59 protein-coding genes and 1 pseudogene are annotated in these 56,709 nt (G+C 60.4%); 39 read left to right on the forward strand and 21 right to left on the reverse strand.

The features are described 5' to 3' along the window. From PL597_RS22525 to PL597_RS22580, 12 genes and pseudogenes are all read left to right on the forward strand, one after another. A pseudogene (locus PL597_RS22525) lies at window positions 1–265 on the forward strand (hypothetical protein); the annotation flags it as partial. A 98-nt stretch (window positions 266–363) separates the two neighbouring features. Continuing rightward, window positions 364–1,371 (forward strand): class 1 fructose-bisphosphatase, encoded by a 1,008-nt coding sequence (locus PL597_RS22530; protein ID WP_012475967.1) that lies wholly within the window; start codon window positions 364–366, stop codon window positions 1,369–1,371. After that, on the forward strand, window positions 1,372–2,412 hold the full coding sequence (fba, locus tag PL597_RS22535; protein WP_012475968.1) for a class II fructose-bisphosphate aldolase: 1,041 nt from the start codon (window positions 1,372–1,374) through the stop codon (window positions 2,410–2,412). It begins immediately after the preceding gene. 14 nt (window positions 2,413–2,426) lie between these two features. Beyond that, window positions 2,427–3,179, forward strand: a complete 753-nt coding sequence (gene tpiA, locus PL597_RS22540; RefSeq protein ID WP_077768138.1) for a triose-phosphate isomerase — start codon at window positions 2,427–2,429, stop codon at window positions 3,177–3,179. A gap of 104 nt (window positions 3,180–3,283) precedes the next feature. Next, window positions 3,284–3,484 carry a helix-turn-helix transcriptional regulator gene (locus PL597_RS22545; RefSeq protein WP_077768137.1) on the forward strand — a complete coding sequence of 67 codons (201 nt, stop codon included), beginning with the start codon at window positions 3,284–3,286 and terminating at the stop codon, window positions 3,482–3,484. A gap of 62 nt (window positions 3,485–3,546) precedes the next feature. Continuing rightward, window positions 3,547–3,975 (forward strand): helix-turn-helix domain-containing protein, encoded by a 429-nt coding sequence (locus tag PL597_RS22550; RefSeq protein ID WP_077768182.1) that lies wholly within the window; start codon window positions 3,547–3,549, stop codon window positions 3,973–3,975. 50 nt (window positions 3,976–4,025) lie between these two features. Then, window positions 4,026–4,952, forward strand: coding sequence for a helix-turn-helix transcriptional regulator (locus tag PL597_RS22555; protein ID WP_077768136.1), 927 nt, complete (start codon window positions 4,026–4,028; stop codon window positions 4,950–4,952). A gap of 298 nt (window positions 4,953–5,250) precedes the next feature. Continuing rightward, complete coding sequence (locus tag PL597_RS22560) at window positions 5,251–5,427, forward strand: hypothetical protein (protein WP_162854299.1); 177 nt, start codon at window positions 5,251–5,253, stop codon at window positions 5,425–5,427. A 178-nt stretch (window positions 5,428–5,605) separates the two neighbouring features. After that, the gene (locus tag PL597_RS22565; protein WP_077768135.1) at window positions 5,606–6,634 is read left to right on the forward strand and encodes a DUF3991 and toprim domain-containing protein; all 1,029 of its coding nucleotides are present in this window, start codon (window positions 5,606–5,608) and stop codon (window positions 6,632–6,634) included. Between the two features lie 66 nt (window positions 6,635–6,700). Next, complete coding sequence (locus tag PL597_RS22570) at window positions 6,701–7,306, forward strand: DUF1419 domain-containing protein (RefSeq protein WP_012475973.1); 606 nt, start codon at window positions 6,701–6,703, stop codon at window positions 7,304–7,306. A gap of 12 nt (window positions 7,307–7,318) precedes the next feature. Beyond that, window positions 7,319–7,720 (forward strand): DUF3085 domain-containing protein, encoded by a 402-nt coding sequence (locus tag PL597_RS22575; protein ID WP_012475974.1) that lies wholly within the window; start codon window positions 7,319–7,321, stop codon window positions 7,718–7,720. Window positions 7,721–7,838: 118 nt separating this feature from the next. Next, window positions 7,839–12,947, forward strand: coding sequence for a DEAD/DEAH box helicase family protein (locus PL597_RS22580; RefSeq protein ID WP_012475975.1), 5,109 nt, complete (start codon window positions 7,839–7,841; stop codon window positions 12,945–12,947). Between the two features lie 375 nt (window positions 12,948–13,322). Here PL597_RS22580 and PL597_RS22585 read toward each other — a convergent pair whose 3' ends face one another. Then, window positions 13,323–13,496, reverse strand: coding sequence for a hypothetical protein (locus PL597_RS22585; protein WP_236771566.1), 174 nt, complete (start codon window positions 13,494–13,496; stop codon window positions 13,323–13,325). A gap of 351 nt (window positions 13,497–13,847) precedes the next feature. Here PL597_RS22585 and PL597_RS22590 point away from each other — a divergent pair, with 351 nt between their 5' ends. From PL597_RS22590 to PL597_RS22630, 9 genes are all read left to right on the forward strand, one after another. Then, window positions 13,848–15,599, forward strand: a complete 1,752-nt coding sequence (locus PL597_RS22590) for a ParB/RepB/Spo0J family partition protein (RefSeq protein WP_012475976.1) — start codon at window positions 13,848–13,850, stop codon at window positions 15,597–15,599. A gap of 95 nt (window positions 15,600–15,694) precedes the next feature. Next, entirely contained in the window at window positions 15,695–16,171 is a 477-nt protein-coding gene (locus PL597_RS22595; protein WP_077768134.1) for a Nif11-like leader peptide family natural product precursor, read from the forward strand. Beyond that, window positions 16,168–17,055 carry a DUF7007 domain-containing protein gene (locus PL597_RS22600; protein ID WP_012475978.1) on the forward strand — a complete coding sequence of 296 codons (888 nt, stop codon included), beginning with the start codon at window positions 16,168–16,170 and terminating at the stop codon, window positions 17,053–17,055. The genes PL597_RS22595 and PL597_RS22600 overlap by 4 nt, the downstream gene beginning before the upstream one ends. Continuing rightward, entirely contained in the window at window positions 17,055–17,399 is a 345-nt protein-coding gene (locus PL597_RS22605) for a hypothetical protein (protein ID WP_012475979.1), read from the forward strand. Before PL597_RS22600 ends, PL597_RS22605 begins: the two co-directional genes overlap by 1 nt. Window positions 17,400–17,403: 4 nt before the next feature. Next, entirely contained in the window at window positions 17,404–17,868 is a 465-nt protein-coding gene (locus PL597_RS22610; RefSeq protein ID WP_012475980.1) for a hypothetical protein, read from the forward strand. Window positions 17,869–18,191: 323 nt separating this feature from the next. Continuing rightward, a complete protein-coding gene (locus tag PL597_RS22615; protein WP_012475981.1) occupies window positions 18,192–18,779 on the forward strand; it encodes a hypothetical protein in 588 nt (195 codons plus the stop codon). A 125-nt stretch (window positions 18,780–18,904) separates the two neighbouring features. Then, window positions 18,905–19,150: a type II toxin-antitoxin system VapB family antitoxin gene (locus tag PL597_RS22620; RefSeq protein WP_077768133.1), complete on the forward strand. Its 246-nt coding sequence runs from the start codon at window positions 18,905–18,907 to the stop codon at window positions 19,148–19,150. After that, window positions 19,150–19,554 (forward strand): type II toxin-antitoxin system VapC family toxin, encoded by a 405-nt coding sequence (locus PL597_RS22625; protein WP_077768132.1) that lies wholly within the window; start codon window positions 19,150–19,152, stop codon window positions 19,552–19,554. Before PL597_RS22620 ends, PL597_RS22625 begins: the two co-directional genes overlap by 1 nt. Window positions 19,555–19,759: 205 nt before the next feature. Beyond that, window positions 19,760–20,689, forward strand: coding sequence for an ArdC family protein (locus PL597_RS22630; protein WP_077768131.1), 930 nt, complete (start codon window positions 19,760–19,762; stop codon window positions 20,687–20,689). A gap of 12 nt (window positions 20,690–20,701) precedes the next feature. On the opposite strand, the gene PL597_RS22635 is transcribed toward PL597_RS22630, so the two are convergent. Continuing rightward, window positions 20,702–20,875, reverse strand: a complete 174-nt coding sequence (locus PL597_RS22635; protein WP_162854300.1) for a hypothetical protein — start codon at window positions 20,873–20,875, stop codon at window positions 20,702–20,704. Window positions 20,876–21,123: 248 nt separating this feature from the next. Here PL597_RS22635 and panD point away from each other — a divergent pair, with 248 nt between their 5' ends. From panD to PL597_RS22655, 4 genes are all read left to right on the forward strand, one after another. Continuing rightward, on the forward strand, window positions 21,124–21,576 hold the full coding sequence (gene panD / locus PL597_RS22640; RefSeq protein WP_077768181.1) for an aspartate 1-decarboxylase: 453 nt from the start codon (window positions 21,124–21,126) through the stop codon (window positions 21,574–21,576). Window positions 21,577–21,952: 376 nt separating this feature from the next. Next, a complete protein-coding gene (locus tag PL597_RS22645; protein ID WP_015084482.1) occupies window positions 21,953–22,261 on the forward strand; it encodes a DUF736 domain-containing protein in 309 nt (102 codons plus the stop codon). A 319-nt stretch (window positions 22,262–22,580) separates the two neighbouring features. Beyond that, window positions 22,581–22,745, forward strand: coding sequence for a hypothetical protein (locus PL597_RS22650; RefSeq protein WP_162854301.1), 165 nt, complete (start codon window positions 22,581–22,583; stop codon window positions 22,743–22,745). Window positions 22,746–23,068: 323 nt separating this feature from the next. Further along, window positions 23,069–23,242 (forward strand): hypothetical protein, encoded by a 174-nt coding sequence (locus tag PL597_RS22655; protein ID WP_162854302.1) that lies wholly within the window; start codon window positions 23,069–23,071, stop codon window positions 23,240–23,242. Between the two features lie 60 nt (window positions 23,243–23,302). Here PL597_RS22655 and PL597_RS22660 read toward each other — a convergent pair whose 3' ends face one another. Further along, complete coding sequence (locus PL597_RS22660) at window positions 23,303–23,569, reverse strand: WGR domain-containing protein (protein WP_306801661.1); 267 nt, start codon at window positions 23,567–23,569, stop codon at window positions 23,303–23,305. Between the two features lie 407 nt (window positions 23,570–23,976). On the opposite strand from PL597_RS22660, the gene PL597_RS22665 reads away from it, so the two are divergent. From PL597_RS22665 to PL597_RS22680, 4 genes are all read left to right on the forward strand, one after another. Continuing rightward, on the forward strand, window positions 23,977–24,261 hold the full coding sequence (locus tag PL597_RS22665; protein ID WP_077768129.1) for a hypothetical protein: 285 nt from the start codon (window positions 23,977–23,979) through the stop codon (window positions 24,259–24,261). Between the two features lie 234 nt (window positions 24,262–24,495). After that, on the forward strand, window positions 24,496–25,395 hold the full coding sequence (locus tag PL597_RS22670; RefSeq protein ID WP_235675766.1) for a substrate-binding domain-containing protein: 900 nt from the start codon (window positions 24,496–24,498) through the stop codon (window positions 25,393–25,395). A gap of 138 nt (window positions 25,396–25,533) precedes the next feature. After that, complete coding sequence (locus PL597_RS22675) at window positions 25,534–27,843, forward strand: methyl-accepting chemotaxis protein (RefSeq protein ID WP_012475985.1); 2,310 nt, start codon at window positions 25,534–25,536, stop codon at window positions 27,841–27,843. Between the two features lie 282 nt (window positions 27,844–28,125). Further along, window positions 28,126–28,440 (forward strand): hypothetical protein, encoded by a 315-nt coding sequence (locus PL597_RS22680; protein ID WP_077768127.1) that lies wholly within the window; start codon window positions 28,126–28,128, stop codon window positions 28,438–28,440. Window positions 28,441–28,576: 136 nt separating this feature from the next. Here the strand turns inward: PL597_RS22680 and PL597_RS22685 are convergent, their stop codons facing one another. The 4 genes from PL597_RS22685 to traC form a co-directional block, all read right to left on the reverse strand. Beyond that, entirely contained in the window at window positions 28,577–28,972 is a 396-nt protein-coding gene (locus tag PL597_RS22685; protein ID WP_234888144.1) for a thermonuclease family protein, read from the reverse strand. Between the two features lie 200 nt (window positions 28,973–29,172). After that, the gene (traG, locus tag PL597_RS22690) at window positions 29,173–31,176 is read right to left on the reverse strand and encodes a Ti-type conjugative transfer system protein TraG (RefSeq protein WP_012475987.1); all 2,004 of its coding nucleotides are present in this window, start codon (window positions 31,174–31,176) and stop codon (window positions 29,173–29,175) included. Further along, on the reverse strand, window positions 31,163–31,378 hold the full coding sequence (gene traD, locus PL597_RS22695; RefSeq protein ID WP_012475988.1) for a type IV conjugative transfer system coupling protein TraD: 216 nt from the start codon (window positions 31,376–31,378) through the stop codon (window positions 31,163–31,165). Before traD ends, traG begins: the two co-directional genes overlap by 14 nt. A gap of 4 nt (window positions 31,379–31,382) precedes the next feature. Further along, on the reverse strand, window positions 31,383–31,691 hold the full coding sequence (gene traC, locus PL597_RS22700) for a conjugal transfer protein TraC (protein ID WP_012475989.1): 309 nt from the start codon (window positions 31,689–31,691) through the stop codon (window positions 31,383–31,385). A 248-nt stretch (window positions 31,692–31,939) separates the two neighbouring features. Between traC and traA the strand changes: the two genes are divergently transcribed. The 4 genes from traA to PL597_RS22720 are packed head-to-tail and all read left to right on the forward strand — an operon-like array spanning window position 31,940 to window position 37,608. Then, window positions 31,940–35,266 carry a Ti-type conjugative transfer relaxase TraA gene (traA, locus tag PL597_RS22705; protein ID WP_012475990.1) on the forward strand — a complete coding sequence of 1,109 codons (3,327 nt, stop codon included), beginning with the start codon at window positions 31,940–31,942 and terminating at the stop codon, window positions 35,264–35,266. Then, entirely contained in the window at window positions 35,263–35,829 is a 567-nt protein-coding gene (traF, locus tag PL597_RS22710) for a conjugative transfer signal peptidase TraF (protein ID WP_012475991.1), read from the forward strand. The genes traA and traF overlap by 4 nt, the downstream gene beginning before the upstream one ends. Beyond that, on the forward strand, window positions 35,819–36,982 hold the full coding sequence (locus tag PL597_RS22715) for a conjugal transfer protein TraB (RefSeq protein ID WP_012475992.1): 1,164 nt from the start codon (window positions 35,819–35,821) through the stop codon (window positions 36,980–36,982). The genes traF and PL597_RS22715 overlap by 11 nt, the downstream gene beginning before the upstream one ends. An 11-nt stretch (window positions 36,983–36,993) precedes the next feature. After that, window positions 36,994–37,608 (forward strand): TraH family protein, encoded by a 615-nt coding sequence (locus PL597_RS22720; RefSeq protein WP_012475993.1) that lies wholly within the window; start codon window positions 36,994–36,996, stop codon window positions 37,606–37,608. A gap of 255 nt (window positions 37,609–37,863) precedes the next feature. Here the strand turns inward: PL597_RS22720 and PL597_RS22725 are convergent, their stop codons facing one another. Next, entirely contained in the window at window positions 37,864–38,070 is a 207-nt protein-coding gene (locus tag PL597_RS22725; RefSeq protein ID WP_077768126.1) for a helix-turn-helix domain-containing protein, read from the reverse strand. 217 nt (window positions 38,071–38,287) lie between these two features. Between PL597_RS22725 and PL597_RS22730 the strand changes: the two genes are divergently transcribed. Then, window positions 38,288–38,611 carry a transcriptional repressor TraM gene (locus tag PL597_RS22730; protein ID WP_012475995.1) on the forward strand — a complete coding sequence of 108 codons (324 nt, stop codon included), beginning with the start codon at window positions 38,288–38,290 and terminating at the stop codon, window positions 38,609–38,611. Between the two features lie 4 nt (window positions 38,612–38,615). On the opposite strand, the gene PL597_RS22735 is transcribed toward PL597_RS22730, so the two are convergent. The 13 genes from PL597_RS22735 to PL597_RS22795 all read right to left on the reverse strand — a co-directional run bounded on the left by PL597_RS22735 (window position 38,616) and on the right by PL597_RS22795 (window position 49,815). Next, window positions 38,616–39,320, reverse strand: a complete 705-nt coding sequence (locus PL597_RS22735; RefSeq protein WP_077768125.1) for an autoinducer binding domain-containing protein — start codon at window positions 39,318–39,320, stop codon at window positions 38,616–38,618. A gap of 345 nt (window positions 39,321–39,665) precedes the next feature. Continuing rightward, window positions 39,666–40,958, reverse strand: coding sequence for an IncP-type conjugal transfer protein TrbI (gene trbI / locus PL597_RS22740; RefSeq protein WP_012475997.1), 1,293 nt, complete (start codon window positions 40,956–40,958; stop codon window positions 39,666–39,668). Between the two features lie 11 nt (window positions 40,959–40,969). Beyond that, the gene (gene trbH / locus PL597_RS22745; protein ID WP_012475998.1) at window positions 40,970–41,410 is read right to left on the reverse strand and encodes a conjugal transfer protein TrbH; all 441 of its coding nucleotides are present in this window, start codon (window positions 41,408–41,410) and stop codon (window positions 40,970–40,972) included. Window positions 41,411–41,413: 3 nt separating this feature from the next. After that, window positions 41,414–42,226: a P-type conjugative transfer protein TrbG gene (gene trbG, locus PL597_RS22750; RefSeq protein ID WP_012475999.1), complete on the reverse strand. Its 813-nt coding sequence runs from the start codon at window positions 42,224–42,226 to the stop codon at window positions 41,414–41,416. A gap of 16 nt (window positions 42,227–42,242) precedes the next feature. Then, window positions 42,243–42,905, reverse strand: a complete 663-nt coding sequence (locus PL597_RS22755; protein WP_012476000.1) for a conjugal transfer protein TrbF — start codon at window positions 42,903–42,905, stop codon at window positions 42,243–42,245. 20 nt (window positions 42,906–42,925) lie between these two features. Beyond that, on the reverse strand, window positions 42,926–44,107 hold the full coding sequence (trbL, locus tag PL597_RS22760) for a P-type conjugative transfer protein TrbL (RefSeq protein WP_012476001.1): 1,182 nt from the start codon (window positions 44,105–44,107) through the stop codon (window positions 42,926–42,928). Beyond that, window positions 44,101–44,301 (reverse strand): entry exclusion protein TrbK, encoded by a 201-nt coding sequence (trbK, locus tag PL597_RS22765; protein WP_012476002.1) that lies wholly within the window; start codon window positions 44,299–44,301, stop codon window positions 44,101–44,103. Before trbK ends, trbL begins: the two co-directional genes overlap by 7 nt. Beyond that, on the reverse strand, window positions 44,298–45,101 hold the full coding sequence (trbJ, locus tag PL597_RS22770) for a P-type conjugative transfer protein TrbJ (protein ID WP_077768124.1): 804 nt from the start codon (window positions 45,099–45,101) through the stop codon (window positions 44,298–44,300). The genes trbK and trbJ overlap by 4 nt, the downstream gene beginning before the upstream one ends. Next, window positions 45,073–47,529, reverse strand: a complete 2,457-nt coding sequence (locus PL597_RS22775) for a conjugal transfer protein TrbE (RefSeq protein ID WP_012476004.1) — start codon at window positions 47,527–47,529, stop codon at window positions 45,073–45,075. The genes trbJ and PL597_RS22775 overlap by 29 nt, the downstream gene beginning before the upstream one ends. A 10-nt stretch (window positions 47,530–47,539) precedes the next feature. After that, window positions 47,540–47,839 (reverse strand): conjugal transfer protein TrbD, encoded by a 300-nt coding sequence (locus PL597_RS22780; protein WP_012476005.1) that lies wholly within the window; start codon window positions 47,837–47,839, stop codon window positions 47,540–47,542. After that, the gene (locus tag PL597_RS22785; RefSeq protein ID WP_012476006.1) at window positions 47,832–48,215 is read right to left on the reverse strand and encodes a TrbC/VirB2 family protein; all 384 of its coding nucleotides are present in this window, start codon (window positions 48,213–48,215) and stop codon (window positions 47,832–47,834) included. Before PL597_RS22785 ends, PL597_RS22780 begins: the two co-directional genes overlap by 8 nt. Further along, a complete protein-coding gene (trbB, locus tag PL597_RS22790; RefSeq protein WP_077768123.1) occupies window positions 48,205–49,182 on the reverse strand; it encodes a P-type conjugative transfer ATPase TrbB in 978 nt (325 codons plus the stop codon). Before trbB ends, PL597_RS22785 begins: the two co-directional genes overlap by 11 nt. 9 nt (window positions 49,183–49,191) lie before the next feature. Then, a complete protein-coding gene (locus tag PL597_RS22795) occupies window positions 49,192–49,815 on the reverse strand; it encodes an acyl-homoserine-lactone synthase (protein WP_012476008.1) in 624 nt (207 codons plus the stop codon). A 382-nt stretch (window positions 49,816–50,197) separates the two neighbouring features. Between PL597_RS22795 and repA the strand changes: the two genes are divergently transcribed. From repA to PL597_RS22820, 5 genes are all read left to right on the forward strand, one after another. After that, window positions 50,198–51,406: a plasmid partitioning protein RepA gene (repA, locus tag PL597_RS22800; protein ID WP_234888145.1), complete on the forward strand. Its 1,209-nt coding sequence runs from the start codon at window positions 50,198–50,200 to the stop codon at window positions 51,404–51,406. 93 nt (window positions 51,407–51,499) lie between these two features. After that, window positions 51,500–52,507 (forward strand): plasmid partitioning protein RepB, encoded by a 1,008-nt coding sequence (gene repB, locus PL597_RS22805; protein WP_012476010.1) that lies wholly within the window; start codon window positions 51,500–51,502, stop codon window positions 52,505–52,507. Window positions 52,508–52,673: 166 nt separating this feature from the next. Further along, entirely contained in the window at window positions 52,674–53,885 is a 1,212-nt protein-coding gene (gene repC, locus PL597_RS22810; RefSeq protein WP_012476011.1) for a plasmid replication protein RepC, read from the forward strand. 1,066 nt (window positions 53,886–54,951) lie between these two features. Next, window positions 54,952–55,167 (forward strand): hypothetical protein, encoded by a 216-nt coding sequence (locus tag PL597_RS22815; protein WP_116979320.1) that lies wholly within the window; start codon window positions 54,952–54,954, stop codon window positions 55,165–55,167. Between the two features lie 120 nt (window positions 55,168–55,287). Further along, on the forward strand, window positions 55,288–55,878 hold the full coding sequence (locus PL597_RS22820) for a hypothetical protein (RefSeq protein WP_012476012.1): 591 nt from the start codon (window positions 55,288–55,290) through the stop codon (window positions 55,876–55,878). Window positions 55,879–56,709: the final 831 nt, after the last annotated feature.

Raw genomic sequence — 56,709 nt, forward strand, 5'->3', positions numbered from 1 at the left:
CGAGACGATCGCCCGCGGCAGCCACGATCAGTCGAGTGCGCTGCAGGGGGTCAACTCGACCGTCAATCAGATGGACCAGATGACACAGCACAATGCGGCTATGGTCGAGGAAACGACGGCCGCGAGCCGCGAACTCGCCTCTCAGGCCGACAGCCTGCTGGCCCTGGTTCAGCAATTCAGGATCGAAGGAAATGCACGAGAATTTGGGTTCTCAAACGCCGAGGAGTTGTCGCACCAAAGACCGGCCAGCCAGAGCGCGGCGTGAGGTCGCCACCGAATTACATTGGCCGGACAGAACTGCGTCTGAAGCGGAGTAACGAAATCGGATCTCACTGGATTTACGAGACAGGTTGAAACATCGACATGACAATCACACCGGACATAGAACTTGGCGCTTATCTCCACGAGACGAAAGTCGATCCTGCCCTGGCAAGCTTGGTTGAAAGCATAGCAGCCTCAGCGATCGTTGTTGCCGATCACCTGAAGGAAGCAGCCTTTCAGAACCATATAGGCAGCTCCGGCACGACGAATGTCCAGGGTGAAGATCAGAAGCTCCTCGATGTCCTGGCCGATCGTGTGTTTCGCGAAACATGCGGCGAGGCGGTCTCGCTTGCTGCCTATGTTTCCGAGGAGGCGGAGGAGGTCACGTGGTTGAAACCTCCAGCCGCTGGCGACCTCATCCTTTACGTCGATCCGCTGGACGGCTCATCGAACCTTGAAGTCAACCTTTCCGTCGGTTCGATCTTTGCGGTGAGTCAGGTCCAGGCGGACGGCGACACCAATGTTCTACGCAAGGGGCGAGAGTATCTCTGCGCCGGCTATGCCATCTATGGCCCCTCGACGCTCTTCGTTATCACATTCGGCCTCGGCGTGGTCGGCTTCACGCTGGATCCGTCTGACGGGCAATTCAAACTGACCAACGCGCGCATGCGCGTGCCGACGGAAACGACCGAGTTTGCCGTGAATTCGTCGCGCCAGCGTTTCTGGGATGAGCCGATCCGACGCTATGTCGACGAATGCCTTGCGGGATCGGCAGGGCCGCGCGGACAGGACTTCAACATGCGCTGGACCGCCTCGATGGTGGCCGACGTCCATCGCATTCTGACCCGCGGAGGGGTGTTTCTCTATCCGGCGGACGAGTCCAATCGCCGCGCCGGCGGCAAGCTGCGCCTGATGTATGAAGCCAATCCCATGGCGTTCCTCGTCGAGGCGGCCGGCGGTGCAGCATCCACCGGAACCGAAGACATCCTTCGCATCCAACCACAGGCTCATCATCAGCGCGTGTCGGTGTTGCTCGGCTCGAGCAACGAAATCCAACGCCTGGTGCAATTTCACCAAATCCATCACTCGCAAGAGGAGATCGGCTCTTAAATGGCTCTCGTCACCCTTCGTCAATTGCTCGACCACGCCGCCGAGAACGGCTACGCCATCCCGGCTTTCAACGTGAACAACATGGAGCAGATGCTCGCCATCATGAAGGCTGCTGATCGTACCGACAGCCCGGTCATCATGCAGGCAAGCCGCGGCGCCCGAGCTTTTGCAGGCGACGCGACGCTGTCGCATCTGATCCGTGCGGCGATCGAGATGTATCCGCATATCCCGGTGTGCATGCATCAGGACCACGGCAATTCGGCGTCGACCTGCATGTCGGCAATTCTTGCCGGCTTCTCCTCGGTGATGATGGACGGTTCCCTCTCTGAAGATGGGCGCACGCCTCTCAGCTTCGAAAATAATGTCGCCGTCACGGCCAAGGTTTCGGAGATGGCGCATCTGGTCGGCGTCTCCGTCGAAGGAGAAATCGGCCATCTCGGCTCGTTGGAAAGCGGCCGCGGCGAAGCAGAAGATGGGCACGGCTTTGACGGCGAGCTCAGCCGCGACATGCTTTTGACCGATCCGGAAGAGGCTGCCGAGTTCGTGCGCTTGACGAAGGTGGATGCGCTCGCCATCGCCATCGGCACGTCTCATGGCGCTTACAAATTCTCCCGGAAGCCGGACGGCGACATCCTTTCCATCAAGCGCCTGAAGGAGATCCACGCCCGCCTGCCCGATACCCATCTCGTCATGCATGGGTCGTCGTCCGTGCCCCAGGAATTGCAGGAACTGATCAACGCGCATGGCGGCGAGGTCAAACCGACCTATGGTGTTCCGGTCGAGGAAATCCAGGAAGGCATCCGCCACGGCGTTCGCAAGGTGAATGTCGACACCGACCTTCGATTGGCGTTCACGGGGGCGATCCGCCGCGTCTTTGCCCTTCATCCCGGGGAGTTCGATCCACGCAAATACCTCGCCCCGGGCATCGAGGCGATGGCAGCGGTCTGCGGCGACCGATACGAGCAGTTCGGCGCCGCCGGACATGCCTCCGCCATCAAGCCCTTGCCGCTTGCCGAGATGGCGAAGCGATATAGCCACTAACCGGGGGCAAGAACTTGAGTAACACTCCCCGCCGGCTCATCGTCGGCAACTGGAAAATGAACGGGCTTACGGCCGATCTCGCCGAGATCGAAAAGGTCGCCTGGAACATCGGCGAGCTGAATGCGGATGTGGCTATATGTCCTCCGGCAACGCTCCTGCAATCCGCCGTGAGGATAATCGCCGGAAGCCGGCTTCTTCTCGGTGCCCAGGATTGCAGCGCTCAGGAAGCTGGCGCCCATACCGGCGACATATCCGCCAGGATGATCGCCGATTCCCGCGCCCGCGTCGTCATACTCGGTCATTCCGAGAGGCGGCAATATCAGGGCGAGACGGACGCGATGGTCAGGCGCAAGGCCGAGATTGCGGTGAGCGCCGGCTTGATGCCAGTAATTTGCGTCGGTGAGACAGAAGCGGAGCATCTCCGCCAGGAGACGCTTACTGTCCTCAAAAACCAGCTGCAGGGTTGCCTGCCCGCCGAAATGAACGAGCTCGCCTTGGTCATAGCTTATGAGCCGGTCTGGTCGATTGGGACCGGTCGGCTGCCCGAACAAAGCGAAATTCTCGCCGCCCATGCCTGCATCCGATCCAGTCTGATCGATGCCTATGGATCGATCGGTGCACAGCTCAGGATCCTCTATGGTGGATCCGTCAAACCTGAGAATTCGGCCGAGATTCTTGCTCTTGAAAATGTCGACGGTGTTCTGGTCGGCGGCGCCAGTCTGCGCGCGGAAAGCTTTCTTCGGATCTGCGAGGCAACCGGGAGGTAGGTCACCAGTCGTTCCGCTGCGGAAGTCAGGGGCAAACCCATCGGGCGGATCGTTCGCCCTGTTGCTCGAGGATGAAAATAAACACCAACGAAAGCAGGTTGGTCATGGAACATTGGATGCTTTCGCCCATCGAAAAGACCTGCCTTCGATGGGTGTCGATGGGAAAGACTGTTGATGAAATCGCCCTGCTCCAAGGCAGAAGCGTCATTGAAATCGAAAGCTATCTCGAGCAAGCGCTTGCTGCACTCGAGGCGAGTTCGATGCAGGAGGCTCTCGAGAAGGCAAGCCTTTCGGAGCCCGACTGATGTTGGCCGCAGGGCGGCGAGCAGCAAACCCACGACCTTTCAACGACAGGGATGGCGATGAAATGACCAATCATGTGAACAATCAGAGCAAGGCCAAAGCGCCGAGCCCGATCGATGTCGAGGTGGGAGCAAGCGTGCGCGGAATGAGCCAAAGCACACTCGCCGAGGCTTTGGGCGTGACGTTCCAGCAAGTCCAGAAATACGAGAAGGGCACGAACCGCGTCGGCGCGAGCCGTTTGCTCAATGTCGCCACTCTGCTCGGTGTGCCGGTGTCGTATTTCTTCGACAGCCAGAGCCGTGATGGAAAACCCGATGGGCTGACAGGCACCGGCGCCGAGATGGAGCTCAGCGCCTTCCTCGATACCGACGAGGGGCGAGACCTCAACGTCGCCTTCGCCAGGATAGCAAGGCCGGCACTGCGCCGTCAGGTCCTATCCCTCGTCAAGGCCATGGCCGCGACGGATGTAAAGGGTTCCCGCGGGAACGCCTAGTTTGGTGCCGCTCCGGTTATGCGGCGAAACTCAACTCCTGGAGATGCCCATTGCAGCATGCTGCACTCCGACATGGCAACATCGCGCAGGCCGGCCCGGTTGGTCAGCTGGATCGCGATCACGTGTCTTGCGTCGGGGACAGCCATTACATCGTCGGCCGGTTCCACGCCTGGAAAGGAAAGTGCCATTCAGCCCTGAAGCTGGCGTTCGATGGCGCGCCAGACGCTTATTTGCTTTACCTGCCCCTATCCACCACGCCTGGGACACGTTCGGGGGCACTGCGCCTTTCGACGGCACAGGCAGTTGGTTTTCTGGAGGATCTCGCTCAGTTCGATGAGCTGACCCCTCATGAACATTCCAGCTATATCGGCCTCTCCTTCGCAAAGTCGGCGATGGTGCAACAGGTCAGTGAACTCTTGGATGGGCCTGTCACGGCAGACCTTCATTTCGACCGCATCGTCGATCTGACCACCGAGAAGGGTCTGCGGCTGGCCGCACTCGGCCATCTCGTATGGAGCTGTCTTAATCTTTCCGACGCGGATCGATTGGCGCCGGCTGCCATCGAGCGGCTGTTTGAGTCGACGATGATCGCACTTCTGGAGGTTGTTCCCAATAGCTACATGCCGCGGCTCGAGCGGCCGGTCTCGCCGGCGGTGCCCCGGCAGGTGAAACGGGCGATCGAGTATATGCATGCCAACCTGTCGCAACCTCTCACTGTTGCGTCGATAGCCAGCGAGACCGGTACGAGCGTCAGAGCATTGCAGGTCGCCTTCCAGCGGTTCAAGGGCACAACGCCTTTGGGCTATCTCAAAACGATCCGCCTCGAAGCAGCGCGCCGAGCGCTGGTCGACGATACCGGCTCGCGGTCGATCGCCGACGCGGCACGCAGTGCAGGGTTCACCCATATGGGGCGGTTTGCGGCCGTCTACTATCAGGCTTTTGGCGAAACGCCGTCGGAAACGATCCGGACGAGATAGATTGCCAGTCAACGGCAATGTCGAAAGCGGAAACCATCTTCGTGTTGCGGAAGTCAGCCGCGAAACTGGCATGGTATGAAATGCGTGCGCGAACCGTTCATCTCCCCCGGAAGCAGCCCAATCCCGCTCTTTTGTGATGGCGTCCTGGCCCGGCGCCGGATCTTCCACGATCAACCCGTTAAGGGTCCGCTAGCAAGCTGCGGCCGCTTCGGCTTCGCCTCGCGGTGATCGCGCCCGTCGCCGGGCCTTTTGAGGAGCCATCGAGCGGGATTGGCCCGCTCCCGCAGGAGCCTCTTATATGTCGCACGATCTTTCCCTCGCTCAGTCCCACGCCTTCCAGCTTTCCCGCGACCTGATGGTCCCGGTCACCGTCTTCGAAGTCGACGGCGAATATGGCGTCCTCCCTTCTGACGAGATCGACGCCGGTGACGCCCTTGAGATCGTCAATGAGTTCTTCCCCTGGCCGGCTCATTGAGCCGGCCGCCAGTGCCTTCGGCGTGCCGCTTGCGCGCGGCAGGCCGCAAGGGAGGCTGCGCCGCGGCCGGGTATTGCATGATCCGACAATTGTCAGCCGCGCCCTTGCGGCCTTTGCTCTTCGCGGCGGGTGGAGCGCGCCTGCGAAGCGACGGGCAAGAAAGGCAATGAGGAAAAGCATGGACAGAAAGGAAATAGAGGCGCTGCGCGACCAGGTGAGCTGCGCGGCTGTTCTTGAGCAGGCGGGCTTCGCCATCGATCTAAAGGAGAGTACCCGGCGGGCGGTGAAGTTCCGCCGGTCGGGCGAAATTATCATCGTCACCCATGACGGTCGCGGATGGTTCGATCCGCTCGGCGATGCGAAAGGCGATGTGTTCGGACTTGTCGAACATCTCGATCATGTTGGCTTTCTCGAAGGCGCCGGAAGGGTCGCCGGCCTTGTTGGTTTTGCGATCACGGAGCCGGAATGGCAGGCGCCGAGGCCTGACCGAGACCTCGATCTTTCTTTACCCGAGCGTTGGCAGGCACGCCGCCGGCCGTGGCCCAGCTCGTCGACATGGGCTTATCTGAACGGTGAGCGCTTCCTTCCTGCCACTCTGCTCCGAGCCACGATCGGGCAAGACCGTCTGCGGGAAGGCCCGCAAGGCAGCATGTGGGCAGCGCACACCGACAATGCCGGAGTTGTGACCGGCTGGGAGGCGCGCGGTCCTGAATATCGGGGATTTGCCTCCGGTGGAACGAAGGTCCTCTTCCGTCTGGGACCGGACCCAGCGTTGCGCCTGGCCGTGACGGAAGCTGCGATCGACGCCATGAGCCTTGCCGCCATCGAGGGGCTGCGCGATGGAACCGTGTATCTCAGTACCGGGGGCGGATGGTCGCCGTCGACGGAGGCGGCGCTTCGGCAGATGGCCTCGCGAGCAGATAGTCTCCTCGTCGCCGCGACAGACGGCAATCCGCAAGGAGAGATGTTTGCCGAGCGCTTGCGGGCGCTCGCGGATACCGTCGGCTGCGACTGGTCGCGGCTCCGCCCGCCCGAGGAGGATTGGAACGAAACCCTGAAAATCAGGGAGAAAGAAAAGAGGGAAAGGAAGGAAGGCGGCGTGCCGCATTCGCGCCGCCCGCGTCAAGGGAAGCTTCGCCCGGGCGAGCCGGCCCTTGACCCGGCCGGTCGCGATGCCGGCGGCCCGGGAGGTGTCATGAAGGACTGAAGAGGATGGCAAGGTCGGAAGGACAGTGCCGCACTTCGGTCCGGAACCATCTCCAAGGAGCCGCAGATGTATCCCTCTCCCGCAATCCGCAAGGTCTTCCACGGCGTTGCCTCACGCCAGCAAATGTTCCGGATGTTCGATCGGCACGCTCAACGTCCGAACCGTTGGGACGGTGACGCCTCGCTCCTCTATTCCGGCGAATGGTTCGAGATCGCCGAGACCGAGCACGACTATATGTTCGAGATCCTGCCACCGCTCTGGATCCGCGGGTCGATGTTCGCCATGCGCGAGTATCTGACGGGTTCGGTGACATCAGTGTTCTTCGCATTGCGCATCGATGGTGTCATCCGACATTTCCACGGCTATTGCGATCTATCGGACAAAGGCGCCGTCGAGCGCATGCGCGTGGCAATCATCGAGCGTGAGAGCCGGCCGGTGCGCGCCATGACGCGCGAGGAACGCCTGGAGCATATCTGGAGCATCACGGCGGACGACTATCGTGGCTATGCCGGCGATCGCTGGGACGAAGCTGCGCGCGGCAAGCGCACGATCATGCTCTACGGCGGCGCAGTGGGCAGCACTCTGAAACTGCTCGACGAGCTGACCGACGACGAGATCGCGGCGAAGCTGCCGGTGCAGCTGCGCCACCTCCCCTCGCCGATTGCCGCATGAGGGAGGCACACTATGCTTTCCTTCCCGCTTACATCCGTCCGCGAGGTCGTCGCCCGCAGTCGTGCCGACGCCGAAGCCAATGGCGGCTTTCGTAACCCCTACTACGGCCTGCGCCCTGGCAAGGACGAGAAGCCCGGCCTCTGGCTCGTCGGCGACCAAGGAGTCTACCTCCTGTCGAACGGCAAGCTGCCCGATGGCGCCAAGCCTTTGGTCGTTTATGCCGAGGAATGCGATCCCCGCACCAATGACGACTGGTTCGCAGTCAAACGCCGGACATTCGGCGGCGATGACGGAGTCGATTTCGTCGATGCGGAACAGCTCGAAGCGATGATGGCGGCCGCGCCGGAGGCGACGCACCTGCGTATCGCATTCCTTCAGGACTCGATGCAGCTCTTCCTGGTCGCGAAGCCCTAGGCAATTCGCGACCAGTCCGGCCCGTTTGGCCACCTATCCCAAACCCTTGAGCTCCCTTTAATCCCCGCAAGTGCTTCCCGCGGGGTGATGACGCTCGCCATTTTCCGAGGAAACCTCCATGAGCAACGATCCCTTCACTCTCGACATGTTCGGCAGCAGCGCGCTGTCATCAGGCCTCGGCCTGGGCGTCACACCGTTCGGCGGCTTCGATACGGTCGCGGCCAACGACGATGACCCGGAACCGACGCCGCCCTCTCCCTCCCCGGCCTTGCCGGCCGCGGCGATAGAACGTCCGGCGCCCCGGCGCCAGGGCAACCGGTGCAACTTCTACCTCGACGATGCGGATCGGGGCTTGGCCGGATCCTGGAAGGATCGCGCTCGCGCCAATGTTGCGGCGATCCTGATCGCGAACAACATCGAGAAGCAGGATCGGCCAGCCAACGCGAAGGAGCAGGCGCAACTCATCCGCTTCACCGGCTTCGGCGCCAGCGAACTGGCGAACGGTATGTTCCGCCGCCCCGGCGAAGTCGATTTCCGGGCCGGGTGGGGCGAGCTCGGTGGCTCGCTCGAAAGTGCCGTTTCAGATGCCGACTACGCGTCGCTCGCCCGCTGCACGCAATATGCCCATTTCACGCCGGAGTTCATCATCCGGGCAATCTGGTCGGGCTTGCAGCGCCTGGGCTGGTGTGGCGGCCGCATGCTCGAGCCGGGTATCGGTACGGGCCTGTTTCCGGCTCTGATGCCGGCGGCCTTTCGCGACAGGACCTTCGTCACCGGCGTCGAACTCGATCCCGTCACGGCCCGGATCGTCAAGCTGCTGCAGCCTAAGGCCCGCATCATCAATGGCGATTTTGCGCGCGCCGATCTGGCGCCGATCTACGATCTCGCCATTGGCAATCCACCCTTCTCCGATCGCACCGTCCGGTCTGACCGGACCTATCGCTCACTCGGTCTCAGGCTGCACGACTACTTCATCACCCGTTCGATCGACCTGCTGAAGCCCGGCGCGCTCGCCGCGTTCGTCACCAGTTCCGGCACGATGGACAAGGCCGACGCGACCGCGCGTGAGTACATCGCCAAAACCGCCGACCTGATTGCCGCGATCCGATTGCCGGAGGGGAGTTTCCGCCGCGATGCTGGCACGGATGTCGTGGTCGACCTTCTGTTCTTCCGCAAGCGCAAGGTCGGCGAACCGACAAGCGATCTGTCATGGCTCGATCTCGAGGAGGTGCGGCCCGAAAGCCAAGACGAGGGCGCAGTTCGCGTGAACCGCTGGTTTGCAGAGCATCCTAATTTCGTCCTCGGCGATCATGCCCTGACCTCCGGACCGTTCGGCGAGACCTATACATGCCAGCCACGCGCTGGCGAGGACCTGCAGGCGGCTCTAAAGAACGTCGTTCGCCTGCTGCCTGAAGGCCGCTATGACGGTGAGCCGACCGCAATCGACGTCGACCTCGAGGACGAGCTCGGCGAGATCATCGATCTTCGCCCCGGTGACGCCAAGGTCCGTGAGGGTAGCTTCTTCATCGATAACAGGCACGGCCTGATGCAGATGGTGGACGGCGCACCCGTGGAGGTCAAAGTCCGCAAGGGGCGCACCGGGGACGGCATCCCGGAAAAGCACGTCGGGATCATCAAGAAGCTGATCCCAATCCGCGACGCGGTGCGTGAGGTGCTGAGGGCCCAGGAGCAGGATCGGCCGTGGCGTGATCTGCAGGTTCGCTTGCGCATCGCCTGGTCGAGCTTCGTGCGTGATTTCGGTCCGATCAACCACACCACCGTCTCGATCAGCGAGGACGAGGAATCCGGCGAGGTGCGCGAAACGCACCGCCGTCCAAACCTGCAGCCTTTCCTCGACGATCCCGATTGCTGGCTGGTCGCCTCGATCGAGGACTACGACCTCGACACCGATACCGCAAAACCGCGCCCGATCTTTTCCGAACGGGTCATCGCGCCGCCTGCGCCGCCCGAAATCACCAGTGCGGCGGATGCGTTGGCCGTGGTGCTCAACGAACGTGGCCGCGTCGATGTCGAGCATATCGCCGAACTGCTGCACAGACATGCCGATGCCGTCGTCGACGAGCTCGGCGATGCGATTTTCCAGGATCCCGCCGATGGCTCCTGGCAGACGTCGGATGCCTACCTCTCCGGTGCGGTCCGCACCAAGCTTGGTGTCGCCGAAGCTGCCGCGGCACTCGATCCAGCCTACGAGCGTAACGTCCGCGCGCTTCAGGCAGTCCAACCCGCCGATCTTCGCCCGTCCGACATCACCGCACGTCTCGGTGCGCCCTGGATTCCGGCCAGCGACGTCGTCGCCTTCGTGAAGGAGATGATGGGTGCCGAGATCAGGATCCACCATATGCCGGAATTGGGCAGCTGGACGGTGGAAGCACGGCAGCTTGGCTACTGCGCCGCCGGCACATCGGAGTGGGGCACCAGCCGCCGTGATGCCGGCGAGTTGCTCGGCGACGCGCTGAACAGCCGTGTTCCCCAGATTTTCGATATCTACAAGGATGCCGGTGGCGAGCGGAGGGTCCTGAACGTCGTCGATACCGAGGCGGCGCGCGACAAGCTGCAGAAAATCAAGGAAGCCTTCCAAAACTGGGTTTGGACCGATCCGGATCGCACCGACCGGCTGGCGCGGGTCTATAACGACCGGTTCAACAACATCGCGCCTCGAAAATTCGACGGATCGCATCTGAAACTTCCCGGCGCCTCTGGCGCCTTTGTTCTTTATGGGCACCAGAAACGCGGCATCTGGCGGATCATCTCCTCCGGATCGACCTATCTCGCCCACGCCGTCGGCGCGGGCAAGACGATGACGATGGCGGCCGCGATCATGGAACAACGACGTCTCGGCCTGATCGCCAAGGCGATGCTGGTCGTCCCTGGTCATTGCCTGGCGCAGGCGGCGCGGGAATTTCTGGCACTCTATCCCAATGCCCGGATCCTCGTCGCCGACGAGACCAACTTCACCAAGGACAAACGGCTTCGCTTTTTGAGCCGGGCAGCGACCGCGACCTGGGATGCGATCATTATCACGCACTCGGCCTTCAGGTTCATCGCCGTGCCGTCCGCCTTCGAACAACAGATGATCCACGATGAGTTGGAGCTCTACGAGGATCTGCTGACCAAGGTGGACAGCGAGGACCGCGTGTCGCGCAAGCGCCTCGAGCGACTGAAGGAAAGCTTGCAGGAACGGCTGGAAGGGCTCGCGACCCGCAAGGACGATCTGCTCACAATCTCCGAGATCGGTGTCGACCAGATCATCGTCGACGAGGCGCAAGAGTTCCGCAAGCTTTCCTTCGCGACCAACATGTCGACGCTGAAGGGTATCGACCCGAACGGCTCGCAGCGCGCCTGGGACCTCTATGTGAAGTCCCGGTTCCTCGAAACGAAGAACCCGGGCCGCGCGCTGGTGCTCGCCTCCGGCACGCCGATCACCAACACACTCGGTGAGATGTTCTCGATCCAGCGCCTGCTCGGCCACGAGGCTCTCGCCGAGCGCGGCTTACACGAATTCGATGCCTGGGCGTCCTGCTTCGGCGATACGACGACCGAGCTGGAGATCCAGCCGTCCGGCAAATACAAGCCGGTCAGCCGCTTCGCGAGCTTCGTCAATGTGCCCGAACTGATCGCCATGTTCCGGGCTTTCGCCGACGTCGTCATGCCGGCGGATCTCCGCGAATACGTCAAGGTGCCTGATATCTCCACCGGCCGACGGCAGATCCTGACCGTCAAGCCGACGCCGGCGTTCAAGGCCTATCAGCAGATCCTCGATGCCCGCATCAAGGCGATCGAGATGCGCGAGGGACCGGCTGAGCCCGGCGACGATATCCTGCTCTCGGTCATTACCGACGGTCGCCATGCGGCGATCGATCTCCGCCTCGTGATACCGGCCAACGACAATGAGGAGGACAACAAGCTCAACCTCCTCGTCCGCAATGCCTTCCGCATCTGGCAAGAGACGAGCGACGATACCTACGTCCGGCCGGACGGCAAACCCTTTGACCTGCCCGGCGCCGCGCAGATGATCTTCAGCGATCTCGGCACGATCAACGTCGAGAAGACCCGCGGCTTTTCCGCCTACCGCTGGATTCGCGACGAGTTTGTGCGGCTGGGCGTTCCCCCGTCCGAAATCGCCTTCATGCAGGACTACAAGAAGACCGAGGCCAAGCAACGGCTCTTCGCCGACGTGCGCGCCGGCCGAATTCGGTTCCTGATCGGATCGTCGGAGACGATGGGAACGGGCGTGAACGCTCAAGCGCGGCTGAAAGCGCTGCATCACCTCGATGTGCCGTGGCTGCCGTCGCACATCGAGCAGCGCGAAGGCCGCATCGTCCGGCAGGGTAATCAGCACGATGTCGTCGACATTTTCGCCTATGCGACCGAGGGCAGCCTCGACGCTTCCATGTGGCAGAACAACGAGCGCAAGGCCCGCTTCATCGCCGCCGCGCTCAGCGGAGATACTTCGATCCGCCGGCTCGAAGACTTCGGTGAAGGGCAGGCGAACCAGTTCGCCATGGCCAAGGCAATCGCCTCCGGCGACGAGCGGCTGATGCAGAAAGCGGGTCTCGAAGCCGATATCGCGCGACTGGAACGGTTGCGCGCCGCCCATGACGATGACCAGTATGCGGTGCGCCGGCAGATGCGCGATGCCGAGCGTGACATCGAGACGTCGACCCGCCGCATCGGCGAGATCGGCCAGGATATCGGTCGGCTCGTTCCGACCGCCGGCGATGCCTTCGCGATGACCGTGCTGGGCAAGCTTCACCATGAGCGCAAGGAAGCCGGTCGCGCGCTGATGAAGGAGGTTCTCACGCTCCTCCAGCTCCAACAGGAGGGCGAGGTTCACCTCGCATCTATCGGCGGTTTCGATCTTGTCTATGAGGGAGAGCGCTTCGGAAAGGGCGACGGCTATCGCTACGCCACCACGCTCCAGCGCACAGGCGCCGCCTACGAGATTGACCTTGCGGTCACAGTGACACCGCTCGGCGCCATCTCCCGCCTCGAGCATGCGCTCGACGGGTTCGAGGAGGAACGCGAGCGTTATCGCCATCGCCTCGATGATGCGCACCGGCGGCTCGTCTCCTATCGCTCGCGCGAAGGCGGCACTTTCGCCTTCGCCGACGAACTTGCCGAAAAGCGCCGACAGCTTCGTGACGTCGAGGACGCTCTTGCCGCCGCGTCAGTTCAGAACGACGCCGCCTCGGCGGAGTCTGCTTGAATGGAATCGCGGTTTTGATGCGACGCAGCATTTGCATAGCTGCATTGCACAATATTTGCTTTCCTTCCGACCGAAATTTGAGCATAGTGCTCACAGCTGATGCACATGGCGGTTTTCCTCCCAGTGCCGCCGCAGCAGCTGTTCCCCTCTGGAGGTTTAAATTACCTTCATACCTATAGGGCCCGAGTTTTCTCGTGGCCCTCTTTTTTTGTCCTGATTTCCGTTCATCGAAGCGACCCCTACGACGGTCATCCTCGTCGCGGTTTTCCCCCGCTCAGGTAATCACCTCGACGCGCTCCATCTTTTCGATCAGCCGCCCGCTCATATCCTCCGGGTCGTTCAGGACGGTCACGAAGTCGGAGAGGCTCGGATTCTTCAAACCGACTTTGTAGATCGCAACCCCGCTTCGACATTCTCGTCCATGGCCTTCAGCCCCTCGAAATGTCGGGAGGCCTCCTGCCAGGCGAGCCCCAAAGTCTCGGTGAACGCAAGGATCTCGTCTGTTCCCGGAACGACCTGATAGGCAAATATCTCTTTTGTATCGTGCATCGAAACCTCCTTGAGCTGCGACAGCCTAAGGCGCGTTTCCGGTTGCTGTGAACTATCAAAAGTGTGAGCGGCAGTTTCCGGAAGGAGGGAGGACAAAAAGAAGGAAGAGGGAAAAGAAACCGGTCGCAGATCGGTCTTCCAGTCGCCGCTTGCGCTCAACCGCCGCCTGCGCATCCCGGCCACTCGTCCCGCGCAGGGCTGTTAGCCCCGCTCGGACATCGCAGCAGGGACGCTCGGCCGCAGTTGCGCCGGGCCGCCCGCCCCGCGGTCCGGGAGGTGTCTTCGAAAGAAACGAAGACAGGAAGGACCGGCAAGCGAGCCGTGTCCCGCATCTCGGAAGAGGAAAATCCCATGCACATCATGAAGGTCGATCCGCGCTCGTTGAAGGACAACCCGGACAATACTCGTCAGTCGAAATCCACCCCGCAGGCTGATGCGCTGCTGCTCGCGACCATCAAAGCCGTCGGCATCATCCAGCCGCCCGTCATCTTTCCGCAAAGCGATGGCGGAAACGGCTACGTCATCGAAGCCGGCCATCGGCGGACCCGCATGGCGATCGCCGCGGGCCTTGAGGAAATCGAGGTTCTCGTGGTCGAAGCCGCTAACGATAATGGCGCCATGCGGTCCATGGTCGAGAACATCGCCAGGGAGCCGCTCAACCCCGTCGACCAGTGGCGCGGCATCGAACGCCTGATCGCACTCGACTGGACCGAGGAAGCGATTGCGGTCGCACTTGCCCTCCCCGTCCGGCAGATTCGCAAGTTGCGGCTGCTCGCCAATGTCTTTCCGGCGATGCTCGACCAAATGGCGCTCGGCGACATGCCGAACGAGCAGCAGCTTCGAACGATCGCGGCGGCACACCTCGATGAGCAGAAGGAAGTCTGGAAGGCGCAGAAGCCGAAGAAGGGCCAGCCTGCCACGTGGTTCCAGATCGCCAACGCGCTGAGCAAGACCCGCATGTACGCAAAGGATGCGAGCTTCGGCGACGATCTCAGGGAAGCCTATGGCATCGAATGGATCGAGGATCTGTTTGCCCCTGCCGATGAGGACAGCCGCTACACCACCAACGTCGAAGCCTATCTCGGCGCCCAGCAGGAGTGGATGACCAACAATCTGCCGAAGAAGGGCGTGATCGCCGAGGTCACGCAATGGGGTGACGTAAAGCTGCCGCAGAAGGCCAGCCGCGTTTATGGCAAGCCAGGCAAGGGCGACCACACCGCAATGTACCTGGATCGGAACGGCAAGGTTCAGACCGTGCATTACCGGATGCCGGAGGAGAAGAAGACGGCGGGCAAGAGAGCGGTCGTTGGAGGTGGTGCCACCGCTGGCGACGATGTGATCGACGCGCCGAAACAGCGTCCGGATGTCACGCAAAAGGGCCACGACATGATCGGTGACCTCAGGACCGACGCGCTGCACGAAGCGCTCGCTCGCGCGCCGATCGAGGACGACACGCTGACGGCGCTCCTCGTGCTCGCCTTCGCCGGCTTGAATGTACGGGTCGACTCCGGGGCAAACGACACCGTCTTCGGCACGAAGCGGTTCGCTCGCCATGCGGTTCGGTTGCTCGACTCTGACGGTAAGCTGTCCTTCGAGATCGACACGTTGCGGGTTGCCGCCCGCTCGATGCTGGTCGATGTGCTCTCTTGCCGCCGCGGCATGTCGAACAGCGGGATCGTGTCACGTATCGCCGGCGAGGCCATCGGCGCCGATGGATATCTCCCGAACATGGGCACCGAAGATTTCCTGCTTTGCCTGTCGCGGGCGGCGCTTGAGGCGTCGTGCAAGGACACCCCGGTTCTGCCGCGCCCGAAGGTCCGCGAGACCCGCGCAGCACTCGTCGAGCACTTCAAGGAAGGGCACTTCGTCCACCCGGCAGCCCTGTTCGCGCCCGATCCGAAGGAACTTGCCGACCTGATCAAGAAAGGCGAGATCGTCGAAGAGGAGGACAGCGTCACCACTGAAGAAACGAGCGATGGTCTTGGCGAACTCGCGGACGACAGCGCCGCCGGCGAGGCCGCCGAACTTGACGCCCCCGATCCGGAGGCCGACGACGGGGCTCCTGACGAGGACGAAACCGCCTACGGCATTGCGGCCGAATAGCCTCCCTTCCCTTCTCATCCGATCGACAACCGCCGCCGGCCATCACCGGCGGCGGCTTCGTTTCCATGAACCGCAGAATTCCAAGGAGATGTCTTATGTCTGCGTCCCTGATCTACGACCTCGCCCCGATCGGCTCCATCGTCGCCTGGTCCGACGGCAGCCCTCGGCCGCCCGAGCGTTTCAAGAAGAAGCTGGCGGCCTGGCAAACCCGCAACAGCAAAGGCCGCCTGATCCGCAAGGAGGGTCCGCGCCAATCCGGAAATTACGCCTCGCCCGGGCATTTCACGCTGCATGAGGCTGATTTCGGCGGAAAGAATACCGTCGTCATGCGCATTCACCGAACCTTCGGTCTCGATTCCGATCTCGCCTTCAAGGTTCTCGAACGCCCCGCACTCGGTTCTATCCGCCTCTTCGATCGCGCCGGTGCGAACGCGGAGCTTGTCCATCTCGCCGGCAATCACGAGGCGGCGGTGGCCTGGCTGAAAGAGCATGGATACCCGAATGCCATCCTCGAAGAGGTGACCGCCGACGAGGTCGCGGCGGCTCATGTCGAAGGGAGGGTTGCCGCATGAGCACGCCCGATCTTCAACACGACAGGGTTCCTACCGCCGACGACTCCGCGGTGAAATTCGGCGTCAGCGCGGACGGCTTTCCGGTCGCCCGGATCGCCGATACCTTCCTGGCAATGGTGCCGGCGCGCGATGGCGCCAGCTTCCTCGCGAGCGCCTGGCGCCTCACTCGCCCGCTGTCAGAGCTGACGCGGGAGGATTTCCACGGTCACGAAGGGCGCCTCGAAGATGAGACAGCGTTCCGCGCGCGCGTGTTCGAGACCGCGCGGCACAGCCATGAACTATCCGCGCTCGGGCGGATCCAGAGCCGCATGGCAGCGACTACGCCATGGGGTCTGTCGCAGCTCGCGACGATCTACGCCGAGGGGATCGTCTCCCATATGACCGCCGGTCATGGCGGGTTTCATCTGTCGGCCGAACGGAATGCCCGCGTCCTTCCGATGCTGCGAAAGTCCTTGCCCTGGTACGAGGAGGACGCAGAATGGGCGATTGTCGCCCTCACCTTCCCAGATCTCTTCACGTCCTACGAGCGCAAATGTGCCGATGAGACGATCCGCAATAGCTGGCCGTCCGCCTGGGAGGCGATCCACGGCCGCGAACTCCAGCCCGGCCAATCCTGGACAAAGGACCGGGAAGCCTTCGAGCGCAAGCATGCCGGCGACTGGATCGTGATCTCCGCGATCTTTTCCAGCCGCCATGCCGACATGACGGAGGTCATCGCCACGCGAGGCGGCCGGCGCGATGGGCGGGTGGAGGAGATGCGCTTTCTCGTGCCCCGCGCCGAGTATGCCGCGCGCGACCGCTTCGGTTTCGTCATCGATCCTGACCGTCATAATCCCTGTGACGGTCCTTCCAGTTTTGTGGGGTGGCAAGGGAGGGATGCGTGATGGCTGCAATGCCAATCCACCATGCGCAACTGGCGCGTATGGAAGAAGCGCGGCGGCAGACGCAGCGCCAGCTCGAACTGATCGATCGCCAGGTCTTGCGCCGGATAACATCGATCCTGCCACAGCTCGCGCGCCGGCAAACCGGATATCGGCGCGGAAAGGCGCCGGATACGGGCTTCTTCCTCGAACGTTATCGCAACAATCTCGCCGCCCTGACAGCGGAGCGTCAGCCGGAAGTTGACGCGCTGACACGAAAGTTGGCTCGGCAGGATGCAGCGATAGCCGCCTTTCGCAAACGGTTCGAACCCGTTGGCGACGCGGCTCAGCCACGAGCGGAGGTCTAGCGACATGGGTACGATCGGAGACCTCGAACGGAGCGCCGGCATTGGGCCATCGTCCGCGGAACGCACCGCGTTCTGGCAGCAGTTCCACCACCTCAACGGAAAGGCGTGCCTCGACGCGGGCGTTGCGGAGCTTAAACGAATGATCGCCGCGAGGGAGGAACAGGCTGACGTTGCCTCGAGTAAGCAGCGCGCTGTTCCGAAGCGCGAAAGACTTCCTCCTTTGAGCGGTGAACAGGAAGCCGCGCTCCAGGCCTATGCCGCAAGACACGGGCGTCGCTGGAAGAGCATCCTGAACAACGTCTGGATGGGTGGCGCGCCCTATGACGATGGCGGGACACTCCGCGGTCTTCGAAACACGCACGGTCCGAGCTGGCTGCAATATTATCGGCTGCCCAAGCCGAAACCCTCGGCCGAGACCATCATCGCGCCAATTGAGCGTGCGGCGAGTTCGGGAAGTGACGACGTATAGCGTCCCGGCAGCCATCTTCCTTTCAGTACCTGGTTGGACCAGACCCCGTGCCGATTTGCCCTTCGGTTTTGCTGCGGTCTGAACCAGCGGCCGTTCGCTTCAAGGCCGCTATCCGCGCCGCCCGGCGGCCGGAGGCGCCGTCCCTCACGGAGCAGGCTTGCGGGCCTCGCAGGGCAGGATGCCCCGCTTGCCCGCAAACCGGCTCCGCTCAGCCTGTCGTCTCCGGACCTTGAAGCGCCCGTCTTCCGCCGGTTCGGGGCGACCGCACCGAAGGGCAAATCGGCACGGGGCCGGAGCCGCTTCGAGGTTGAAAGGAAGAAATCATGGCAAAGCCCGCTACCTCCCCTCGTCAATCCGCTCGCGTCGTGGCTCTGCGCAAAGGCGCAACCGTCGAAATGGTCCGGCTCACATGCCCCGACAGTGCCCAGGCGCTGAAGATCGCCGAGAGCTTCGGAACCGCGATCGTCGACAGCGACGGAATCCGCGATCTCCATGAGCGTCTGATCTCCGAGACGGCCGATGCTCTGAGCGATGGTCTCGGCGAAAAGGCCATGCAGATCCATCTGCAGCGGATCGTCGGCGCCTTCGTCGGCTCGGCGCACGGCGCAGGCCAATTCTATAGCCGCGCCGTCACCGAGGCACGCGATGCCACGGCCAAGGCTGCCAACGACGCCCGCGACGAGGACCTCGACGGCCCTGTCGGCTACGACAGTGCTGCCCAGCGCAGACGCGAGTTTGCCGCCGACATGGGCGTGCAGGCTCATGCGCTTCGGGTGGCCGCGGAGGGCGCCGTTGCAGCCTACAAGCAAATCGTCGGTGAGGCCTGGAAACCCTTCGATCGGCCCGTCGAAAACCCAGGTCACTCTCTTGATCGCAAGGCGGCCGAAGCACAGATGTCGGCCTTCGACTGAGCGCTTTCGGGCGGGGCTCCGGCCCCGCCTTTTTCCATGTCGGGAAGCAAGCGTGCCTACGGCCTTGGAAAAGGTCGCCCGATGATCTACATTATTTTCGAGATTTATCTACATGGAGACGACCCATGCCGATCAACGTCAACAATCCGGAAGCGGACGCGCTGACGCGCAAGTTCGCCGAAATGGCCGGCGTCGGCATTACCGACGCCATCGTCATTGCCATGCGGGAGGCGATCGAGCGTCGCAATCGCGCGGAGACGCCACTGCAGACTGCTGCGCGGCTGCGGGAAAAGCATGGGGTCGCGATGAGCGACGACGTCCGCAAGCCTCTTCCTCCTGAAGCCTTCGACGAAATGTGGGATGACGCCTGATGTTCGTCGATGCCTGCGCCATCATCGCGCTTCTCTCTGATGAGCCGGAAGCGGCGCGCGTCTCCGACGCCGTTGCTTCTGCCAGACATCCCTTCACATCTCCGGTCGCCATTCTCGAAACAGTCCTCGGCCTTGCACGGCCCGACAAGTTCAATCTTCCAGTGCCCGCGGTCGAAACGATCGTGATGGAATTCCTCGAAGCGCGGGAAATCGAGATTCGCGATCTTCCGCCCGCATCCGAGACGACGAGGCTCGCCCTTGTCGCTGCTCACCGCTATCGCAGCGGCCGCCATGGCCTGAACCTCGGCGATTGCCTGCATTATGCCTGTGCCAAATTCCATGGCGTGCCGATCCTCGCCACTGCGGATGAGTTCAGGTCGACCGACCTCGAAACAATTCCTTGAATCTCCTGAAGCAGTGACGCCGAGATCGGCCCGTCGCGAACCCGTCCGGCTTTTGGTCCTGGCGGAGCGAGGCGTTCGGGCAACGGCTTCGCCGTCCTCCACGTCCGTTCCGGCCTTTCGGTGCCCTCACCCCTTTCCGCTCCGCACTTTGGACCGCCGTGACGGGGTCGCGATCGGCGCGACCTCCTTGAATTGGAGGTTTGAAATGAGCAGGAAGGACGAAGGCCAGCGGGCCGACATCTACACGCGGATCACTGACAAGATCATCGAGGATCTGGAGAAAGGAGTTCGCCCATGGATGAAGCCATGGAACGCCGCGAACACGAACGGTCGTATCACCCGGCCGCTTCGCCACAACGGTCAGCCCTATTCCGGCATGAATGTGCTGCTGCTTTGGTCGGAGGGCCTGGCCCGTGGATATTCCTCGCCGATGTGGATGACATTCAAGCAGGCGCTTGAACTGGGATCGGCCGTGCGGAAGGGCGAGACCGGCTCGACCGTCGTGTTCGCGAGCCGCTTCACGAAGTCGGAGACCGACCGCAACGGCAACGATGTCGATCGGGAAATTCCCTTTCTGAAGGCGTACTTCGTCTTCAACGTTGACCAGATCGACGGTCTGCCGGACCACTATTACCATCGGCCGACACCGGTCCTCGATCCGATTGAGCGGATCGAGATTGCCGATCGCTTCTTCCGCGACACTGGCGCCGTCATCCGGCATGGCGGATCGCAGGCATATTATTCGCCGGTGACCGACCACATCCAGATGCCGCCGTTCGAGACCTTCCGGGATGTGGAGTCCTACTACGCGACCCTTGGACATGAGGAAATTCATTGGGTTGGAGCCAAAGATCGTCTTGATCGCGATCTGTCGCGCTACGCGAAGGACCGGACGGAGCGCGCCCGCGAGGAATTGATTGCCGAACTCGGCAGCTGCTTTCTCTGCGCGGACCTCGGGATTGCTCCAGAGCTGGAGCCGCGACCGGATCACGCCTCTTACCTTCAGTCGTGGCTCACCGTTCTCTCAAATGACAAGTGGGCGATCTTTCAGGCGGCAGCGCATGCGCAGCGTGCAGTCAGCTATCTTCACGGTCTGCAGCCGTCCGCGGAAGGTGCCGACAAGGCGGCGGCATAGGCGTGCTTTGAATCAGGGACGGTCGCCAGTACCGACGGCCGTCTCTCTGATTGGCTCTGGTTCGGTTTGCGGATGCTGGTTCAGGGTGAGGTCCAACGTGCCCCAGATCGATGACTTCGTGGCATCGGACTTGGGTTTGCGAGACGGCTTCCTCTCGACGATGAACGGTTTTGTCTGCTGACGCATAAATCCTCCTGGGCGACGAATCGCGCCTGAACGATATCGCGCACGCCACCGAACACAACAGGCTGTCATTCCAAGTTTCATACCGACGGTTTCGACGGCATGCCGTCGCCATTCGCGACAAAAGGATTCCCACCCTCCCCCGCCTGTCCAGGTTGTTTGTAAGGAAAACACTTCGCCACATGGGTTGTTGCGGAATGCTGCGTCGCACAAATATAGGATGCGAGGATATCAACTGGAAGGGGCAGGCTGTGGAAAAATACGTGGGCGCGAAGCTGCATGGCATTCGAGTGACCGACGCAAAGCTGAACTACCACGGCTCGATCACGATCGATGCGGACTTCTGCCGGGAGGTCGGTCTGAAACCGCTGGAATATGTGGAAATCTGGAACAAGATGTCCGGAGCAAGGATCAGCACTTACGTGCTCTACGGTGATCCGGGCTCCAGGTGCTGCATTCTTAACGGTGCGGCCGCTCGCACGTGCCAGCAAGGCGATGAGATTATCATCGCGTCCAGCGTCTTTTGCGAAATCGATGACATCATCAAGCTCAAGCCACGCGTGCTGGTCTTCGGAGAAAACAATGAAATCGTCGACAGGATCACCTACGAGGTCTTTCGCCGTGCAGACAATTCTCTCGACATGGCCGTGAGCTCCGAGCTGCCCGACAACAGCTACGGATTTCCGGCCTCCATTTCCGGATAGCCTGATGCAGTCGGACGGCGTCCCTGGACGTTTGCCGATGTGGATTGCCACGACACCGTTTTCGCCTATTGCCGTTGCCCTTCAGGGGAGCCATTGTCCCGTCCCTTTACCTGACGTTAGCGGCGCTCCATTTGCGGGCTCGATGAGGCATGTCTGACCGGAGAGCGGCGTCGCCTCGATCGTCCTCCCGCAACGGCCATTCGAAACTTTCTTCCCCTGCCGACTTCGTCGCCATTCCTCGCGCGACAACAAAGTTGCTCCCGGCCGCCCTCCATTTCATTTCGGCCCTCTGGGTGCGGTCCGATCGTCCCCGGTCCTTGCGACAGCCATCGAGGCCGCAATGGAGCGGCCCGAAACAGCAAAAGGAACTTGGACAATGGCTACCATCGGCACCTTCACCTCCACCGAAAACGGCTTCTCCGGCTCGATCCGCACCCTCGCCCTCAACGTCAAGGCCCGCATCGCCCGCGTCGAAAACCCCTCCGACAAGGGGCCGCACTTCCGCATCTACGCCGGCAACGTCGAGCTCGGCGCCGCCTGGCAGAAGACCTCCGAGCAGGGCCGCGACTATCTCTCGGTCAAGCTCGACGACCCGAGCTTCCCCGCCCCGATCTACGCAACGCTGGCCGAAGTCGAAGGCGAAGATGGCCTGCAGCTGATCTGGTCACGCCCCAACCGCGACTGAGGTTCTCGAGGCTCCGCCGATCCGGCGGAGCCTCTCCCGCCAAAGTGAGAAGCCGGCACCAGGCATCGAGCCAGGTTCCGGCTTTTTGGTGCCATGCGGAAACGGGGATAGCCGCTCAGATTTCCTGATGGTGCCGGGCCGGGCCGACGGCATCAAGGACGAGCGGTTAACCCCCAAATTTCAGGCCCGGTCCTGCGGCCCGATCCAGAAATTCGGCTCCCCCACTCGCCGCCTCCGGCGGTCGCTATCGCGATCCCTGACCCCGCCATCCCGTCCCGCCCTGCGAGCTCGTCTTTCACGAACTCAAGGAGATGAGATCATGACGATCGAACAGCACATCGAAGAACTGCGGGCCGAGCTGAACAACGCATGCGACGCGGCCGAGCGCCGCCAGATCGAGGGCGAGCTTGAACTTGCACGGGCCGAGCTCGCCGTGCAACTGGCCGAGCAGGTCGGCACCATCAAGGCCGAGCCGCCCTTCTGAGGCGGCTTCTCTTCTCATTTCAGAGCCGAGCTTCGTCGGCGATCACCGTCTCCGATTCCAGCGCTTTCCGCCCGAGGAACAACCGCGCCATCGCATCTCTCCTTTCGACACAGCTGTCATCTACGTCAGGGGATGTTGCAGTCCTCGCGTCACGCCGCAACCTTGCGCCACCAGAATTTTCCCCACCGCATGCGGCTCCTCGCCCAGTCAAAATTCAGGCGGCTCCAGGTTCTCCGCTCGCGCTTCGACCGTTCCGGTGCGGCCCTCCTCCGAGGTCTGCTTTCGATCCCCGCGATATCAGCAATTCGAAAGGAGAACCTACCATGCAACAACTCGCAAAGTTCCTTGCAGCCACCGGCCGCCGGCTCGGTAATCTCGGGAGAGTGATCTGTCACTTCTTCCGCAAGGGAAAGCTCGGGCTGAAGCTCGCGATCAAGATTCCGTTCTTCGTCGAGATCGAGCTCAACTTCGAGACCGACTGGAATAGGCGCGAATGACGCGCCATGGCCGCCCTCGGCGGCCCTTTTCCTTCGTTCCGGCTCGGGCGTCATCGTTGGTCAGCTGAGAGGACGCTGGGCAAAAGTCCTCGGTCGATAGCCGCGAGCTCGCTTCTGCCGCGTCAGGTCGAGGAACAGTCTGACCGCTTCTTCCTCCCGCCCGAAATGGTGCACCATCATTTGTCCAGAGGTCCCGATCCGCCCCCAGCGTCGCGTCAGGCAGGTTTCCCCGAAAAGCGATATGGAAATCTGCATGGCGTAAAAGCGGGCCATGTTCTTCGCCGTGTCGGTTCGCTCGATGTAGAGCTGGTAAGGTTGCGTGACCATGTTCGCAGAGTCGCCGATCCGTGCCCGAGCGTCCAACGACAGTTTTGAATCGTTCGAGGCCAACCGATTCATTGCGGTGATGTTTCTCAAAACCTGAGCGATTGTCTGGGCGAGTCGGCGCAGCCGCACGGCTCTAGTCGCTGTGGCTCCCGGAGCCCAGTCGGTCTCCGCGCATTCGCGTGACGATCCTCTCGCGGATGGCACAGGGCCAACCTCGCGCGATCAGTTGCAGTATCCCGAGCGCTCCGGACATGGCCGTGCAAGTCATCCGAGAGTGGATCCGACGACTTCATTCAAACTTTAATTTAATTTTCATTCTCTCTGAATAATTATTATTGCAATCAGGTTCAACTAGGCAAAGCACCTGCGGATCAGGCACTGCAGCGCAATGAGAGAAAGTCAGAGACATGGCAGAAATTATCGACTTCCCCTTGGAGCGCAGCCTCAGCACCGAACAACGTGCACTGATCGACCAGATGGAAGAAGAAGGCGGCCGCTTTCTCAAGGCGACGGAGAGCCTGCTTGGCGTCCTGCGGCAAGCTGAACGTACGCAGAAGGCAATTCTCGCCTACCAAGCCGAGATCAAAGGCCGGAGCGGAGGAACGGCGCAGGTAGCCAGTCGCGAAGCGGGCGACGGTTCCGCAGCTGGCGACTATCGCGGCAGCACTATCCGATATGCATCCGATGACTGAAGTTTTTCGAGTGGGTGACGATCGTCGCCATCGTGGCCATACGTGAGGGGACAGACCGTGCTTGGGTTCGCAAAACAAAAACAATATGCTCTCCTCTTGGGAGCAGCACTCCTCCTTGGCCACAGCGCAAGAGCGCAAGACATAGACTTGATGAACGGGGTGGTAGCCCGCCCTGGTGACAAGGACACAATACCCGCAGAAAAATTCAAGAAGGCGAGCCCCTGGAAAATCGGGATGAGCCACTTTGGCGTCAACGCCAACACATGGGCTGCCCAAATGGCCGCTGAATCGCAAGCCGCTGCCAAGAGTGATCCGCGCATTTCTCAGTTCGTGCTGCTCGACGCCAATCTCAGCCAGGCCAAGCAGATCGCCGATATCGATGAGCTGATCGCCCAGAAGGTCGATGCCATCATCGTGACACCGGTCTCTCCGACCTCCGCAGATGCTGGTATCGAAAAAGCGGTCAATGCCGGCATTCCCGTCATCGTCCATACGGGCCTTACCAAAACCGACAAATTCACCGTCGATATTCAAGGCGGCGGCGAGAACTTCGGAAAGGTCTCGGGAGAGTTCCTGGTCAAGGAACTCGGAGGCAAGGGCAATATCTGGGTCCTGCGCGGACTGCCGACTCATCCCGAAGACATCAACCGCTACAAGGGCCTGCTCGAAGCCATCAAGGGCACCGATATCAAGATCGTGGCCGAAGATGCCGGTCTCTGGTCGTATGATTACGGCCACAAGGTTTGCGAGACCTTCTATCTCGAAAACCCGAAGGTCGACGGCATCTGGTCATCGGGCGCCGACATGAGCCGCGCCTGCATGGATGTCTTCCAGCAATATGGCGCGAAGGTTCCGCCGATCACCGGTGAGGTGAACAACGGATTTCTCCAGAAATGGATCGACAGCGGGGTTGATGCCATCGCCACCGAATACGGGCCGGAACAAGGGGCCGCAGCTGTTCGCGCTGCCGTCGCGCTGCTCGATGGCAAAGCCATTCACAAACGCTATGTCTATGAGCCCGACGGCTGGGACATCCAGAAGGCAAAGGCGAATTACCGCGCTGACCTGTCGGAGAAGTTCTGGATGCCAAGCAGCCTGACCGACACCGATCTTAAGGCCCTGTACGGCAAGTAAGACAAATGCCTGCCCCGCGTTACCGCGGCTCGATGAACGTCAGAAGTCGATGTCATCACGAAACTATTCGAACCACCCCAGCGAGCGTGGCGTGATCAAAGCGCCCACTGTCGCCCCGAATCCAAGGAGCCGTCTTCGATGACACCAGCAACAGCGAAATCCAACGACCGACGTAATTTCGGGATCGCCGGACGCTTGACGGCGGCATTTGTCGGCATTGCTGCCCTCGCCGCCATCGCCGGCGCCTCCTCGTCCTGGTATTCGATGAAAAGTTCCGGCATCGTCAAGGAACTCGGCGATCGAACCCTCCCAACCGTCACCGAATCCCTCGCCTTCGCGCAAGAAAGCGCCATCCTTCTCGCAGAGGCGCCCAATCTCGTCTATGAGCCGGATCTCGCTTCGCTCGACGCAAGTTCGAAGCGCCTGGAAGCCATCCTCGCCGGTCAAAGCGGTCGACTGACGGCTTTGCGCGACCTTGGCGTGGCGCCGGAACTGCTCGATTCGGTCGAGAAGACGAGCCAAAGCCTCGAACCAAAGCTCAATCAGCTGACAGCCATATCTTCCGACCGGATCAAGGCGAAATTCCGCATGCAGGAGGGCGTGGCTCGCGCTCTGTCCCGTTACAAGTCCCTGGCGTCAATGCTCCGCAACGCGCAGGTCGGAGCGGTGGACAGCAGTATCGAGCGATCGCGTGCCCTGACCGATCTCCAGATGGCGGCCGCCGAGATATCGACACTGATATCGGCGATACCGGATGCGTCAGACACCGAACTGGCCGCAGTCAAGGATCAATATGATGCGACTGGCAAGGAGATTGACAGCATCCTCGCGCGGCTGAAAGCTTCAGGCGGTAGTGCTGCGATGCAACAGCTTGTCACGGCTCTCCAGAATGAGGGTGGAGGTCCTGAAGGCCTGTTTGCGCTTCGATCCGCCCAGGCCAAGGTCAACGGTCAGATCGCAGATATGCTGAATGATCTGACGGTGACCTCCATCATCCTTGGCGTCGACGTCAAATTGATCGCGGCGAAGGAAAAGCAGGCCGCCCGAAATGCTGCGGAATTGTCTCGGGGGATGACCCAGCAGACTGTCGCCGTCAATGCGGCAACGAGCTTTCTGGTGATTGCAGCCGCGCTTGCCGCCCTGTTCTACGTCCGGCGTTTCGTGACGCGGCGGCTGATCAGGCTTGCGACGGTCATGGGCCGTATCGCCTCCGGTGATCATTCCACTCAGGTTCCCATGTCCGGTCGCGACGAGATAACGGACATGGCCGGCGCTGTCGAAGTGTTCCGCGCCAATGCGGTCGCCAATATTCGCCTCGAGCAGGAAGCGGAAGAACAGCGAAACCTGACGGAAGACGATCGTCGCCGTAAGGCTGAAAGCGATCGCCTCCGGGCAGAAGCCATGGCCCAAGCCACCCAAGGTCTCGGCAAAGGGCTCAAGCACCTTTCTGCGGGTGATTTGACGTTCCGTCTCTCCGAGCCCTTCGCGGATGAATTCGAGACGCTGCGCGCCGATTTCAATGGCGCGGCCGGCCAGCTTGCCGAGACGCTGCGCTCCGTCGCCGACGCGGCCAACGCCATCGATAGCGGCAGCCGCGAGGTTAGCATCAGCGCCGATGATCTCTCCAAGCGCACCGAGCAGCAGGCCGCGTCGCTGGAAGAAACGGCGGCGGCGCTCGACCAGATCACCGTGAATGTCGCCAATTCTTCCAAGCGGGCCGACGAAGCCCGCAGGATCGCCGCCCAGGCCAATACCAGTGCCTCCCAATCCGGCCAAGTGGTGGCGAGTGCTGTCGACGCCATGGAGAAGATCGAGCAATCGTCGAAGCAGGTCTCCAACATCATCGGCGTCATCGACGAAATCGCGTTCCAGACCAATCTACTTGCGCTCAATGCCGGCGTCGAAGCGGCCCGTGCCGGCGAGGCCGGCAAAGGCTTCGCGGTTGTTGCACAGGAAGTGCGTGAACTCGCGCAACGCTCCGCCAAGGCCGCCAGAGAGATCAAGGAGCTGATCCGCAACTCCTCCGTCGAGGTGGAGAATGGCGTGAAGCTCGTCAGCGAGACCGGGACTGCCCTGAAAACCATCGAGGGCTACATCGTCACCGTCAACCAGCATATGGACTCGATCGCGACATCGGCCCGGGAACAATCGGTCGGTCTCGCGGAGGTGAATACCGCCGTCAACCAGATGGATCAGGTCACGCAGCAGAATGCGGCCATGGTCGAGGAGAGCAATGCGGCGAGCGCGACCCTTGCCGGTGAAGCAGGACGGCTTCGCGACCTGATCAGCCAGTTCCAGTTTGGCGAAGCCATGCGCCGGCCGGCGTCCCTCACCGAGGCGAGCCCATCCAGCCGGCCGGTCGCATCGCCCGCGCGCCGGATCGTCGGCGCCGTCGCCAAGGCCTTTTCCGGCAACGCCGCCGTCAAGCAGACCTGGGAAGAGTTCTGAGCGGAGCTGAAGGTGCACTGACTGAAGGTCTTTTGGCCATCAGAGCTGGCAAGCGGTCGCGTCCTTTTCAGGACGCGGTCCTATCTCTCTCTGACGTCCTATCTTGCACCCGCCGTTCCGGCGTCAATGACATCGCGGCCCCTCCAATTTTCCCCGCACCGCAAGCGGCACAGAGAAAGTCGGTTCCTCCGCTCGCCGCACGGCGGCCGCGTTCAGCGGTCCCTGACCCCTCACGGACTTCGGTGCGGACACTTTTCGCCAGAAAACGAAAAGGAGACCCTGATGACACAGCATCACATCACACAGCCGGTTAGCGAAGAGCGGAAACTTGCGGATCAGCAGCCGACCGGGCTTGAACATCTGCGCAGCAGTTTCGATGCTGAAGTGCACCTTCCCGCCGATATCTCGCGCGAGTTTCTGTCTGCGGCGCTGCTTTGGGCCATCGACAACAAGGTCGATTTCGGTTTGTTCCACGAGCCCGGAAAGATCATCATCGCGCACTTCGGTGGTGATGAGATCTACCTCCCCTCCCGGTGGTCCGACAAACGATGGCACATCGGCCTTGAGGACAAGGAGCCTTTCGACCCGGGCGATTGAAGCCCAGACCAGAGGCGGCTTACCGCCTCTGGTCTTTGCCTTTCGCTTGAGCCGTTCCTGCCGGATCGACCAGCCGAGCCGGCTATGATCCCAAGCCCCATCTCTCTCTCCTGACAGCGGACGATGATGATGGTTGTCATTTCCCCTGGCACCAGCCATGTCGCGCGCCATCCCATGGCCGGGCAAGGCCTTCCTTGATCAAAACATCGCCCAGAGAATTGCCCGCACGCGATACGGTTCGAAGTTTACGTCCATACTTGTCCTCGTCGCGGAAGCCGGCCGACAGCGAAAACTTTCCGGCGTTGAGCAGCGTTAGTAGTCGCGACTTTGCCGCTTCACCTTTGATCCGTTCAGCTTCGCAGCGGGGCGGGCTGAGTTCGGGCGTATCGATGTCGGCGATGCGGATTTTCTTGCCCTCGAACCAGAAGGTGTCGCCGTCGACGACGCAGTTCGTGCGATGGCTGTCGCCGCAGATCACGAACGACGCCGATTGGCTGTCTTGCGCAGGCGCTTTGACGAAAGCCGCAGCGATGTCGAGATGGCCATTGCGATCAAGATAGAGCCAGCCCGCGGCGCCGATCACCACGGCCCAGACAATCGCGGTCGGAAAGCCTCGGCCGCGATCGTGACCATGACGACGCGGCGTCGATCGCGAGTCATTAATGCCGGGACGGTCGTTGGCGACCTTCCGATTTTTCCTGAACGGGATGACGTTCTTTTGCGCCAAGCTTTTCATTCCTCTTCGGCGGCAGAGGTTACAGCCGGTTTGGTTTCATAGGCGTTTACCGCAGACGCCGAATTCGAACCTTCCTTCTCCCTTCCGCCCATCGAATGAAACCGGTTCTCGCCGACGCAGGCTCTCATATCGTTGCGCCGGAACCAGATGGCGCGCCCGCATCTGAGCGGTGCATTGCCGGCCGTGAACACGATCTGCTCGTCGGCCCGCATGCGCAGAACCTCATGCGGCTGGATAAGCGGTCTGGCGGCAAGCTGCTTCGAGCGTGTTCGCGATGATCCCCTTGCCTGGGAACTGCGGCTGACCTGGTCGATCTCGACCGTGGTCATGCCGCAACGTTTCGAGATGTAGTCGGCGGTCTCGGGATCGTTAATTGCGGCGAACGAGATCCAGCTGGCACTCTCGAACCACTTGCTTGCCGCGTCGCGGCCGCCATAGGTTTCGCGCATCTGGCCGATCGACTGATAGATCATCGTCAGCGTGATTCCGTATTTGCGGCCGGCGTCGCGCGCAGTCTCGAGGATCCGCATGTAACCGAGGCGGGCGACCTCATCGAGAAGAAACAGCGCGCGCCCTTCAAGCTTTCCGTCGCGATTATAGATCGCGTTGAGAAGCGAGCCGATGACGACACGCGCAAGACCGGAATGAGTCTCCAACGTCTTGAGGTCGATGTTGATGAAGACGTCGGTATTTCCCGCGGCGATGTCGCTGGTCGAGAATTTCCGTCCGGACACCAGGGCGGCATAATTCGGATAGGAAAGCCAATGCGTTTCCTTGACCGCATTGGCATAGACGCCGGAGAAGGTTTCCGGCGTCATATTGACGAAGGCAGCGACGTTCTCCTTCACGAAATCCGAACCCGAATTGTCGTAGATGTCCTGCAGGCGCTTGCGCAAGGTCGGTTCCGGCTCCGACAGGTTCATGCGCACCCGGCGAAGCGTCTGGTCCTTCTCGTCCATGTGACCGGACAGGCAGACATCGGCGATGAGCGCGGTGAGCAACTGCAGGGCTGACGCGCGAAAGAAGTCGTCACGGACACCGCGCGCGCCGCCGCTGTCGCTCATGATCCACGATGCGACAGAGGCAATATCCTCTTCCTTCGTTCCGCCGAAACGGCCGACCCAGTCCAGCACGTTGAAGCCCATGTCCGACTTCCTCGGGTCGAGGACGAACACGTCCCTTCCCGCTCCGCCGCGATGCGCGGAGACCATCGGGGCGACCTCGTTCGACGGATCGAGCACGATCAGCGTGCCGCCCCATTTGAGTGCCGTCGGGATGGTCACCGACGTCGTCTTGAAACCACCGGACCCCGCAAAGACGATCCCGTGCGACGAGCCGAATGAGCCATCGAAGCACAGCAACGGCGACTTGCCGCCGGCGCCCCAGGTCTCCGCGCTATCGGCTCGAAATGCCAATGCCGCGACGCTGTCCTTGTCGACCCGATAGCGCTCGCCGATGACGATGCCGCCGGAATCGGAAAACAGCTTCGCCGCCTCTGGCGGCTTCATCCAGTCGGCTTCGCCATGCAGTGCCCTCTTGCCCTGAATGCGCTTTGGCTCGGCCCTTGCGAATGCCGCATTGCCGATGAACGCAACGCGGAGTGCGAAGCAGGCACACATGAACGCTGCGCCTACTCCAATCGACGTTGCCGGATCGAGATAGGCGAAGACCGTCTTGCCGGTTGGCAGCGTCTTCGTGAAAGCGGCAAGGCGTATGGTTTCGCGGGTAGCCGCGATCAGGATCGTTCCACTGCATCCCGCAACGACGCCCCAGCCTGCCTGCTTGATGCTGATCGCGCCGGCACTTGCGAACAAGAACACGATACCGATCGCCGCGCTGGCGACATAGGGCAGCGCGATGCCCGCACGCCCCCATGCCAAGCGTGCGGCCTCGGTCTTCCCGAAGCCGGAAATCCACTGCTCGATCCCCGTCATCCCGATGACGACCAGGATCATCAGCGCCGCCGGCCCGACGACGAGCGCAATCCTATTGATCGTCATTGCCAAAGGCCTCCGCGCCGATTGCCGTGAGCCTGGATCGCTCGCCCTCATCACCCTTGATTCGGCGGGCGACATCGATCAGCGCGCCCAGCAACAGCGCGCGCTTCTCGTAACGCAGCCCGGCCTTGACGATCAGGCCGCCGAGCTCGATCTTTTCCCGCGTTTCCTTCTTGCGGGCGTCGGATGTCATCGTCCTCGCCATACGCTCAAGCCTCGCCAGTGCTGCCCGCGCCCGCACCAGAGGAGTCCGCCGGCGTCGACGTTGCGCCGCTGCTATCGCCGGCACCCTTTTTCCCTCCGTTCGTAGCGCCCTTCCCTCCCCCTTGGCCTCCGCGAAACCGCGTCGCCACTTCCTCGAAAGCGGCCTGCAGCTCCCCTTCCTCAATCTCGATCTCGCCAAGGCCGGCCTTGAGCGCGATCCGGCCGATCCGCTCGGCTTCTCTTGTCTCGGCGACCTTGAGCTGCTCCTGCAACTTGGCGATTTCGTCGCGGATTTTCGAGGCAGGTTTTTTCATGTCCGATCGTCTCCATGGCTGAGAAAGCTTGTCTTTCGAAGCCAGTCTTTCCGAACGGAGTGCGGAACGCACTACTGTGAATCCTACAATCGCCAAGGGCGATTCTTTGGTGAATGATCCCGGCCGTTCCGAAGGAGCGGCTTCCAAGGGCGCAATTATACGTCGCTCACGCGACGCCCTTGCTTGGTCCGGCCTCCCGCTCCCGACGAACCCGTTGATTTCGTTTGCAACCGGGAAAGAACTCCGCCGTGGCCGTCCCCCATTTCTCCGTCAGCGTCGTCGCCCGCGGCTCCGGCCGCAGCGCTGTCCTGTCGGCGGCCTACCGGCACTGCGCGAAAATGGAATACGAGCGGGAAGCGCGAACGATCGATTACACCCGCAAGCTGGGGCTGTTGCACGAAGAGTTTGTGATTCCGGCAGACTCGCCCGAATGGGTGCGCAGCATGATTGCAGATCGCTCAGTCGCGGGAGCATCCGAAGCCTTCTGGAACAAGGTGGAGGCATTCGAGAAGCGATCCGATGCGCAGCTCGCCAAGGATGTCACCATTGCCCTGCCGCTCGAGCTGACATCCGAGCAGAATATCGCTCTCATGCGCGACTTTGTGGAGAGGCACATCACGGCGAAGGGGATGGTCGCCGACTGGGTCTATCACGACGCCCCCGGCAATCCGCATGTCCACCTGATGACGACATTGCGGCCGCTCACCGAAGATGGGTTCGGTTCGAAGAAGGTCGCTGTGCTCGGTCGGGACGGCAAACCGATCCGCAATGATGCAGGCAAGATCGTCTATGACCTGTGGGCCGGTAGCACTGAGGACTTCAACGCTTTCCGCGACGGCTGGTTTGCCTGCCAGAACAAACATCTGGCGCTCGCCGGCCTCGATATTCGCATCGATGGCCGCTCCTTCGAAAAGCAGGGTATCGACCTCGAGCCGACCATTCACCTCGGCGTCGGCGCCAAAGCCATCGAGCGCAAGGCCGAGCAATCCGACGGGAAGCAGGAGACCGCGCCTCCCAAACTCGAACGCATCGAGCTTCAGGAAGCTCGTCGTAGCGAGAATGCACGCCGCATCCAGCGCCGCCCCGAGATCGTGCTTGAGCTGATCACGCGGGAGAAGAGCGTCTTCGACGAACGTGATGTTGCGAAGGTGTTGTATCGCTATATCGACGATGCCCGTCTCTTCCAAAGCCTGATGGTGAGGATTCTGCAGAGCCCGGAAGCGCTCAGGCTCGAGCGCGAGCGAATGAATCTTGCGACCGGGGTCCGAGAGCTGGCGAAATACACGACCCGGGAGATGATCCGGCTTGAAGCCGAGATGGCCAACCGCGCTATCTGGCTTTCCGCTCGCGCCTCCCATGGTGTCCGTGAGGCGGTGCTGCAGGCGACCTTTGCACGCCATTCTCGTCTATCGGATGAGCAGCGGACGGCGATCGAACATGTCGCCGGCGGAGAGAGGATCGCCGCCGTGATTGGTCGTGCCGGCGCCGGCAAGACGACGATGATGAAGGCTGCCCGTGAGGCGTGGGAAGCAGCCGGCTATCGTGTGGTCGGCATAGCACTGGCCGGCAAAGCAGCCGAGGGATTGGAGAAGGAAGCGGGCATCCCATCGCGCACGCTGTCGTCGTGGGAGCTTCGCTGGAACCAGGGTCGCAACCAGCTCGACAACAAGACTGTCATCGTACTCGACGAGGCCGGCATGGTGTCGTCACGGCAGATGGCGCTGTTGGTCGAGACGGTGACCAAGGCCGGCGCCAAACTTGTCCTCGTCGGCGATCCCGAACAACTCCAGCCGATCGAAGCGGGTGCCGCCTTTCGCGCCATTGCCGCTCGCATCGGCTATGCCGAACTCGAAACGATCTACCGTCAGCGCCAGCAATGGATGCGCGATGCCTCGCTCGATCTCGCTCGTGGCAATATCCGCAAGGCTGTCGACGCCTATACCGCTCATGGTCGAATGATTGGCTTGAGACTGAAGGACGAGGCGGTCGAGAGCCTGATCGCAGCGTGGGACCGCGACTACGACCCCTCGAAGACCAGCCTGATCCTCGCGCACCTTCGCCGTGATGTGCGAATGCTCAACGATATGGCGCGCGCCAAGTTGGTCGAACGCGGTGTCGTCGCAGAAGGATTTGCATTCAAGACGGAGGACGGACACCGCAAATTTGCGCCGGGAGATCAGATCGTGTTCCTCAAGAACGAGGGCAGCCTCGGCGTTAAGAACGGCATGCTCGCAAAGGTGCTCAAAGCCGCTCCTGGCCGGGTCGTCGCCGAGGTTGGTGAAGGAGAGCACCGCCGTCAGGTTACTATCGAGCAGCGCTTCTACAACAATCTCGATCACGGTTATGCCACGACGATCCACAAGAGCCAGGGGGCGACCGTCGACCGGGTGAAGGTGCTTGCGTCACTGTCGCTCGACCGGCATCTGACCTACGTCGCGATGACCCGCCATCGTGAAGATCTCGCCGTCTACTACGGCAGTCGCTCCTTCGCGAAATCCGGCGGCCTCATCCCGATCCTATCGCGCCGAAACGCCAAGGAGACGACCCTCGATTACGAGCAGGCGTCGTTCTATCGCCAGGCGCTGCGCTTCGCGGAAGCCCGGGGCCTGCACCTCATGAATGTCGCCCGGGCGGTCGCGCGCGATCGCCTGGAATGGACCATTCGGCAGAAACAGAAGCTGGTCGGCCTCGGCGCCCGTCTTGCCGCAATTGCAACGAAACTCGGTTTCGTCGGCAACTTCAAAAACTCCCCAATCCAGAACCCGATCAAGGAGGCCAAGCCCATGGTGTCAGGCATCACCACCTTCCCTAAATCGTTCGAGCAGGCTGTCGAGGACAAGCTCGCCGCCGACCCCGGCCTCAAGAAACAATGGGAGGACGTCTCGACCCGCTTCCACCTCGTCTACGCGCAGCCGGAGGCTGCCTTCAAGGCAATCAATGTCGACGCGATGGTCAAGGACCAATCGGTCGCGAAGTCCACTCTCGCGAAGGTCGCCGACGCCCCCGAAAGTTTCGGTACGCTAAAGGGCAAGCCCGGTCTTCTTGCCAGCCGTGCCGAGAAGCAGGACCGGGAAAAAGCCATCGCCAATGTCCCGGCACTTGGCCGCAATCTTGAACGCTATCTTCGTGAGCGGGCCGAGGCCGAATTGAAGCATGAGACGGAGGAGCGCGCGGTCCGGCTCAAGGTTTCGGTCGACATCCCTGCGCTCTCGCCAGCGGCCAAGCAGATGCTCGAACGCGTCCGCGATGCCATCGATCGCAACGATCTCCCTGCCGGCCTTGAATATGCGTTGGCCGACAAAATGGTGAAAGCTGAACTCGAAGGTTTCGCGAAGGCTGTGTCCGAGCGTTTCGGAGAACGGACCTTCCTGCCTCTCGCCGCGAAAGACACCAACGGCAAGGCCTTCGAGACCGTTACAGCGGGCATGACGGCTGGCCAGAAGGCTGAGGTCCAGTCTGCGTGGAATTCCATGCGGACGGTCCAGCAGCTTGCCGCTCATGAACGAACGACGGAGGCGCTTAAGCAGGCTGAGACACTGCGCCAGACGAAGAGCCAAGGGCTCTCCCTGAAATGACGGCGGCAGCTAGAGCGCGCCAGGCGATAACCGCGCAACAACGACGAGCGGCCGTGATCCTCTCGGCCACGACGTTGGCCGCTATCGTGCTGGTGGCGACTGCCCTCGCCGGCGGTTATCGCATCAATCTGACCCCGAGCGAGCCACTCGGCCTGTGGCGTATCGTTCCGCTCGGTCGCCCCGTTGCTGTCAGTGACCTAGTGTTCGTTTGCCCACCGGCAACCGCGGAAATGCGGGAGGCGCGAGCGCGCGACTATCTCCGTTCCGGTTCCTGCCCGGGTGGCGTCGCCCCGTTGATCAAGACGGTGATCGCCGTCGCAGGCCAGCATGTCGAAATCGGCGCCAGCGTGATTGTCGATGGGCGGGTGGTTGCCTCTTCCAGCCTCGCGCCACGAGACGGAAAGGGGCGGCCGCTGGCGCCGTTTCCGAGTGGCATCGTTCCGCCAGGACATCTCTTCCTGCATTCGGCGTTCCCGGGCTCCTTCGACTCCCGGTACTTCGGTCCGGTGCCCGCTTCAGGCATTCTCGGCCTAGCGCAGGAGATCCTCACCTATGCGCCGTGAGTTTCTTCGGGCGACGCAGCTGATAGTCGCTTCGATCGCGATCGGCGTGGTGGGCTGGAGCGGCCACGCGTTGCTTCTGCCCGTCGCCCTGGCGTTTCCCGTTCTTTGGTCGATGGCGCAAACGAGGGCGGTCGCGGCCCTTGTCTCGGCCAGCTATTTTCTGGCCGCATCTCGTGGCCTGCCGCAAGGCGTCGCTGCCTTCTATTCGTCTGATATCTGGCCGGGGCTGCTCCTCTGGCTGTGCGCGTCCTCGAGCTTCGTCGCCGTGCATACGGTCCTGTGGACCGGGATCGCCGGCATTCGTCCGTTCCGCTATCTCCTTGCGGCCGTCATCATGGCCGTCCCGCCGTTCGGCATCACGGGCTGGGCGCATCCTGTCACGGCCGCTGGAGTTTTGTTTCCGGGATGGGGATGGTGGGGACTGGGCTGGATGACAGCTGGCCTTGCGGGCCTCGTAACCCGCATATGGCCAGCTGTCGCCATCGCCTTGACCGGCTTTTGGCTATGGTCCGCCGCAATCTGGACCGACCCGAGACTACCGGAAGCCTGGCGCGGCGTCGATCTGGAAATGGGCGCTTCGCTTGGCCGCGACACCGGTCTTCGACGCCAGCATGACCTGATCGCAACGGTGCGCGACGCTGCCGGCGATGGCACCCGCTTTGTGGTGTTGCCAGAAAGTGCGCTCGGCTTCTGGACGCCGACCGTGGAGCGTCTATGGACGGGCGCACTTGCCGATGGCGATGCCACCGTCATCGCCGGCGCCGTGGTAGTCGACGCAGACGGCTACGACAATGTCCTCGTCTCGATCGACGGCAAGGGTCGCCGCATCCTTTATCGCGAACGCATGCCGGTTCCCGGCTCGATGTGGCAGCCATGGCGATCCTGGTTTGGGGAGAGCGGCGGCGCCCGGGCGGATTTCTTCGCGAACCCAATCGTCACTATCGGTGCCGGCCGGGCCGCACCACTGATCTGCTACGAGCAACTGATCGTTTGGCCGGTCCTGCAGTCGATGCTGCACGATCCGGACGCCATCCTCGCCGTCGGAAACGGCTGGTGGACCGAAGGCACGTCGATCATTGCCATACAGCGCGCCGCGACTACCGCCTGGGTAAAACTCTTCGCAAAGCCGCTCGTCATTGCCTTTAACACCTGAAAGGAGACACTATGCTGGACGCCGCCCTGATCAAAGAATGCGCCGACCCTTCCCTAAAACCCGCGATCGTCGAACGGTTCGTGGTATCAGCAGGCTCGGCTGATCCCCTCGCCGTCACCGTCAAATCCGGTGGCCGTTTGATCCTCGTGCCAAAAGCTGCGTCGGCTGACGAGGCGATGGTGATCGTGCGGCAATATGCTGGTCAGGCGGTGGTCCGCGTCGGTCTCACGCAGTTTCCCGCCGGCGTTGGCGTCAAGGAAGCGAGTGATCTCAAACCGGACCTCGTCGATGCCTGCCAGAACCTCCGCAAAGGCACGGCGATGTTCGCCAAGGTGCTCCGGATCGTCGCGAAATGGTATGGCAACCCGACGAGCAAAGATGTCTTCCCGCAGATCTTCGAGGATGCGGTCTACGCATGGAAGACCGGCGAGTTCGAGGGCGTCAGTGTGTTTCAGGCGGAGGATCCGGGAACGGCAGTTGAAGTGCCGCAGCAAAGCGAGGAGAAGATCCCCGACGAGGAAGAGAGCGCCGAACCGAAACCAGGAGAGCAAGAGCCTGAGACGGTGCAGGATGTTGGCCGAGCGGGGATGCGGATCGACCTCTCACACATTGGAGGCCAAAAATAGATTGACTTCGTTTCGCCGGGGGCAGCGAGGCGAGTATTGAGGTTCAAAGCAGAAAATTAGTGTAACTCAAATGCATGATATTAGTGTTTGTCGGAACGCCCCGCACGAACGTGGTGTTCGAGTTGATCAAAGCACCAGCACAGCCATCCACGAAAGAACGGCCGCGCGGAAATACGATTAGAGCAGATTCATGCCCGGCTGCGTCATAACGGGGCCTCAAGGGCAGCAACTAGCAGTCAGCACGCGCGCGTCTACTCATCTCGTCACAAGCACGGCAGGTTCGACGCCCAGTGCCTCTGCGATTTGGCCAAGGACGGTGACGGTCGCCGACATCTCGGCACGCTCGATTGCTCCGACATGGCGGACACTGAGGCCCGTACGGTGGGCCACTTCCTCCTGCGTCAATTGTTTGCCATGACGGATTCGACGCATATTGATCGCCATGACCTCCTTGAGATCCATGACGCGAGCGGAACCTGAATCGGAACTATTATTCCAGGAACTATAGTTCCGATTCGTCACGGCGCGTGATATTGCTCGTCCAGGCCGTCACAAGTTACCTTGGGATATAGGGTATATGAACTTCTGAAAGACAGGCCGTGCAGTTATGGCCTATGCGGTATAATGCTCACCAGGATTTGGCTTTCGAGCGGCAAATGAAGAAATTAAGGGGAAGCGGATGAAGGACGTGAACTTATCCGAGACAAAACACGAAACCAAACCGATGGGATCCTGTTTACGTTCAATGGAAAAATCAGAACTAGAGGCGCTTGCTATATCTGCAATCCGAGAGCACCGCCGGCTTATAGTCGCCGACGAAGCTGTTTATGAGGAATGGACCCGCGCGTCCGCCGACCCCTCGGTTTCGAGCGCCGTGCTCGAAAGCTTGCAGCAAGAGTATGCCGCGCGGCAAAGGAAATCCGAAGCCCAGCAGGAAGAGCTTTCGGAGATCATCGATGTGCTCGGCTACATCCCCGAGGTTCCGCTCGATGGCGATGAATGACCCCTCAAACCAAGCCGTGATCTTTAGCGATCGCGACTAGATGTGGAACGGTCGCCGCGTCAAGTTTCTCGCGCGCTTTATCGAGGTAGTGCTGCACCGTCCTCGCGTTGATCCCCGTCAACATTGCGGTTTCCGGGGCACTTTTGCCCTTTGCTGCCCACATGAGGCACATCGCTTCCCTTGGCGAGAGTAGCCGCTTCGGAGCGATTATCGTCGTCGAAGCGATAATCTTCAGGCGGTAATGGATTGCAAGGACCGTCCGGACGGCTTTCTGGGCGTCCAGCAGTTTGGCTTTCTCGACTTTCTTCTCCGACGAGGCAAAGGTCAGCATCATCGTCGACCCGAAACTCCCTTCGACCGGAATCGTCAGCCCACTGCGAATGCCGTGCTCGATCGCCTGGTCGCGAAACCGTCTCAGCTCCGAGGTGCCACGAGCCGGCCAATCATCGGCCGTCCAGTAGAACATCTCCATGCGACGCTTGGCTTCCGTGATGACGGGGTCGATGCGCGAATATTGGCCGCCAAGATAGATATCCTGCCATTCCTCCGGATAGGAGTTGAATGTGCGGATTTCCAGGCCCTCGGTCTGAAGATACGCAAAACGTTCGAAGCCATGGGAGTTTGCGAAGCTTTTCAGGGCGCCCTTGATCATGCGTTCATCGTGCGCAGCTTCCGTCATATCGATTAAAGAGCGAAGGTCTCCGTCCACGGACTTGTCTCCTCTTGCGCAGCTGCGAGCCTCCCACCCGTCGCGCCTACCACGCGCCGCGAGTTACCTGGTGCCACCGTTCGGCCAGCCGGAGCCATACGGAACATCGGACCGTGGCTGCGAATTCCGTGTCCCCATTCGTTTCCGATGAAAACGCAGTTGCCTTCTGCCGAAGCATATCCACGGCCGTTGCAACTGGTTTTCTACTCACCTCTACCGAGTATTCAAGGCCTCTTCATCTAAAATATGACAATTTGAGAGAAGATTTTGGCGAGCGCTGATTTCTGAGCGCGGATGGATCGCTCCACCCGACGAAACGACGGGCGGAGCAGCGTTCGAGATGGGTTAGCGCCCGCTATAAATGGATGGAAAGATGATATCCTGGTCCGCGAGAACGTTGAACTTATAGCCAGGACGGATGCGAATCGTCGGCTGAACGTTGAGGTTCTTCGAGATTGTCTGTTCTGTGACGCGACCGAAGCTTTCGGCAAAATTCCGCCGTGCTGCATCCGATGCCGTGTCCTGGGTGGCCAATGTTGAACTCTCCGGCATCGACATGTCGATCCCCGTCCCGATGATTGCCACCAGAGCTGCGGAACCGAACGTCCTCCAGAGATGGCGGTCAACCTTGTCCTGGAAGCCGCCATACCCCTCGGCGTCCGTGCCGGCCATGCCGCCGATCTGCAGGGTGGATCCATTGGGAAAAATAAGGTCAGTCCAGACGACGAGAACACGCTCCTGGCCGAATGAGACCTTGGAATCATAGCGACCGAACAGCTTTGCGCCCTGCGGGATAAGGAGGCGATAGCCGCTCGCGCTGTCGTAGACATTCTGGCTGACCTGCGCGGTAATCCGCCCTGGCAGGTCGGAATTGAGGCCGGTGATCAAGGTGGCGGGAATGACCGAGCCGCGCTTCAGTTCGTAGGGTGACATCTGCGGCACGACCTGGTTTGGCAGGTAGCCGAGATCCTTGATGTCCTGATTGAAAAAATCCTCCTTCGACGGCTGTCCGTTCTGATCGACGTTTTGGCCCATCAGGCCGGATTTCATGGCGGCGGCATAAAGGTCCGACGCACTGTTGACGGCTGCATTTGTCGGCTGGCGGCCGCTGTCATTGGTGGAGGTTGCCTTCTCGAAGTCTCCGATGTCTACCTTCAGCGGCGAATCGAGCGCCGTAGCGCGAGCCTGGAGGCGAGCCATCCGCTGGCGCTGCGCTTCCCGGATATACTGCTCGTCCTGCTCCCGCTTCAGGCGAGCCTTCCACTCCTCCTCGGATTCGAGCGAGCGTCTCTCCTGTCGGTCATTCGGCCGGCGTTCAACGGCGGTCTCCTGTTTCTCGACCTTCTGCTCGACGACAGGGGTCGGTTGAAACACTTCCTGCTTCTCCGGCTCGCCGATGATGCCGTCGGTGACACCCCGTTTGAGCTGGTCGCCGAAGCTGGTCGCCGGGGTGTTGGAAGCCCCCTCGATGTCGCCTCGATGGAAGGACAGCCCCCGCAGCGACAGGCCGATCACGACGACGCCAACGAAGAGCGCGACGACGATGATGGCGATGATGATCGGCAGGCGGTTGAGCCGGCGCATGCCATTCTGATCGTCGGACTGGGCTGGCGCGCCAAGTTGGAGCGACTGGACCATATTGCTCTCCGTCAGTTGCGCTGCATGATCGAAAGTGGACTGGTCGGCGTGGCGCCGGCCGCCGTCGGCGTATAGGCGCGGCCAAGAGCGATGGAAGGCGTCGAAACGCGCGCAAAAACCTGCCCGTCGAAGCCCTCGACGGCAAAAGCAAGCTCGACCGGCTTGATGTCTTTGGCGACCTTGCCGTCCGTGACGACCGTATAACCCCAGCCCTTCAGGGCCGCCTCGAGGGCGGTCGCGAATTCCGACTGGTCCTTTTCCATTTTGATGGTCGTCGCAGCGCTGGCCGGACCGATTTGTTCGGCGAGACGACTTGCCATGTCACCGGCGATCGCGCTTGCGGCCGGTCCGGTGACGGCAACCGGGGTTGCATTGGTGGTCATCGCGTCGTCGGCCGTTTGGCAACCGGAGAGTAGTTTGGCCGCGATGAAGAGTGCGAGGAGCTTGCGCATGGTTCAGCCTCCCCGCCGGATGGTGATCTTCTGCTGCCGCCACCCGACCCCTGATACGAGGATCGCCTTGTCGATCGCATAGTCGACGGTCATCATGTTGTTCTTCATCCGGTAGTTGACGATGCGGTTCTGACCGCCGGAGACGACGAAGAGCACCGGCGCATCCTGACCTGAGATCGACTTCGGGAATTGGATGTAGGTCTTGACCCCGTCCGAATAGACCCGCTTCGGTTTCCACGAAGCCCCGCCGCTGATCGAATAGGAGAAGTTCAGCTTATCCGGCGCCGTGCCCGGAATGCCGCCGGTTTCGAGACGGGCATTGATGTCGGCGAGCTTGGTGGAGGTGTCCTCGGGGTACTCGAAACCAACGCGCGCCATGTACTGGCTGGGATGGGACTTGAGCTGGATATGATAGGTTCGCCGTGAGGTGGTGACGACCATCGAGGTGAGAAGACCTGGCTCCGACGGTTTGACAATCAGATGGATGGCCTGCCCGCCTGTCGCCCCCGAGGTGGCCGGCTCCACTTTCCACCGCACCGTATCGCCGACGAGCACGTCGCGAACGATCTCACCGCCCTGAAGCTCGATGTCGCAGACCTGCAGCGGCGAGCAGACGACGGACGGCTGGGTCTCGCCGAACAGAAAAATCACTTTGCCGTCCGGTCCCGTTGTGACCAGGCCCGGTGTGCCGCGCCATTTGCGGGAGATATTCGTACCCTTGACCTCGTTGCTCGTCATGCTTTGCGCCTGCGCGCCCACCACAAAGGCGAGTCCGGCCATGCAGCCGGCGGCTGCGATCAATCCTGTCTTTTGCATTGAGAAATCCCTGCCCTTAAAGCTGTGCCGTCCAGTCGAAATCCCGGACATAGAGGCCGATCGGATTGAGGCGGATCGTCGCCTCATCCTGTGGCGCGGTGAGCGCCACCGTTGCGATGCCGCGGAAGCGGCGTGTGCCGGTTTCCTTGCCCTTGCGGTCTCGCTCGTATTCCGTCCAGTCGATCTGATAGGTCTGGTTCGAGAGCGCCACGATGTTGTTGACCTCGATGGCGACGGTCGAGGACTTCGCTTTCTCGAAAGGTGAATTGCCTCGGAACCAGGCGTTGACCTTCTCCGTCGACGGATCGGAGGTGCGAAGAAGAGCGTATGTGCGGTCGATATATTGCTTCTGCACCACGGCATCCGGCGTGATCGAGCGAAAGCTTGTCACGAAGTTGCCGAGTGTGGCGCGAACCACGCGGACATCGGCATATTCGATCTGCTCCGGGAAGCCTGCCGTGACTGCCGTCCCCAGCTTGTCGACCTCAACGATATAAGGCACGAGCTTGACCTGGGTACTGAGATACATCGCGTAGCTGAAGCCGATGACGGCCATCGTCAGGCCGAGAATGCCGACGATCCGCCATGCGGAAGCAGCCTTCACATATGTGCCGTAGCGCTCGTTCCATTCCTGGCGGGCGGCAAGATACGGATTATCAGGGGCGCGGTTCGCTGCCATTTATTCTTCCCTTGTCTCGATTATGGTTTGTCGTTGCGTTCGGGAGGAGGCGTCGGGCCGCTGTGACCGCTGCGCTGTTCATCGAGCTTGGCGTTGGCTAGTCCGAGGATGGACCCCGCATAAGCACCGGGAGATCCGATTGCCTTTTCCTTCGCGGCCGAGCCTGCGGCTTGTGCCCCGGAACTGAAGCTTGCGCCTATCCCCCGCAGGGCAGCACCAGCGACGGATGAACCGCCAGCTCGTGCGGCTTGGGCCGCCGCAAAACCCGCGCCGGCAGCGCCGGCGGCCAAGAATCCAGCGCCCGCGGCGAAGGACGCCGCTTGCCCGCCGTGGCGGATTGTCTCCATACCGCCGGTGACGGAGGCTCCCTGGACGACACCCTGGATGATGTTCGGCACGTACATGGCGATGATGAAGACCACGACGGAAATACCGGCGATCGCCAGGGTGGTGACAAACTGGTCGGAGGATGCGGTCGGGGCATTGGCCAGACCCAAGAGGACCTGTGACCCAATCTTTGCGATCATCACCAGCGCCATCAGTTTCATGCCAACGCCGAAGGCGTAGACAAGATAGCGAACAGCAAAGTCTTTGGTGAAGGAGGAACCGCCCAGGCCAAGCATGATCATGCCGGCGAGCAGGCCGACATACATCTCAACCATCACCGAAACAAAAATCGCGGCAACCAGCGAAAAGCAGATGACGACGACACCCATTGCCAGCACCGCGGCAATCGCCAGCGCATTGTCCTCGAATACGCCGAACTGCGCCTGTTGCGACATTTGCGAGGCGACGCGAATGCCGGCATCGAACACTTCAGCGGGCGAGGCTGAACCGCCGCCGGCACCAATTTGGAAAAGACTGTCAACCACCGCCCGGGCAAAGGTCGGACCTTGGGTCAGAACGAATGCGAAGAACCCGACGAACATGATCCGGCGCACCAGCTCCGCAAACCAGCTATCCAGCGAGGCTGACTGGATCGCCAGCCAGACGGCGGCAATGCCGATCTCGATCGTTGCGAGGATCCAGAACAGCGATTTCGCCGCATCCATGATGGTGGTCTCCCAGCCCTTCGCGGCAGAGGAGACCTGGTTTTCCAGTTCCGTGAGGACCTGCCCCTCCTGCGCAAATGCGGGAGCAGCATAGGCGAGGAAGAACAGACCAGTTATCAGGAGTGAACGTGTGACAGCGGGCTTCACCATCTCGGCCGTATCTCCTGACCATCCTTGATCGGCGGCAGCTCCTTATTCGAGCCGAAGAACTTCTCCCGGGCTGAGCGCTGCTCCTCGGTAAGCGCAGGTCTTCCGCCGTCGCTGGATTTTACGATCAGCACTGTGGCCGCGGCGGATGCAGCGGCGACAGCAAGCACCAAAGCAATTAGGACGGATCGGCTCACCAGCGTGGCTCCATTCTCTGACCTTCCGGAATGCTCTTGACCTCAGCGTTGAAGAACTTTTCCCGCCGGGCCTGCGCCAGGTCCTTGTCGGTCTGCTCCGTCTGTAGCCAGGTTCCCATCATCGTCATCTGTTGCGAGACGAGACCGCGAAGCTTCTGCATCTGGGCAACCTGCTGAGCGGCGATCTCGTGGCCGACCTGCAACGCTTTCATCTGCCCGTCCGCCGTTTCGGACATCGACCGCAGCGAGGACATCGTATCTTCCTCGCTATCGAACTGGTCGGCCGTTAGGCTCGCAGCCTTCAGCGAGCTGGCGATCGTGTCGCGGTTGGTCGTCGACCAGGACTGATAAGTCGAGGAGAACGTCGCGTTATCCGGCAGGTTGGTTTTGAGGTCGGCGTAGCTCTGAAAGCGCTGCTGAAGAACGTCGTCGGCGTTGCCCATGGAGAATGAGATACTCTGACCCTGGTCGACAATACTGCGGAGCTGATTGAGATCGCTTTCGACCTGCCCCCAGACATGGTCAGGCAGCTGCGCGGTGTTTTGCAGCATGTTTTGGTAGATCTTAAGCTGGTTCTGGATCTGCTCCGCAAGCTGGCTGATCTGCGTCAGCTGATTGTCGACCTGGAGGCCCGAGCTCTTGAGAAGGTCCACCAATTGCGCATTGTTGGCGAGCTGCGTCCACTCCGTCGCAGCACCGGTGGCGGTCCCCGCCCGTGCTGAAGGTACGGCTCCGATCGTCAGGGCCGCGGCCGCCAGGCAGGCTAACCATCTATTCGAACTTGAGTAGCGATGCGGCATCGTGAACTCCTCTCGTTTCAAGCCAGCGGATTGGCCACTCGCGGCCATGTCCGGATTTCAGTGCGCGGATGCGCTTGAGGTCGTCCTTGCCCGACGCGCCGACAAAGCTCAGCGCAACCGGCCCCAGCGACATGTCGAAGAGCCGCCGGCCTTCCGGCGTGGCGACGTAGTATTCGCGTTTGGGGACTGCGTTCGAGACGATCTCAATCTGGCGCTCGTTGAAACCGATACGCTCGTAAAATTCACGTGTTCCTGGCTCTCTGGCGGCGCCATTCGGAAGGCAAATCTTGGTTGGGCAAGACTCCTTCAGCACATCGATAATCCCGGACCGTTCGGCATCCGAGATCGATTGGGTCGCAAGGACAACGGCGCAGTTCGCCTTGCGCAAGACCTTGAGCCATTCCCTGATCTTGCTGCGGAAAACTGGGTGGCCAAGCATCAGCCACGCCTCATCGAGCACGATCAGGCTCGGCGATCCATCCAGACGCTTCTCAATCCGCCGGAACAAGTAGGTCAGCACCGGCACGAGATTGCGCTCGCCCATGTTCATCAGCTGCTCGATTTCGAAGGTCTGGAAGGCCCCGAGTGTCAGGCCGTCCTCCTCCGCATCGAGGAGCTGGCCCATCGGCCCGTCAACGGTGTAGTGATGCAGCGCATCCTTGATCTCGCGCAGCTGCACGCCGCTGACGAAATCCGAGAGTGAGCGACCGGATGCGCTCGCCATCAGTCCGACCTGCCGAGAAATGGCGTTACGATGATCGGGGGTGATTGTGACGCCCTGCAGACCGACCAGCATCTCGATCCACTCGGTCGCCCAGGCCCGGTTGGCATCACTTTCGAGATCAGAAAGCGGGCAGAAGGCCAAGGCCCTCCCCTCTTCCGCATTGTCGCCGCCGATCTCATAGTGATCACCACCGGCAGCGAGCGTCAGGGGAAGAAGTGAACTGCCTTTGTCAAAGGCGAAGATCTGCGCATTTTCGTACCGGCGAAACTGTGCGGCGATCAGAGCAAGCAGCGTCGACTTACCAGAACCTGTCGGACCGAAGATCAACGTGTGGCCGACATCATCGACATGCAGGTTCAGACGGAACGCTGTCGAGCCGGTCGCAACCTGCATCAAGGGAGGGGAATTCGGTGGGTAAAAGGGGCATGGCGCGATCGGGTTTCCGGCCCAGACCGAATTCAGCGGAATCAAGTCGGCGAGATTGCTGGTGTTGATCAGTGGCTCACGGATGTTGCAGTACCAGTTGCCCGGCAGGCTGCCGAGATAGGCATCGGTGGCGTTCAGCGTTTCGATCCGCGCCCCAAACCCTTCCGCCTGGATCAGCCGCCGGATCGCTTCGGCCTTCTCCTGCAGGGCTTCGCGATCGTTGTCGAATAGCACGACGACCGGTGTGTAATATCCATAGGCAACCAGCTGCGATGAGGCCTGCGCGATGGCGTCCTCGGTCTCGGCGACCATGGTCATCGCGTCTTGGTCGACGGATCGACTTTGTGTCTGAAATATCTGGTCGAAGAACGGCCGGACCTTCTGCTGCCATTTCCTGCGTGTGCGTTCGAGCTTCTGTCGGGCCTCCTCGGCATCAAGGAAGATGAAACGTGATGACCACCGATAGGTGAGCGGCATCAGGTCAAGACTATTCAGAATGCCCGGCCAGCTTTCAGCCGGCAGACCGTCGATCGCGACGACGCCGAGAAAGCGATTTTCGACCTTCGGCGTCAGTCCGTGTTCAAGCTCCGCCGTGGCGATCCAGTCGAGATACATCGGAACATCGGGAAGCCTGATTGGATGGTTCTCGCCGGTAATGCAGAAGCGGGCGAACTGAAGCAGTTCGTCATATCGGGCAATTCGCTCCCCTCCCCTTCCGACCGTTTCTCGGGTTTCCATTCGCCGGATCGAAAGTGTGTTGGCAAAATACTGCTCAAGCTCTCGCACCGCGTTCTTGAACACGAAGAGCACCGTGTCCGCGTAGGATTTCTTCCGGCTCTCCTCGTCCGAATAGATGTACTTGCTGAGAGCTGTTTTCTTGGACTCGAGCGGCCGGTAAGTCAGGATCAGCGCATGCTTGCTCTCGAAATGCCCCTGCTCGCGCGCGAAATGCGCCCGGCGCTCCCCGTCGATTGCGCGGGTTACCGGATCGGGGAAATGGCAACGGTCTTCTGTGGGATAGTCGACCGTCGGAATGCGAATGGCGTCGACCTGGATCATCCAGCCGCTTCCAAGCCGCGACAGAACGGCGTTGATCTGCCTCGACAGGTCGTTGCGTTCGAGGTCAGTCGCACTTTCGGAATCTGGTCCCGCGAAATACCAGCCGGCCATCAGGCTTCCGTCCTTCAAGAGGAGGACACCATTGTCGACCAGGCCGGCATAGGGAACGAGATCAGCAAAGGAAGGGCCGGTCGCCCGGAAGCGTTTGAGAGCTACCATGGCCGCCTCCTCAATACCGGCGCCAAGGCGATGTCGTCGCCTTGTAGGTGGGCTTGTAGGAAATGTGCCTGATATAGACTTGCCGCATGAACGGGTCGGACTTCGCCATCATTCTGAGGAGCCCGACGATCACGACCCAGACGGCGATTCCGAAGAGCGCCGAATAAACCGTCAGCACCACGAAGATCAGGATGACGGCGGCGAGACCGGTCAGCAACACAAGCTCCCTGTCGGCGCCCATCAGCAGGTTTGGACGCGACAGTGCACGGTGGATGCGGTTGCGCTGCAGGCCGGATGGGGAATTAGCCATGAGTTCCCTCCCCGCCTCCGGCCGATCCAATCGTGGTGAGCTGTTCGCTCGTCAGTCCTATCGAGGCGCCGGTTGCGCCAAACAGGCCGACGATGTTGGTGGCGCCGAGGAGGATGCCGGCGACGAGAACGACGTATACAAGTCGCCGCGCGAAATCATTCAGTTCGCCGCCGAAGATGAGCATGCCGCCGGCGATGGCGACTGCTGCAAGCGCGATCGCACCCGCGACCGGGCCGGTGATCGACTCCTGGATCTGCTGCAGCGGCCCTTCCCACGGGAGACTGCCGCCGGAGCTGGCAAGGGTCGGCGCGACCGAGGCGAGAACGATGGGCGCCGCCAAGAGCGCGACGGCGATGAATGATTTCCTATGCGACATGGCGCGCTTCCTGTTCTTCTGTGAGCTGATCGGATTCGACCTCGTATTGACCGTTGACGAACCGCTCGACCTGGATGACGTCGCGAACGCGCCGTCCGCGCGGCGTCCGCTCAATGGAGATCACGAGATCGACGGCTTCCCCGATCACCTCTTGCATCGGCTGCTGGCTTGCCTCGGCCGTCAGCTGTTCAAGACGGCGCAGCGCCGACATGGCGGTGTTCGAGTGGATGGTCGCCACGCCGCCCGGATGACCGGTGTTCCAAGCCTTGAGCAGGGTCAGGGCAGCGCCGTCGCGGACCTCGCCCACAACTATCCGATCAGGACGCAGGCGCATCGTGCTCTTTAGAAGCCGTGCCATGTCGATCGTATCGCTGGTATGGAGCAGAACTGCGTTCTCGGCAGTGCATTGAATTTCGGCGGTGTCTTCCAGAATGACGAGCCGATCTTCTGGCGCGCTTTTCACGATCTCGTCGATCACAGCATTCGCAAGCGTCGTCTTGCCCGAGCCCGTTCCCCCGGAAATGATGATGTTGAGCCTCGCGGAAATCGCGCTGCGGATCGTCGCGGCCTGGTATTCGGTCATCACTCCGGTCCGGACGTAATCTTCGAGCGGGATGAGGCGCGATGCCCTGCGCCGGATCGTGAAAGCAGGCCTGGCGACCACGGGAGGCAACAGTCCCTCGAAGCGGTGACCGCCGATCGGCAGCTCTCCGGAGATGATCGGCTGTTCGGTATCGACCTCCGACTGCAGTGCATGCGCGACAGTACCGATCACCATTTCGGCCGCGGCCGGGGACATTTCGCCGGCGGGCGCAACGCCATGTCCGAGGCGTTCGATAAACAGCTTTCCATCCGGATTGAGCATGATCTCGACGACTGTTGCATCGTCCAGCGCCACGCAGAGCTGGTCACCGAGTGCTTCCTGAAGTTTACGCACAAGCCGAGGGTGAGAGCGAAGCTGGTTCACGGATTTCTCCTACGCTGCCTTGCTGAGGGAGGTGAATTCAGAGCGATAGTTGGCGGGACGGAGCTTTTGAAATGTACTGGCGTCGGCGAGTAGGATTCCCGCGACCGCCATCGTCACCCCGAACTTCCTGGGCTCGCCCAAGCGCTGAAGGGGCCACCCGACGCGCGCGAGGATCCGCTCGAAACGCAGGTCAGTGACGGTGACGATTTCGGTGAAACCGTTCGACATGCACCATTCGATGATGCCGGCGAACATGGTCAGCGTCGCCTCATGGACGGATCCGTCTCCCCTGCCCTCGCCGAGCGCCGTATCGACGCAAAAACGGGAGCTCTCGATCATCGCGGAATGGGCGTTCAACCGGCCATTCGGAAGGAGTGAGTGAAAGACGTCGGCCACCATTGTGGGGCCAGGCGCCGGAAGCAGCCGCGCGCATCCTGCTACCTGGCGACTGTCGGAAATTGCGAGGATGTAAGTCGGTATCAGAGTGTCGAAAGCATCCAATTCCACGCCGTCGATAACTTCGACATCCCAGCCTAGCCGGTCGGCGAAGACCCGCGCGCGTAGCTCGTGATGGCGGTGGATAAGCTCAGCTTCCTGAATATTTTTCGGTGTTGAGATCGCGAGAACCTGCATGAATTTCTCCGTCGTCGTTGTTCGGCGGAGAACTCAGCACGGTTTGGACACGGTGAGTAGTTGTAGGATTCTACAAGGTAAGATCCAGCTGAGTCGCGGTGGTGAGTCTGCTTTAGCTGGACGACAATGCGGATTCCGTGTCGTCTCCTTTGGGTTACGATTGTAGGATTCACAGTAAGACAAATCATGAACATAGCTGACGGTCTGGTATGCTAACAGGTTGTATTAGATAATAAATCCGGATTTTGTGTGTTAGGTGGATCTGCGGTCGTTAACCTTCTGTTAACGCTATTTCCCTTGCGGCATTGCCAGAATCATGCGTTATCTTGAGACGGCAATAACGCGTCTGACGCTAATAAACCGTCTGAAACCTGAGGCCCAAGTGAACGTGATCGACCGGCACATTAATCGAGCATCAACTTCCGCACACATCACCCAGCGCGCGGAAGCGTTGTCTGCGAGACTCAGGGCGGTTGGTGAGCGCGCGTTTCCCCCTACCGCACAAAAGTCGCTTCGATCTTTCACTTCCGGCGAGGTCGCCGAAATTGTCGGCGTGTCAGACGGCTATCTTCGCCAGCTTTCGCTCGATGGACTCGGCCCTTCGCCAGATTTGGGAAGCGCCGGTCGCCGCTCTTACACTTTGGAGCAAATCAATCAACTCCGTGAGTATCTTGCCGGAGCTCGACCTAAGGAAGCAAGTAGATTTTGGCCACGTCGGCGCAGTGGCGAAAAACTTCAGGTGATCACGGTCGCAAATTTCAAAGGCGGCTCCGCGAAGACAACAACTGCTGTTTATCTCGCACAAGGACTTGCGTTGCAGGGCTACCGTGTCTTGGCGGTTGATCTTGATCCTCAGGCTTCCCTCTCCGCAATGTTCGGTTATCAGCCAGAGTTCGACGTTGCCGAAAACACGACCCTTTATGGTGCGATCCGCTACGACGACCAGAGGGTGACGATGAAGGACGTTATCCGGCGCACCTACTTTACCGGGATAAGCATTGTCCCGGGTAATCTCGAACTGATGGAGTTTGAACATCAGACCCCTCGATTCATGCTGCAGAATCGAGGGCGTCCGGAGGATCTATTTTTCAGACGTGTCGCAGGCGCAATCAATCAGGTCGAACAGGACTTCGACGTCGTTGTCGTCGATTGCCCCCCACAACTGGGCTTTTTGACCATGGGCGCCCTTAACGCAGCGAGTGGCATGATTGTGACTGTCCATCCCCAAATGGTCGATGTCGCATCCATGAGCCAGTTCCTCTTGATGACGTCCGATCTCGTGTCGGTAATTGAAGAAGCCGGCGGACGGCTCGACTACGACTTTCTACGGTTTCTTATTACGAGGCATGATCCGCGCGACGTCCCCGAGCAGGAAATCGTGGCGCTGCTTCGTGACGTCTTCGGAATCGACGTCATGGCGGCATCCGCATGGAAGTCGACGGCAATCGCCAATGCCGGTCTTACCAAGCAGTCGCTCTATGAACTCTCGCGCGGCGCGGTAGGACGGACGACGTATGATCGAGCAATGGAATCCATCAATGCCGTGAATCTGGAAATTATCGACCAGATAAACAAGGTCTGGGGTCGATGATGGCGGCTCAATCGCTGATAAATCAAAACCTTAGTGTGTTGTCAGCTGACTACACGGTCTTACTAGAACTGTTGTTTGGATAGGGTCGGAACGATGAGCAAACGTACACAATCCATTCGCTCAATGTTTGCCGGGGGCAACGATCAGACCGCTTCTAATGACGCACAGCAGCCTGTGCAGCGAGTTGCCTCGGGTGCGGTCCGGTCGTTGAAAGACACGTTCTCAGAGGTGGAAAGACATTACGAAGAGCTCAAGCAGCAAGTTGCTGACGGAGCTGTTCCAGTCGAAATAGACCCAGAATTGGTCGACCCCTCGCCCTTCGCGGACCGGTTTGAGGACCAAGACATGGCTGTCTTGGAGGTCCTTAAGACTTCGATCAAAGATCATGGACAAGAAATTCCGATCCTTGTTCGACCGCATCCAGCTGAGATCGGACGATATCAGGTTGCCTACGGCCACCGCAGACTACGTGCGACTGCCGAACTCGGCTTGAAAGTCAAAGCCTATGTCCGCGAACTGGATGACGATCGTCTTGTCGTCGCGCAGGGCATTGAGAATTCCGCTCGTGAAGACCTGACTTTCATCGAACGGGCGGCGTTTGCACTCAAACTGGACGAGGGTGGTTTTCAACGGTCGCTAATACAAATGGCTTTGTCTGTTGACCGACACGAAGCTCAAAAGCTGGTAACAGTTGCTCGGGCAGTTCCGCAGTGGTTGATTGATTCCATTGGCCGTGCGCCGAAGATCGGTCGACCGAGGTGGCAGGAGCTCGCAGAACTTTTGAAAGTCCCGGGCGCAGAGAAGAAGGCCCGCAAAGCCACCCAGGACAAATCCTTCTCACATAGGGATTCTGACAATCGTTTCCTGGTCGTCCTAAGAGCGTCCAAGATAGATGATGTGACGGCGCCGTCTGTAGCCCCCACCCGCTTGGTCGCAAAATCTGCTGACGGGCTTCAAATCGCGACGCTCGCCATCGGCGGCAAGCAGTGCAAAATCGAAATGAACCGAGATAGAGACGAGACTTTTGCAAAGTTTGTTATGGAGCAGCTTCCTGCGCTCTACGCGAACTTCAGAAAGGAAAATCCGTCATCTGAAGGATAAATAAGGATAGGAACAGCAAAAGAAAGGCCCCCAAACGTCGCCGTCGTGGAAGCCTCTCTCAATGGTCTAAGCAGCCTGAGAATCGCATTTCCATGAATCGCAGTCAAGAGTCTTTGGCACCGTTTTTGGTGAGCAGATTTCTTTTGCCTATTGAAGGGTGAAAGACATGCAGAGTGGAAATGTGACGACGCCGTTTGGGCGGCGGCCGATGACGCTTGCCTTAGTGGCGGCACAGTTCAAATCCGCCGACATCAGGCAGGGTAAATCGGCCGACAAGTGGAAGATCTATCGCGATGCTTGTGACGCGCGATCATTGTTGGGTTTGCGCGATCGGGCACTTGCAGTGCTCAACGCGCTTCTATCATTCTACCCTGAGGCTGAACTCAAGGAGGAAGCGAATCTTATCGTGTTTCCGTCCAATGCCCAACTCGCGGCACGGGCAAACGGTATCGCCGGCACGACGCTACGCGAGAACTTGGCCCTCTTGGTCGATGCAGGTCTCATCCAACGGAATGATAGCCCGAACGGGAAACGCTATGCGCGCAAGAGCTCAGATGGGTCCATCGAGACAGCCTTTGGCTTCAGTCTTGCGCCGCTTCTGGCCCGATCAGAAGAACTTGCGGTTATGGCCCAGCAGGTCGCAGAGGGTAATCGCAAGCTCAAAATCGTCAAAGAGCGCATCACAATTGCCCGACGGGATGTCCGGAAATTGATCTCTGCGGCAATGGAAGATCACGTTCCCGGGGATTGGGCCAAGGTCGAGGAGCTTTATGTTGAAGCCATGGCACGGCTGCGGCGGGCAAAAGGGGCGGACGAATTAATCGGAATTCTCGACGAAGTCGAGATGCTGAAGGAAGAAGTAGTCAATCTATTGGAACGGCACGTCAATCTTGGAAAATCCGACGCCAATGATGACGGATTCCGTCAGCACATACAGAATTCAAATACCGAATCCAGCAATGAACTTGAACCTTGCTCTGAAAACGAGCAGGGCGCGAAGCAGAGTAAAAACGTTGAACTAAGAGCCGAATCGATAAAATCATTCCCGCTTGGTATGGTCCTTCGGGCATGCCCGGAGATTTCCATGTATGGTCCGGGCGGAGCAATCGGCAGCTGGCGGGACCTTATGATGGCCGCCGTGGTCGTGCGATCAATGCTGGGGGTAAGCCCGTCGGCCTACCAGGACGCCTGCGAAGTAATAGGGGCTGAAAACGCGGCCGCAATGATGGCTGCAATCCTGGAGCGGGCGGGGCACATCACATCGGCCGGTGGATATCTTCGCGATTTGACGTCGAGGGCGAAACGCGGCGAGTTTTCTCTCGGACCAATGTTGATGGCGTTGCTGCGGGCCAATGGCGGCGAACAAAGGCGGGCTTAATCGCGGTTCCAAATTATATCCCTTGAAAAACATTAGTGCCCTTTGAACCGCCGCTTTGTTTTGTTGTCAGCTGACCACAAGCTAAATTGTTGTTTTTGCTACTTGGTTGCAATAATAGCATTCTAAGGTGCGATTTTACTTCGCAGATCCATTCAGAATGGCGGCCCGTTCAGGTGCGTGAGCGAATGCGAGACCTTATATCCATGCGGACGCTCCGCGACCACATATTTGGATGCGTTGCACAGTGGGGAGTCATATGTTGGCGAAGCTTGGATGCGATCGCCGAAAGCAGCCTTCTGCATGCAGCCATCCCAGCCAGTACCTTATGGCGTTTTTCCCGGAGACCGGTGTTGCCAGGCGGTGGGCCTTTTGCTTGCGCAGCTTTGATGCCTGGTTTCGTTCGCACGGAGATCGGTACGCGCTCAACTTGTGCTGTGGCGGCTAGTACCTAGAGAGAAAGACGCTCCGCTGCGTCGATATCCCGATCGGACCTCGCAGCGAATGAAATAGAACCTCTTCAAGTCGATCCTTCGATCACTCGGAAGATGGCTGACGGAGTGGCGAGTTCTCGCTTAGACCAATATTGATGGCTTTGATGCGTTCTCATGTCCAGCAGCGTCGTGTTGGCTAGCAAAACCACCGAACCCGGGCACTACAGGATTCGAACACATGAGAACTGGTTTCTAGATTGGAGAAGCCCGACGACTATGTGTTCAGATCGATTGTATTATCACGGGTCGTGCCATCTGATTCATGGAATTAGTCCGTACAGGTGGCAAGAACAATTGACTCTTGGATCGCGCTGGCAAACAAAGCAGCGATGTACAGAGGATGAATAATTGCTGACCAAGAAATCCAGACCCAGGATGGCGCCGTAGCGGCAGAAGCTGAGCCCGCTGCTCCGAAAAAGACTTCAAAAAGGAAATAACACGAAGGCTGAAAAAATTCGTGCGAATGCGTCGAAACTGGCGAAGCAGAAGGTCCGCGGCCTTACCGGGGAGGAAAAGCTGGAAAAGATTGGTCAGATTGAAGCTACGGTCGCTGGCGGCGCAACCTTGAAGATGCCGTGAAAAGCGCTGGTATTTCGGATCAGACTCATTATCAGTGGAAGAAGGCTTTGGCTCAACCGGCGCCACCCGTTTCCGCAGCATCTCTTTCGGTGGATGACGAACTCGCCGAATTCATCCAGCTCGAGGAAGAAAATCGGCGCCTCAGAAAGCTGCTCTCAGAGAAGCTGCGCGCCGAAAACGCTGATCTGCGCAAGAGACATGGTATGAGTTAGCGGTCTTTCGGTGTCCATCCCTCGATCACCTTGACGTGCAATCCTCGGGATTGGCCGGTTTCAAAAATTCCCGTGCATCCTGATCATTCTGCGCCCTCACTCATTCCATTTCTTAGGAACATGCGAACACCACGATCCAATTTCATCGTCGAATATAAGACGAACAGGCGCCAGACACTTCGCCGAACCTCAATCTGGGGCGATCTGGATTTGCAGGCTGTTGCCCGCGCGGTAGAGGCTGACGATGTGATGCCAAAGCTTGATCTGCCTCAAGCAGCATCAGTTCAGGAGGACGTTGTCGCGGTGAAGTTCGAGGTGGTAGACTACTCGGATGTTCCGATTGACGGCGAAGTCCCTCCGGATAGTCCTGCCGCAACGTCGTCGTCGAAAGAGTTTTCCATCGAGTCTGAAGCTGTGGAAGACGATGCGTCCGACCCCACGCGCTCGGTGCATCAGCAGCGTAGCCCGGGTTCAGGATGGACTCCGAAGTCTGGAGCGAAAGCACGGAGTAAGAAGACGCCGTCAGCGAGCCCCGCAAGTGCACCAATTCTCAATCTTCGCCGCGATCCCCCGCTGCTGTGCGGCTTGGATGAAGAGCTCGCCGCTCTCGAGGCTGAAAACCGCCATCTGAGAAGCCTCATGGTCGTGAAGCTCCGGAAGGAGAACGAAAGGCTGAAGTTCATGCTTCGGCGATTTGGTCAAAGTCGCTAAGTTTGATTACTAGCACGAACGAGTATGCGCATCGGTCGGCGACCGCTGAACCCGCAGTAGCAGGCGTCTAAGGCGGGAATCTCGTAAATTCGGTGGTTGATGGTGTCGTTTGGCATTTAATCGTAAGAACGCGGCCGTTCCGGCAGGTGGTGGCATTTAATTTGAGATTTTCGGTGCGATTTTCGGCGTCTGGCACCTTCCGATTTGGCAATAACCGTTTGTGACGGTTTAGCATTTTCTGAGGACGATTGGCCGACGGCATTCATCTTTTCCATGGCGACGAATCTCACCTTAAGTGCCAATCGAAGCCTGAATCTCAAAATTAACTGCTCAATCTCAATTTAAGTGCCACGCTATCTTGTTGAAATTATCGCATGCGGAGTCTTGCGATTAAATGCAAAACGACACAAGACTCCCATTATGTTGTCGTCCATTCGGGCGCCTCCCCGGCCATCTTTCCTACGCTGCGACCGCTCTGTCGACACGATCGCCTTGACTTGGTCTTGGCCACTGTGCTCGTAAGCAATGACGACGTGGCGAGCCCTGGACACGACTTAGCCGTTGTAACGCTCGATGAGGTCCCCGGTGGACGGCCCGAACATTCTATCGAATGTCCTGCTGCTGTCGATAGGCCATTCACTGCAGCCAAGGTCGGAACACGTTGAAAGGTGGGGGGGATCGTACTACTATATAGTTGGAACGAAAGGCGATCAGCTTCGATGCAGATAGTGTGGACATTTACAGCGCGGTCATACCTCGACCAACTCGCATCGGAAGAGAAAGCAAAGGTGGTCAACGCTGTTGAACGTCTGTCGCGCGGCGGACGATCCT

The sequence above is a fragment of the Agrobacterium sp. ST15.13.013 genome, assembly GCF_027956525.1.
GTDB classification, from domain to species: domain Bacteria; phylum Pseudomonadota; class Alphaproteobacteria; order Rhizobiales; family Rhizobiaceae; genus Agrobacterium; species Agrobacterium salinitolerans.

Coding starts and splice junctions, on each gene's coding strand:
- PL597_RS22530 (WP_012475967.1), top strand. CDS start 364: ATGACAATCACACCGGACATAGAACTTGGCGCTTATCTCCACGAGACG.
- fba (WP_012475968.1), top strand. CDS start 1,372: ATGGCTCTCGTCACCCTTCGTCAATTGCTCGACCACGCCGCCGAGAAC.
- PL597_RS22545 (WP_077768137.1), top strand. CDS start 3,284: ATGGAACATTGGATGCTTTCGCCCATCGAAAAGACCTGCCTTCGATGG.
- PL597_RS22550 (WP_077768182.1), top strand. CDS start 3,547: ATGACCAATCATGTGAACAATCAGAGCAAGGCCAAAGCGCCGAGCCCG.
- PL597_RS22560 (WP_162854299.1), top strand. CDS start 5,251: ATGTCGCACGATCTTTCCCTCGCTCAGTCCCACGCCTTCCAGCTTTCC.
- PL597_RS22565 (WP_077768135.1), top strand. CDS start 5,606: ATGGACAGAAAGGAAATAGAGGCGCTGCGCGACCAGGTGAGCTGCGCG.
- PL597_RS22570 (WP_012475973.1), top strand. CDS start 6,701: ATGTATCCCTCTCCCGCAATCCGCAAGGTCTTCCACGGCGTTGCCTCA.
- PL597_RS22575 (WP_012475974.1), top strand. CDS start 7,319: ATGCTTTCCTTCCCGCTTACATCCGTCCGCGAGGTCGTCGCCCGCAGT.
- PL597_RS22580 (WP_012475975.1), top strand. CDS start 7,839: ATGAGCAACGATCCCTTCACTCTCGACATGTTCGGCAGCAGCGCGCTG.
- PL597_RS22585 (WP_236771566.1), bottom strand. CDS start 13,496: ATGCACGATACAAAAGAGATATTTGCCTATCAGGTCGTTCCGGGAACA.
- PL597_RS22590 (WP_012475976.1), top strand. CDS start 13,848: ATGCACATCATGAAGGTCGATCCGCGCTCGTTGAAGGACAACCCGGAC.
- PL597_RS22595 (WP_077768134.1), top strand. CDS start 15,695: ATGTCTGCGTCCCTGATCTACGACCTCGCCCCGATCGGCTCCATCGTC.
- PL597_RS22600 (WP_012475978.1), top strand. CDS start 16,168: ATGAGCACGCCCGATCTTCAACACGACAGGGTTCCTACCGCCGACGAC.
- PL597_RS22605 (WP_012475979.1), top strand. CDS start 17,055: ATGGCTGCAATGCCAATCCACCATGCGCAACTGGCGCGTATGGAAGAA.
- PL597_RS22610 (WP_012475980.1), top strand. CDS start 17,404: ATGGGTACGATCGGAGACCTCGAACGGAGCGCCGGCATTGGGCCATCG.
- PL597_RS22615 (WP_012475981.1), top strand. CDS start 18,192: ATGGCAAAGCCCGCTACCTCCCCTCGTCAATCCGCTCGCGTCGTGGCT.
- PL597_RS22620 (WP_077768133.1), top strand. CDS start 18,905: ATGCCGATCAACGTCAACAATCCGGAAGCGGACGCGCTGACGCGCAAG.
- PL597_RS22625 (WP_077768132.1), top strand. CDS start 19,150: ATGTTCGTCGATGCCTGCGCCATCATCGCGCTTCTCTCTGATGAGCCG.
- PL597_RS22630 (WP_077768131.1), top strand. CDS start 19,760: ATGAGCAGGAAGGACGAAGGCCAGCGGGCCGACATCTACACGCGGATC.
- PL597_RS22635 (WP_162854300.1), bottom strand. CDS start 20,875: ATGCGTCAGCAGACAAAACCGTTCATCGTCGAGAGGAAGCCGTCTCGC.
- PL597_RS22645 (WP_015084482.1), top strand. CDS start 21,953: ATGGCTACCATCGGCACCTTCACCTCCACCGAAAACGGCTTCTCCGGC.
- PL597_RS22650 (WP_162854301.1), top strand. CDS start 22,581: ATGACGATCGAACAGCACATCGAAGAACTGCGGGCCGAGCTGAACAAC.
- PL597_RS22655 (WP_162854302.1), top strand. CDS start 23,069: ATGCAACAACTCGCAAAGTTCCTTGCAGCCACCGGCCGCCGGCTCGGT.
- PL597_RS22660 (WP_306801661.1), bottom strand. CDS start 23,569: ATGGTCACGCAACCTTACCAGCTCTACATCGAGCGAACCGACACGGCG.
- PL597_RS22665 (WP_077768129.1), top strand. CDS start 23,977: ATGGCAGAAATTATCGACTTCCCCTTGGAGCGCAGCCTCAGCACCGAA.
- PL597_RS22670 (WP_235675766.1), top strand. CDS start 24,496: ATGAGCCACTTTGGCGTCAACGCCAACACATGGGCTGCCCAAATGGCC.
- PL597_RS22675 (WP_012475985.1), top strand. CDS start 25,534: ATGACACCAGCAACAGCGAAATCCAACGACCGACGTAATTTCGGGATC.
- PL597_RS22680 (WP_077768127.1), top strand. CDS start 28,126: ATGACACAGCATCACATCACACAGCCGGTTAGCGAAGAGCGGAAACTT.
- traG (WP_012475987.1), bottom strand. CDS start 31,176: ATGACGATCAATAGGATTGCGCTCGTCGTCGGGCCGGCGGCGCTGATG.
- traD (WP_012475988.1), bottom strand. CDS start 31,378: ATGGCGAGGACGATGACATCCGACGCCCGCAAGAAGGAAACGCGGGAA.
- traC (WP_012475989.1), bottom strand. CDS start 31,691: ATGAAAAAACCTGCCTCGAAAATCCGCGACGAAATCGCCAAGTTGCAG.
- traF (WP_012475991.1), top strand. CDS start 35,263: ATGACGGCGGCAGCTAGAGCGCGCCAGGCGATAACCGCGCAACAACGA.
- PL597_RS22715 (WP_012475992.1), top strand. CDS start 35,819: ATGCGCCGTGAGTTTCTTCGGGCGACGCAGCTGATAGTCGCTTCGATC.
- PL597_RS22720 (WP_012475993.1), top strand. CDS start 36,994: ATGCTGGACGCCGCCCTGATCAAAGAATGCGCCGACCCTTCCCTAAAA.
- PL597_RS22725 (WP_077768126.1), bottom strand. CDS start 38,070: ATGGATCTCAAGGAGGTCATGGCGATCAATATGCGTCGAATCCGTCAT.
- PL597_RS22730 (WP_012475995.1), top strand. CDS start 38,288: ATGAAGGACGTGAACTTATCCGAGACAAAACACGAAACCAAACCGATG.
- trbI (WP_012475997.1), bottom strand. CDS start 40,958: ATGGTCCAGTCGCTCCAACTTGGCGCGCCAGCCCAGTCCGACGATCAG.
- trbH (WP_012475998.1), bottom strand. CDS start 41,410: ATGCGCAAGCTCCTCGCACTCTTCATCGCGGCCAAACTACTCTCCGGT.
- trbG (WP_012475999.1), bottom strand. CDS start 42,226: ATGCAAAAGACAGGATTGATCGCAGCCGCCGGCTGCATGGCCGGACTC.
- PL597_RS22755 (WP_012476000.1), bottom strand. CDS start 42,905: ATGGCAGCGAACCGCGCCCCTGATAATCCGTATCTTGCCGCCCGCCAG.
- trbL (WP_012476001.1), bottom strand. CDS start 44,107: ATGGTGAAGCCCGCTGTCACACGTTCACTCCTGATAACTGGTCTGTTC.
- trbJ (WP_077768124.1), bottom strand. CDS start 45,101: ATGCCGCATCGCTACTCAAGTTCGAATAGATGGTTAGCCTGCCTGGCG.
- PL597_RS22775 (WP_012476004.1), bottom strand. CDS start 47,529: ATGGTAGCTCTCAAACGCTTCCGGGCGACCGGCCCTTCCTTTGCTGAT.
- PL597_RS22780 (WP_012476005.1), bottom strand. CDS start 47,839: ATGGCTAATTCCCCATCCGGCCTGCAGCGCAACCGCATCCACCGTGCA.
- PL597_RS22785 (WP_012476006.1), bottom strand. CDS start 48,215: ATGTCGCATAGGAAATCATTCATCGCCGTCGCGCTCTTGGCGGCGCCC.
- PL597_RS22795 (WP_012476008.1), bottom strand. CDS start 49,815: ATGCAGGTTCTCGCGATCTCAACACCGAAAAATATTCAGGAAGCTGAG.
- repB (WP_012476010.1), top strand. CDS start 51,500: ATGAGCAAACGTACACAATCCATTCGCTCAATGTTTGCCGGGGGCAAC.
- repC (WP_012476011.1), top strand. CDS start 52,674: ATGCAGAGTGGAAATGTGACGACGCCGTTTGGGCGGCGGCCGATGACG.
- PL597_RS22820 (WP_012476012.1), top strand. CDS start 55,288: ATGCGAACACCACGATCCAATTTCATCGTCGAATATAAGACGAACAGG.